Raw genomic sequence first — 57671 nt, forward strand, 5'->3', positions numbered from 1 at the left:
AAGAATTAAAACAAAACTAAAAGGATTGTCCCCTGTGCAATACAGAGTTCAATCCTTAGTAGCTGCTTAATATATTTGTCTAATTTTTTGGGTTCAGTTCAAACGAAGTGTCTTTTTTTACTTTAGTGATACCCTTTAGCAGAGTCTTTATGAATTTTATTTTTAAAAATACTGTAGCTCCAAAGCTGATATCCAATAACGATTGGTACCATAACCATTGCAACGAAGAACATAATTTTTAAGTTTAATTGACTACCAGCTGCGTTATATAACGTTGTACTGTATGCATCGTTAATACGAGATGGTAACATTCTTGGGAACATACCTGCAAAGCCAGTTGTCATAAACATTGCGATTGTTAGGCAAACGAATGTGAATGCAAGGCCAATTTTATGTTTGTACACCATAATAAGTGCGAGTACACTCATTAGCATTGCAAGTACTGGAAGAATGAATAGTACCGGATATTCCGTAAAGTTTTGGAATAAGTTTGTCCGATTAGCAGTTGCTACATAGAAGATAGCTAAAATAATAGCAGCTGCCATTGAAAATGGTCTTGCGATTTTATAAGCACGATCAGATACTTCACCAGTCGTTTTAATCATGACCCAAAGGGCACCGGATACGACAAATATAGCAGTGAAGAAAAGACCACCTAATATACCGTAATGGTTTAGTAAGCTAAGTAAATTTCCTTCATAGCCATTTTTTCCGATTTGTAGTCCGTAATAAAGATTAGCGAACGTAACACCGAATAAGAAGGCGATTAGGAAACTGCCAATTGCAAATGCCCATTTACAAGTTTTTTGCCAAATTGGTGAATCATCTTTATGCATGAATTCCAGTCCAGCGGCACGAGCAAATAGTGCAAGTAATACTAAGAATAACGGTGTATATAAATAACTAAACATATTAGCATATGTGACTGGGAAGGCAGCAAATGTTGCGCCACCAGCTGTAATTAACCATACTTCATTACCGCCCCAGAACGGGCCAATTGCTTCTTGTAATTGATTTCGTTCTTGTCGATCTTTCGTAACGAAAGGAAAAATCATTCCGTTACCAAGTGCATACCCGTCAAGAATGAAGTAAACTGTCCAAATCACGCCCCATAAACCGAACCAGATGATTGCAAGCATATCATGAGACATGAGCTACACCTCCCTCAGTAGCAGGTTCTTCTAATGCGGCAGGTCCTTTTTTCGCGAACTTCAGCATTAAGTATACGTCTGCGATTAAAAGTAAAGTGTAGAATAAAATTAAACTAATTAATGAGAACCAAATTTGCGGGACAGATATAGGTGATACAGATTCTGCTGTACGCATTAGTTTATATACTGTCCATGGTTGACGACCTACTTCAGCGACAATCCATCCTGCGTTAATTGCGATATAAGGAAGTAAGACAGACCATATTGTAATTTTCAAATAACGTTTTGAGTTTTCTAGTTTTCCTTTTCGGTTTAAATAGAAGCCATACCAAGTTAATGCCATAAAGAACATGCCGAGTGCAACCATTAAGCGGAAGCTATAATACACGAGGTTAACATTTGGACGTTCATCTTTCGGAATATCTTTTAAACCAACAATTTCGCCATTAAATGAATTTGTGTAGAAGAAGCTTCCGAGTTTTGGAATCGTAAGGAATTCAAAGTTCTTCTCATTTTTTACATCAGGAATTTGAACAATTGAGAAGCCTTGTCCTTTTCCAGTTTCCCAAACTGCTTCCATCGCAGCACCTTTTGCGGGTTGATATTTAGCTGCTGATACACCAGATTGATGTCCCATAAACGGTGTAATTGTTGCGGCGAATAAGCCTAACATTAAACCAAACTTAAATGATTTTTTGAAGAATTCTACTTCATTTTTACGTAATAAGTGATAAGCACTAATTGCCATAACGAAGAAAGCACCTACGATATAACAACCAACTACAGTATGGAAGAACATGTTCCAAGCGTATGGATTCGTAACGAGTGCCCAGAAATCATTTAATTCAGCGCGGCCGTTACGCACGACGTATCCAACAGGGTTTTGCATAAAGCCGTTTGCTGTAATAATCCAAAGGGCGGAAATGTTTGTTCCAAGTGCAACCATCCACATACAGAAGGCACGGAACTTTGGTGAAATTTTGTCTTTACCGAATAACCATATTCCCATGAAAGTAGATTCTAAGAAGAAGGCAACGAGTGCTTCGATTGCGAGAGGTGATCCGAAAATGTCTCCCATATATTTGGAGTACTCAGACCAGTTTGTTCCAAATTGGAATTCCATCGTAATCCCGGTTATAATCCCCATTACGAAGTTAATTGTAAATAATTTACCCCAGAAATTTGCCATTTTACGGTATGTTGGATTCAATGTGCGGGCGTATTGAGTTTCCATACATGCTACTAAAATGACAAGTCCGATTGTCAAAGGTACAAATAAAAAGTGATAAAAAATAGTAATTGCAAATTGAAAACGACTCAGTAACAGAACGTCGGACATAATAAATATTCACTCCTTTTTTACATTATCTACAATCAGTTTATAGTGAAAAAACGTTTAAAGTATGTGAAACTTGTTACAAAGATGTGTGTATATTTTGAAAGAATTATGTCGATTATCTGAAAATATCTTATTTTTACTATAAAGCGATATCCTTTTTGAGTTTTTCATATTTTGGTACACTATTTATGTAGTGTAAACGAGAGAAAAGAGGGTCCTTTACTATGAAGTCATTAGAAGAGATTTTGCAGTACAATGAGAAATTTGTTGAAGAGAAAAAATATGAAGAGTTTGTAGCGGGGAAATTTCCAAACAAAAAGATGGTAATTATTTCTTGTATGGATACACGACTTGTCGAACTATTACCAAAAGCGATGAATATGCGTAACGGTGATGTGAAAATTATTAAAGTAGCAGGCGCTGTTATTTCACATCCATTTGGAAGTATTATGCGTAGTATTTTAGTCGCTGTATACGAACTTGGCGCTGATGAAGTATGTGTAGTTGGTCACCATGATTGTGGTATGGCAAAAATTCAAGCAAGCAGTACGATTGAGAGAATGAAAGAACGCGGTATAACAGAAGAGAAATTAGATATGCTTCGTTATTCTGGAATCGATTTAGAACAATTCTTGCGCGGTTTCTCTAGTGTGGAAGAAAGTGTAGAACATAGCGTATCAGTACTTCGCAACCACCCATTACTTCCGGAAGAAGTACCTGTTCACGGTCTTGTTATAGATCCTGATACAGGAAAATTAGATTTAGTTGTGAATGGTTACGACAATTAAGAATTTACTTTGTCATCCTTTTTATCTGGGACAGGATCAAATCCTCCCGGGTGGAAAGGGTGACATTTTAATATACGCTTACAAGTAAGCCAAAAGCCTTTGAGTGCACCATGTTTTTGAAACGCCTCTAATCCGTAATGAGAACAAGTTGGATAAAAACGACATGTTGGTGGCGTCATCGGAGAAATGAACTTTTGATAAAAGCGTATAATCCCAATAAAAATCTGTTTCATAACGGTCTCCTTTTCAGCATATTCTTAAAGTATTATAGCACGACTGTACATAATACTTTACTAATGTGCATTTCCGTTATATCATATTGGATATAACGGAATTAAATTAAAAGCGGGAGAGATGTTGTATGCCATCAGTAGAAAGCTTTGAATTAGATCATACGATTGTAAAGGCACCTTATGTAAGACATTGCGGAGTTCACAATGTAGGTAGTGACGGTATTGTAAATAAATTTGATATTCGTTTCTGTCAACCGAATAAACAAGCAATGAAACCAGATGTTATTCATACGTTAGAGCATTTATTAGCATTTAATTTACGTAAATATATTGATCGTTATCCGCATTTTGATATTATCGATATTTCACCGATGGGCTGCCAAACAGGATATTATCTTGTAGTAAGCGGAACACCGACAGTACGAGAAATCATTGATTTATTAGAACTAACATTAAAAGATGCGGTTCAAATTACAGAAATTCCGGCTGCAAATGAAACGCAATGTGGTCAAGCGAAGCTTCACGACTTAGAAGGAGCACAACGCTTAATGAACTTCTGGTTAAGCCAAGATAAAGATGAACTTGAGAAAGTTTTTGGATAAAAAGAAAAACTGCCTGTGAAAGGGCAGTTTTTTTATTGTGCTAAGAGCGACCATACTCTTCTTTTGTATGAAAATATATTAGATACTCCAACATATAAAATAAAGGCAGAACAGAGAAAATAAACAAATGCTTTCGCTTTTTGCTGCTGCTTTATTTCATCGATTCCCAAAAGGGTGAACACGTAAGGTAAAAGAATAGTGAAGTTTGCAAAGAAGCTAAATAGGGCGAGAGAAAGAGCGATAGTGGCGATTATAATTCGAATGTTTTTTAACATGGAATCCCCCTTAGTAGAAAGACATAGTTACTGAGAGAAAATAATTATAAATGCTAAATTGGTCAAAATTTCATTCTACATGTAGTGAAAGTAGTTCGATATTAAGAAGAAGAATATAAGACCAGAAACGAAAAAATACGGGATACTCATTGATTTTCGTCCGGATTTTAATTCATTAATTCCTAGAAGAATAAAGGAACAACTGAGAATAAATTGTAAGTATGGAAGAAGTGAAAAATTATCGGTAACATGGACATAAGTGCTTAGAGTGAGTAAGAGAAGCATGAGAAATGCTAAAAAAATCCGTAATATAGTTAGAGTTAGCATTGTATAGCCTCCTTTAGACCATTTACTAGAATATTTCTGTGAAACCAATAAATAAAGCAGCGGCCCCTGCTAGTAGAGCGAGCAGACTACCTCCTGTTTGTCGTTTTAATATTTCCTCTAAACTTATGGTGAGGGCCATACCTCCTAAAAAGATGAACATATAAGGCATTATTTCTCTACTACCAGTAAAAAATCCATAGATTGCTATAGATAAGGCAATAAGTGATAAAGTAATCCGCCCCCCTTTTTAGCATAAAAGACCTCCTCTTATTTTATGTAGGTAATAATGAGAACTATCCAAATGAAAGCACCGGCAATAATACAAATAAGTCCAGTTGCTAATTCCTTTTTCTTTATTTGTTCAAATGCGATGAGAAACATTAAAGCCCCTAATAGAAATTATGAAAGAGGTAAAAATTTATTTTGACCTGTATATGATCCAATTGCCGACATAACGATCACAGTGAGGGCTACTATGATGGGGAGTATACGAAGCATATTATGAATCCTCCTTATTCTTTTTTGTATAAGGATTATCTTCTAGTTTATCGACGGAATGTTTATAAGCATAGCCTTTATTAATTGTCATGATGGAGAGTACGAGGATGATTAGGACGATGATAATACCGATAATTAATATTTTGAACATAAAATCCTTCCTTTTCTTTATTTTACATAATTTTGTAATTGATGAAAACAATAGAAAATAAAAGGATGAAAGAAGGGTGTTACATGGAGACGAAAAAAACATATTATATATCAATAGGAAATGGTCAAATTTCACAAGTGAAGACGGCGGATACGTATAATTTTGAGATTTCCGCAAATGATGAGGAAATTACGGAATTAAGAGAGCACTTTGATCAAGCATATGTAGAAGATTTAGGGTCATTTGTACGCTCCCACGTTCCATTTGTTGAGTATCATCACGATTCAAATAATGACCGATATGATGAACAACTACAAAAAGCATATAAAATGATTTACGATTTAGGAAATCATGAGACGAAAGAATTAGTCGCGCAAATGGGAATAATCAATGGATTGTAATTGGATAATATTATGCAGAAAAGCGAGAATATGCTACAATTTGTGGTAGGAAAAACTTGTAACCATCAATAGGGGAGTAATGGCATGTACAAATTTAAAGATTATTACCACAACACTGTACAATTATCGTTTGAACGTTATCCATTTTCTCCTGAGCCAAAGCATGTTTGGGTTGTATGCCGGTACGGGGATCAATGGTTATTAACGCATCATTTACGTCGCGGTCTTGAATTTCCAGGTGGTAAAGTAGAACTAGGGGAAACACCGGAAGAAGCGGCAGTTCGAGAGGTTCATGAAGAAACCGGCGGCATAGTTTCTGATTTAACTTACTTAGGACAATACAAAGTATCTGGAAAAGACAAAATAATCATTAAAAACATTTATTTTGCAACAATTAGTGCGGTAGAAGAACATACGCATTACGAAGAAACGAAAGGGTCTGTTTTATTAAAAGACATTCCTGACAACATTAAAACGAATAGAAAATTTAGCTTTATAATGCGCGATGACGTATTAGCGCGTACGATGAAACATATAGAAGAAATCGGCTGTTTTACGAAGTAAAGTAGCCGGTTTCTTTTTTTGTATGTAAGAATAAATGTAAATATATCTTTACATTTTTTTGGGTATATTATACAATTTTGTAAAGATATATTTACATTTTAGGAGGGGGAAGATGGATAAAAGAAAAGAAACGACTGTTACTGTTTCGATGGTTAAATTAAACTTTTCTTTATTTTTTATAATAATTGCTTTGTCGTTTGGAATTGGTTATTTGCATATATTTCTTTCAGGTGGGGTTCAAGTTGAAGTTACATTATTAACGATGTTTCTTTTTATTATCGCAATGATTGTTCTCGTTTGTATTCATGAGGCGATACATTTAATTGGCTTTCGCTATATCGGAGGTGTTCCGTGGAGTGAACTAAAATGGGGCGTTAATTGGAAATTAGGTGTTGCATATGCTCATTCTAAACAGGCGGTTACAGTAAAGCAAATGAAGAAAGTGTTAATGCTTCCGTTTTTACCAACTGGAATTTTTCCAATTGTATTGGGATTAGCTATGAATCTGGAGCCACTCTCATTTTTAGGAATTCTACTAACAGGAGGTTGTATCGGTGACATTGCCGTATATCAAAAAGTTTCAAAGTTTCCAGATGATGCGCTAGTAAAAGATCATCCGAGTAAACCTCAGTTTACAGTGTATGAATAATAAGAGGAGGCGTTTGTGAAAAACGCCTCCTCTTATTATTGTTACTTTTGGTTGGTGAATTGATATATTGTGAAAATCGCTGATATAATTTATTTGTTATTATTGTGTTGATACCTCCACCTCTAAAAACGAAAGCACCTCCAACAAATCATCTACGATACGTGAATGCTTAAAATTCCCCCAAAACGAATCTTTTTTCCAAACACCAAGAATCCCTACTTGTTCAGAACCAAGCACATCGTTTTCTGGATGATCTCCAACATAAAGACATTCTTCTGCCTTCACATCTAGTCTTTGCAAAGCACGTTCGAAAATTTCAGGATGAGGTTTTTTAATTCCTTCAGCTTCTGAAACGAGAATGGTGTTTGTATACGTATGTATATGTAGTGCTCGAAGGTTGCTCATCTGAAATTCAGTAAAACCATTTGTAATAATACCAATTTTAATGTTTCGCTGTTTTAACTGTTGAAGTAGTTCATGCGTGTTTTTGAAAGGAATACAATGATGTTGGAAGTTTGTAATATAGTCGTGTAGTAGTTGTTCTTGCGTTAAAGTAGTAATGTTGTATTCAGAAAGGAGAGTAGCATATACTTTATCCTTCCACGTATAGCCATTATTATCGAGTTCAAGAAATCGAGAACAATACTTTGATTTCTCTATGCTCTTCAAATGTGAGGCGAAGCGATTATATTGCTCACAAATAAATTGTTCTAAAGATTGGCGCCGATCTAATAGTGTTCCATCTAAGTCGAATAAGATTGCACGAATCATGGGAAGCCTCCTTGCAGTTTTTATAATTAATTATCGCATATTCGCAAAAAAATGATTATGATATTTTGTAGAATGGAATAATGGGGGATTGTATGAAGAAACTGTATGGCAAGTTAGTGTGTTGTATTATAGCAAGCAGTTTAGTTGCAGGATGCGAGAGTGCTATCGAGGTTACGAAAGAAAAAGAAATTTGTAAAACAGAAGAAGAGTGCACGCAAATAGGAGATAAAACATTACAAAAAGTATATAAAAAGATAGAGGGACTTTCAGAACTTGAAAAAGTAGAGGATTATGACATAGAAGAGTATGAAAGTATGAATATGAAAGAGGCGGAACAGAAAAAAGAAGAGGATGACAATTACTTCTTTTTAGCTTCTTATTATATCGATGATGATGAAATTGTAGATCCTTATTTTGAGAAATTGGATCGTAAGAGATTGAATAAAGTTTTTGCAGATGACAAAGTAGCAAAAGATGATTTGTTAAGCCAGCGGCAAGATAGAGAGTATCATGAAACGTTATGGGACATGTATCGCACTCTCATTCCAGTGAAATATCGTGAGAATATAACAGGGTTGGATTTAATAACGGATGGTTATGACGGCGTTGTTGCCCATGTCATGCCAAGTATGGATGACCCGAGAGATTGGTTGCTTAGTTTAGACGTGCTCGATTCTGGGGTGAATATAGATGAAGTGATGAAAACATTAATTCATGAAACGGCTCACGTATTAACGATTGGGCATAAACAAGTACCAGTGGATAGGAAATATTTAGAGGCGTTTGATGAAGAGAAAGACATTTCATCATATCGAAATAAATGTAACACGGTGTTCTTGAAAAATGGATGTGCGAGAAAAACTTCGTATATTAACCAATTTTATAATGAATTTTGGAAACCAATTGAGCAAGAGTGGACAGAAAAGAAAGTAGAAGAAAGTGAAGAGGCACAAATTGAATTTTATAAAGAAAAGCATGATGATTTTGTATCGCTGTATGGAACAACAAATGTAACGGAGGATATCGCAGATACATTTACAGCGTTCATTTTACAAGATTCAAAAAAGGTGAAAGAAGGAACAGAGTTAAAATATAAAAAAATTGCTTTCTTCTATCAGTTCCCTGAGCTTGTAAAAATGAGAGCGGAAGTGCTGTCGGGATTATATGATGTTTCAAAAACGATAGAACAACAAAGTGGAGACTAATGTGAGTTATGCTTTCGATATAGTTTCGTTAAAGAAAAGCGTGAAGAATTTTTAATTCTTTGCGTTTTTTTATGTTGATAAAATTGAAAATTCTGTATTTTTATTAAAAAGAAGAAGGAACTTGCGGTATAAAATAGAATTAGTATAAAAATGTCACAATTTAGACACAATTATAATGCGCGTGTTGTAGGGACTATAAGTTTACTCTCGAGGAGGTAATGAAACGTATGAAAACGATTCTTGCTGTTGCTGGTCTCATTTGGGTAATGTCTCACGGTTTTCCGATTTTTGAAGGGGAGCAAATTCGTAGTGCTTTGAATGAAAAGTTTAATGATTATCATGTGATAGATCGAAAAGATAATGTCGTTACAGTACGTGTGAAAGACTGTTTCCATACAGTTACGGTTGCGGATGGAAACATTACAAATGAAACGAAAATGTGTGATAAAAGGTAAAAGAAAGAAGCTGACTATAGCGCACTGTTTTGAGTCAGCTTCTTTTTCTTTTTCCAATTAGAATTTTTTCAAATGCCTCAACAAATACATACATAAGAGTTGCAAGAACACATGTGAGTAGTACGCTAAGTAAGACGAGTGTGAAGTTAAAGACTTGGAATCCGTAGCTAATTAAGTAGCCAAGTCCTTGTTTGGAAACGAGAAGTTCTCCGAAAATAACACCGACCCAGGATAAACCAACATTTACTTTTAACGTTGAGATAATTGCTGGAAAGGAGGCAGGGAGAACGACTTGCTTATAACATTGCCATTTATTTGCGCCAAATGTGTCCATCACTTTTATATAGTTAGAATCGACTTCTTGAAATGCACTGTAAATAACGAGAATGGTAATGATGATGGAAATGATTACTCCCATTGCGATAGAAGATGAAATGTTTGGACCGAAAATAACGATGATGATTGGACCGAGTGCAACTTTTGGCATTGCATTTAGGACGACGAGGTAAGGATCAAGTACGCGGGCTAGAAGTGGCATCCACCAAAGAAACGTGGCAATAATAGCACCGAGTACCGTTCCGAGAATGAAGCCTACTCCTGTTTCCAGCAATGTCGTCCATATGTGGACCCAAAGTGAACCGTCGATCCATTTCGTTAAGAAGAGATCCCAAATACTCGAAGGAGAACTAAAGAGTAAAGGATCGATCCATTCTTTTTTGCTAGCTATTTCCCATAGTGCAAAGAAAAGAATAAGTAGTAAAAGCTGTAATGAGCGAGCAATCCAAGCACGCCTGCGTTCTTTCTTTCGAAATTGTTCATGTAGTTGTTTTATATTATCCAAGTCGTTCCAGCTCCTTCCATATATCTTGAAAGAGGGCTGGGAAATCGTAGTGATGGCGTGCTTCTAACGGTGATAAAGAACGGATACTTTCCGGGACGATAAAGGTTTTTGCGATTTTTCCAGGATTCGCTTGCAGTAAATAAATACGATCACTCATCGCAATCGCCTCTTCAATATCGTGAGTAACAAGTAGTGATGTTTTCTTATATTTATTTAGTAAGTTGAAAACGAGTTCTTCTAGTTTTAATTTCGTTTGATAATCGAGTGCGGAGAATGGTTCATCTAGTAATAAAATTTTCGGATCAGTTGCTAACGTTCGAACGAGAGCAGCACGTTGACGCATACCGCCGGATAGTTCACGAGGATATTGTCCTTCTACCCCATGTAGACCGACTTGTTTTAAAAGATTTAAAGTATGTTCTTTCATCTGTTCATCATAAATCTTTCGAATATGAAGTCCAAGCATAATATTTTCTTCAATTGTTTTCCACGGGAATAAGTAATCTTGCTGCAACATATATCCCATAGATGAAGTTTTCGTTGTAATTGGTTCACCATCTAAAAAGACGATACCATCAATTGGATCAAGTAGTCCAGCAATGATTGAGAGGAGCGTTGTTTTACCGCAACCACTTGGGCCGAGTATAGAAATAAATTCGCCTTCTTCCACTTGTAAGCTCATATCTTCGAGAATAAGTTTGGCATTCTCTTTTGCGAAAAAACAGTGAGAAACGTTACGTATTTGTAAAAAACTCATACACTTCGCCTCTATTTCTTAATAACGCTTTCGGCAATTTTTGTATTGACGAGCGCTTCATGTGGGACTTCTTTTTGTAATTCACCAGCATCTTTCATAATCGTTTGGAGCTGTTTCCATTCTTCCGCATCTAGTAGTGGATTTGTCGCATAAGAATGTTGTTTTTTATACCGTTCAATTACTTTTACTGTAATGTCTTTCGAAGTGTCTTTAAATAGCGGAGAAACAGCATCAGCAATCTCTTCTGGACTATGTGTATCAACCCATTGCTGTGCCTTATAGAGCGCACGTGTGAACTTTTCAGCAGCAGCTTTATCTTTCTTTAAGAAACTTTCTTTTGCCATGAACGTTGTATAAGGAACAGTACCAGATTCATTTCCGAATGAAGCGACGATATAACCTTTACCTTCTTTTTCGAATATGCTTGCAGTCGGTTCAAAGAGCTGCACAAACTCTCCTGTACCAGATGCAAAGGCATTTGCAATATTAGCAAATTCGATATTTTGAATTAAGTTCGTATCTTTCCGAGGATCAATGCCATTTTTCTTTAAAACGTATTCCCCAACCATTTGCGGCATGCCGCCTTTACGTTGTCCTAAAAATGTAACACCTTTTACGTCATTCCAATTAAAAGAGTCTAGTTTTTTACGTGAAACTAAAAATGTCCCATCTGTTTGTGTAAGCTGTGCAAAGTTAATGACAGGGTCTTTCGCTCCTTGTTGATGAACGTAAATAGACGTTTCAGAACCGACGAGAGCAATATCAATTCCGCCAGATAATAGGGCGGTCATCGTTTTATCGCCACCAGCTGTTGTTTGTAGGTCAATATTTAGTCCTTCATCTTTAAAAAATCCTTTTTCAATCCCGACATATAATGGGGCATAGAAGAGAGAATGGGTAACTTCGCCAACGCGAATGTTTTGAGTTTGTTCTTTCGTACTTTCTTTTTTACTACTACAAGCAGCAAAAGTAAAAACAGCTAGTAACATGATGCAAAAAATCGCGATTAATTTTTTCACTATATAACACCTCCTAGAAGTCACTCTACAAGCATGATATGTAGGTAAGTGCCCATATGTGAGTGTAGATAGCAGGAATTTTTTTGGTGGTAAAGAAGTACAAATATAAGGGGTGATAAAATGGAGTACGAATACGATGATAGCGTACATTTACATCTTGATTATTTCGGGACAGAATGTGATATGGAATCGATCGCTTATAAGAGGAAGAATGAAGACGTATGGGATGTGTATTTTAATTTTGGAGTATACGGTATTCAGAAAGACGATGTAGAGTTAGGTAGGTTTATGGACGAATATGCCGGTTATTACGTTTTTTCTGTACATGCTCGCGATCTTAGTTGGGAATTTGGAAGTGCCCAGTTTGAAGAGTGGGTTTTGAAAAATCGGATAGTAGAAAAAACGCTACAAAAATAGGAGGAATTTTGTGATTGGATTTCTCATCTTATTATTTATTTTTGTGGCCGGATTTTTTATTATGCAAATGCTTATTTACCGATTTGCAAAGAAAAACATCCATAAATATACAAAAATAAAATGGTTTCATATGTGGCTACATATGAATATGAAAAAAGGACCGAGATTAGATTTTTTTGATTTTGTAGTTATAGTGCTCGTATGTATCGTATGGAAAATATGGCTGCTTCCTTTTATATAATACACATACTAATCATTTTCTCTTTTCGTTATAGTAATAGTTGTAAAAAACTTGCATTTATACGTAAAACAGTGAGTGGTGTTGTGAAAGATATTTTGACAAATACAGACACACATACATACGGAATTAAAGTGTGATTACAGAATGGACAAATTGGCCGTGTGTAAAGTGTGGGGGAATAAGAAAGAGGTCGTCCAACGGTGGGCGACCTCTTTCTTATTATGCTTGATTAGTGCGGAAGAATGGAAGCTTCTGCACAATGTGAATTAATCCGTATGCAAGAATTAAGCACATAAGAGGATTAATGAAAAATCCATAGCGATTAATTGCTAAGAATAAGTTTGAGAAGATAATGTAAATAATTGAACTTGCTACTAGCATCATAACGCGTTTATGTTTAAATGAATTTAGCATGAAGCAGAAGCTGCTCAAGAATGTACCGATGATAAACACTCTATGACATAGTTGCATAAAGTTGTGAATACGATATTGGTCTACAGCAGGAGCTGTTTTGAATAATTCAATTGTTTTACCGACAGTGAACCAAGAGAACCAATAAGTGAAGTCCGTCTTAAATCCGTTCTTAATTAATTCTTTTGCGTATGCACCTTTGTCATCTAAGCCTTTAGCTCTCATTTCATTTACTATATTTTCATATCCAATTTTATTAAATGGATCTGCACCGGCAATTAGTGGATCTGCACCTTGGGTTGAGAATAAAATAAATTGGTTGAGTGCTAAGTAGTTACGAACAACCCATGCGCCAATAATAAAGAAAGGTCCGATAAACCATAACAATCCGATTCGAATGGATTCTTTAAATCCATATGTAAATAACACAACAAGAACAGGAATGAGCATCATTGGAGCTGGATTTGGACGGAACATAAGTAAAATTGAAACGACAATTCCAAACCATATATGGAATTTCACTTTATTGTATTTCCATGCGAGAACAAATACATATACACATAACGCCAATAAGAATATGGATGGAACTTCTGTTAGCAATGTACGGAAGTATGTATAGTTACTTGGATAAATAGCATATAAAATACTTGCAACAATTCCATAAATGTTTTTTTCGAACAATTCTTTTCCTATTAAGAATACTAATAGCACTGTGCAAAGGTTCATGATCATGTTAATAACAGTTGCTACGTAATAGTAAGGAATTGATGTAATATCAGAAATAATCATAGCGCCAGCTAATAGTAATGGCTGACCTGGTGTAATATATGCATTTTTCCCTGGAACTTCACTAGGTTCTAAATACACATAACCAAATACACCATGTTTTAATAGTTGTTCAGCTGTTAACGAATAGTTAAAGGCATCATTTGCACCATATGTTACTTTGACTAACTCTCCATCTAATCCTGGCTGTTTTACTAAACAAAAAACGTGCAACAGGAAAGAAAGCGCCAAAATTGCATATACCGCTTTAGGCAAACTCTTAAACTTAGTAAGCAAAAATGAGCAACTCCTTTTTTATTAATTCTTTCATATTTTTATGTGAAATCTTTAATAGTATTAAGGATTTCCAAAACATAGTTATTATATCATAAAGTGGAATGCTGAAATTAAGTTTTTCAAGAATGAGTAATTTGTATACCACAATTTAACTGTTGATTAAGGGAATATTAAGACAATACATTTATGGTAGAAGCAAGTATGCAGACGAAATATGTAATATATGTTATTTTAATAGAAATAGTTCTTTCGATGCGGGGGAAATTAAGACATAGAAACGAGGGAATGAATTGAAGTATGGTTCTACACTTTTTCATCTTCCAAAAAGAAATATATTAATTTCTAGCATTATAAGTAGTATGGTGACTTTATTAGTAATAACTATGCTGTTTATGATTTTAAAGGTTTTTAATTTAGACATGATGAAAGATCATTTAAATCAAAAGCTTGTTTTAAGTATTATGATGATTTTCATATGGGGCATAACGTTTTATATTACGCATTTCAATAAAAAAGAGATGTCTATACTTAGAGCATCCCTGCGAGTGCATTTTATATTACTTTTATTAGCTCATACAGTAGCGTTATTTTATATTGTCATGCAAGTTAATATGAGTTTCATAGAGGCAATGAATTGGATTTACTTTTATAATATGCAGTTTATATTAAGTTTTGTAGTAATTTATGCAATATATACTCTTGTATATAATTTAATAGGTAAGGTTTTTCTAAGTATGGTTTTAACGAGCTGTACGTTAGTCATTTTATGTATTGTGAATTATTTGAAGCTTATTTTCAGAGGTGATCCGTTATATCCTTCTGATTTCACACAAATTACGCATATGCAATCTGTTATACCGATGGTGATGGACTATTTTAGTTGGAGTTATATTTTTGTCATTATCGTAAGTATCGTAGCTTGTATTGTAGCAGGGATATATATGAGAAGGTATATTCAAAATGTAAAGATTCATCTAGGAATAAGAGCCTTATTAGTAGTAGGATCTATTTTTGTTCTATATGCGTACGGTAATTTTGCGAATACATTTATGAATAAAGTATTTCAAAAATCAGGTGTAGATTTTGTTTTGTGGAATCAAAATGAGAACTACGCTTCAAATGGTTTTGTACTTGGGTTTATTAGCAATTTAGATACAACAGTTATGGAAAAACCAAAAAATTATTCTAAAGAAAATATGCTTCAAATAGCAAACGATATAAAAAAACAATATAGTGGAAATATAGGGAATCAAAAGAAAAAAGAGAAACCGAATATTATTTTTGTAATGAGTGAATCGTTTTGGGATCCGACGAAAGTAACCAACCTTTCTTTTAGTGAAGATCCTGTACCAAATTTGCATCATTATATAGAAAACTTTCCTGGGGGACAAACTATTTCTCCTACATTTGGGGGAAATACAGCGAACGTTGAATTTGAGGCATTAACAAGTTATTCAATGAGTTTGTTAAAGCCAGGTTCTATACCATATCAGCAGGTTATTACAAATAAGAAAGAAATTCCATCAATCCCTACGGCGTTGAAAAAAGAAGGGTATTACACAAGTGCAATTCATTCATTTGGTCGCACATTCTTTAAACGTGATGATGTATATAAGGTGTTAGGATTTGATAAATTTAATGCAGATGACACGATGGAAAATGTGGATATTGATGGAGATTATATTAGTGATTTAGCGATGAGTAAAGAGATAATTGCTGAGTTAGAGAAACAAAAACAACCTACATTTATTCATGCAGTTACGATGCAAAATCATTTTCCATTTACAGAGGACCGATTTGGTGAAAACCTAATAGAAATTAGCGGGCTAGAAAATGAAGAATCAAAGGGAGAATTAGAGACGTATACAGAAGGATTAAGACGTTCAGATGAGGCACTTCAATATTTAATAGAGCAACTAGATAATTTAGATAGACCTACATTATTAGTATTCTTTGGAGATCATCTTCCATCATTAGGAACAAATAAATCTTTTTATAAAGAAAACGGGTATATAACGAATGAAAAAACACCGAGTGAACGTTTAGCGATGGCGCAAACGCCGCTATTAATGTATGCAAACTTTGATATGCCAAATGATAATTTAGGTTTAGTAAGCCCAATTCATTTTTCTAATCTTATTTTTGATTATGCAGGATTAAATAAATCCTTATTTTATCAATTTTTATCGGAACTTTACAAGGAAATACCAGTGCTTAGAGATGAATTAAAAGTTGATAAAAATGGAGAAGTAATCAATGATTTAACAAAGAAACAAAAAGAAATGTTAGAGCAATATAAAATGCTCCAATATGATTTACTCGTTGGAAATCAATATAGTACAGATATCCTCTTTAAATAAAAGAAACAAAAAGAACTTGTATAACGATACAAGTTCTTTTTTCATAGTATTTAACGGGGTAACCAGACAAGCTGGGTTTAGGGAGTATTACCTGTACATTTAGTATATATGAAAATGTAATCGTTTTATTTGTGTATTTGTGAGAAATATGTGAATTTTATGTTTTGTGAAAAAATCTATTATATTAACTTTCATTCTTATATTGCAGTTGTTATGTTTGTAAAAATTTTATCAGTTCTTTATTTAATTCATCCGCTTGATCGATTGGTGAACCATGACCACTATTTGTAAGAGCATGTAACTGAGAATTTTTAATTCGTTGTTGCGTAAGCTCAGCACTTTTGTAAGGAATTAGTTGGTCGTGAACGCCGTGGAAGATTTTTGTTGGGACGTTAATTTTATTTAAATCTTTCGTTACATCTTCATTTGCAGCTGCTTGTAAAATTTTGATAAGGGCATAAGAAGCGGATTGCATACCGAGATAAGAAAACCATTCAAGGGTTGCAGCCCCTAAGTTTCTATTGAAAAAAGATAAAGATACGTCATTTAAAAATTTTGGTAAATTAGCATACATTTGATTAATGAGAGCATTTGCTTGTTCTTTCGGTACACCGTAAGGGGACTCTTGATTTTTAACGAAAGAGGGGGAGACAGCGTCAATTAATGCGAGCTTAGAAATGCGGCGCCCATGATAGCGAGACATATAGCGAATAGAAAGAGCACCACCAACTGAGAAACCGACTAATGTAGCGTTCTCTACTTGGAGTGCTTCTAGAACAATTGCGATATCATCGGCTAATCGATCATACGTGTAACCAGTCCATGGCTTATCAGATTGCCCATTCCCTCGTATATCCATGGCGATACAACGAAAGCCATGCTCTGGTAAAACATTGATTTGATATTGATACATTTGATGATTTAAAGGCCATCCGTGAACGAAGAAAACAGTCTTACTACCTGGACCAGGATTAACGTCTTGCACAAAAATATGCACATCTTTCTCGACAGTAACAAACATAAAACTCCCCCTGTTCTATCAATAGGCTCCATTCTAAAAGCTTTGTTTTACTTTTTAGGCCGTCTATATAAAACATCCTCCATAATATACGTATTAATGATCATAGATTTTATGCTCTGTATATAGTCTAAATATATTGCGTTTTTGGTACGATTTTCCTCAAATGTTCGATTTATCTTTGTTTGTCTATGAAAATCATTTATTATAATAAATGGTATTCTTCGAGATATTATTTTGAAGGGGTGTTGAAGTGAAAGAAAGTTTTCTATCATATAAAGAAGAAGAAAGGAATGCAAAAATCCTTTTATGGGTGTTATATGTCATTGTTATTGTATATCAAATTTTCTATGCAATCGTATTAGAAGATAAATCAATAATGGATAAGGGATACAACATAATATGGCAAGTTATTTGCGGAGTAGCAATACTATGCGTGAATATATATTTACTGAAAAAAGAAAAGGCAAACCTTGTTAAATATGCATGGATATTTGCATACATAGGGATAGAAATCGCTAATATAGTTTCGTATATTTTTTATAATAAGGCGGCGTTTGATGCGACAAATATAATAGAAATTATTCTCATTTTCTTTGTACCCATATTTTTAAATAAAAAATTTTATGTGTTTTTGCTTTCCTCTATTGTAGGAAAATATTTAATTTATTTATTTGTATTAGAGGAAATAAAAGCATTTATGTTCCTTATTATGTGTACGCTTATGTTAATAGCTGCATATATCATTTTAAATCGATTTTTACAATATCTTTCAGCTGTAAAGGAAAGTATTGCGATTGCTAGTGAATCACAAAAATTAGCAGTAATCGGAAAAATGGCAGCGACTGTTGGACATGAAATTAAAAATCCACTGGCTTCATTAAAAGGATTTACGCAATTACAACGAGAGAAGCATGAAGAGGATCCTATTTATAAACGTATGATTTTTGAAATAGAAAATATGAATAATATGATAAGTGAGTTGATGGAAGTTGCTACATGCAAACCTTCTATTTATAAGAAACATGATGTAGGAAAAATTGTATTACAAGTAATAACAAGTCTTCGCGGAAAAATGAATGAATTAAACGTGCAGTTTATTTCTAATGTGGAAGAAAAAACAATAGAAGTTGAATGTGATGAACGAAAAATAAGAGGAGTCTTTTTATATACGATAAAAAATGCTTTAGAGGCAATGGAACAAGGTGGCATATTACATTTGCAATTAGAGAATAAAGGGAAAGAATATGTAATAATCAGCGTAATCGATAATGGTCATGGTATTAAGCAAGAAAACTTAACCCGTGTTACAGAAGCCTTTTATACAACGAAACAAGATAAAATTGGTCTGGGACTTACGGTAGCGAATCGAATTGTCGCCGAGCACCTTGGTGAGCTGCATATTTCAAGTGAAAGAGATACTGGAACGAGAATAGACATCATTCTCCCAAGGAAGTGTGGAAATACTGAAATCCAAGTGGAAGAAAAGCTAGGAGTTACCATATGAATAAAGGCTATATATTTAAAAATGAAGAAATAAAGGCATTGAAAGTATTTTTAAGTTTATTTTTTATTATATTTTTTGTGTATGATCTTGCCTATGAATTTATCGTACCTTTAATCGCGGGAGAGCAAGAAGGCGTAGGAAAGTTTGAAGATGGTTTAGGTTTATGGCTTTACTTTTTGACGGTAGTATTGTTTTGCAGTGGAATATACTTTATGAAATGGAAGAATGTTTTTGTGGTAAAGTATATTATTCTAATTGGCTATAATGTATTAGATTGTATCCATAACATTATGATTTATTATGGTAGCGATGCGGAATTTGACGGTGGAAATATAGTAGAAGTATTTTTTATTTTGTTCGCACCAATCTTTGTGAACAAAAGATATTTCTGGTTAGTTCCAGCGATACTTGTCGGGAAGTACGCTCTTACAGGAATCATTATTCAATCTTCTCTCGTTTTAATCCCAATGGCATTATATAGTGTATTTACTATTATATGTTGGATTATATTTTTGAGGGTTCAGTCTTACGTTCGTACGCTTGAGATGATGGACAAAGAAATAAAACAGACAGAAAAACTAGCAGCTGTTGGAAAAATGGCAACGGTTATTGGTTATAAGATTAGAAGACCTTTAGCAAACTTGAAAAAACTTGTGAATAAACAAGCCGACAAGCATCCAGAGGATAAAATTTATAGTGATATTATGAAACAAGAAGTAGATCGGATTCATATAATTGCTACAGAACTTAGTGGATTTGAGAAATCTAAATCACTAGAATCAGAAACTCATAACATACAAGAAATTATCTCTTATGTTATTCGAGTTATGGAAAAGCCTGCTTTAAAACAAGGAGTCCACATACAAGGTATTTACAGTAAAGACTTACCGTCCATTACATGTGATGAAAAACGATTAAAACAGGTCTTTTTTAATTTAATCAAAAATGCAATTGAAGCAATGTCAGTTGGAGGAACAATTACGATTAAAGTTACTGTAAAAGATGGAATCATCGTTCAAGTGAAAGATGAGGGATGTGGTATTCCAAAAGATAAAATTCCAAAGTTAAATGAAGCCTTTTATACAACGAAAGAAACAGGAACTGGTCTAGGTTTAGTAGTTACAGAAAAAATTATTAAAGACCACAATGGTAAAATGAGTTTTGAAAGTGAAGTTGGGGTTGGAACAACGGTTGAGGTTATGTTACCACTGCATTAAATAGAAAAAACATCACTTATTTGGAAGTAATGCTTTTGTGTTCTTCTTAGGTAGAAGTTCTAAAAAAGAGGACGATAACGAAAAATAATATATTGATAGTGTAAAAAGAAAATAATGGATGTTTTACTATGAAAAATATATAATGGCTTTGTCTGTTATTTGTTGTAGTTCATTTATATTTCTATTTGTTGACCCGAATCTCGGGTCTTTTTTTTATGAAATGAATTGCTATATGTCAGTGATTAGAAAAATAGAATATATATTCATGCTGTAATACTGGTAGCGTCAGTAAACTCGGTGCTACCAGTAGGTTCGTTTTCCGGCACAACGAAAGCATTTACGTTGGTACAGGTGGTGCTTTCACATTTCTCTATTTTTCTGTGGTCGATTGTATTGTGTATATAAATTTAAAAAATGATAGCGTTAGAGCCACCATTTCTCCTGTGGAAGCAAAATAACATCCACATCAAAATTTTCTTTAAACCACTCATACATCAATGTCTCTTTCACTAAATATTCAGAGGCAGAGTGTGACACACCAATTAGAGACATATTCGTTTCTTTTACATAATCCATAATGAGCGAGTATTTATGTCGGCCGTAATCATTGTCGATATGGCAATGGATTTCTCCTGTAATATATGCTTCAGCACCTTTTTCTTCTGCTTCCTTCATTAAAGATACAACATCGCCACATCCAGCGATAATTGCGATTTTTTTGATGGAATCATGTCGTTTACCTTCGAAGTCTGTGTAAGGAATCTGGAAGAGTTGTTTTAGATGTTTTTGGAGTGCTTCTGTTGATGTTTCATCTATTTCACAAATAAGGCCAATTGGTTCTTGTTCTGGACCTCCATATGCAAAGTCGTCCACTACAGTAGCGTTTAATGCTTTTGCAATTGAAATACTCGTTCCATGCGTTTGATGAAAATCCATTGGTACGTGACATGTATATATAGAAAGTTGTTTTTCTTTTATTCCTTGCAAATATTTTTCAGGAATTGGTATGAAACCGCGACCGGATCTTCCAAGCGGATCACCACACTCCATTACAAGGGGATGGTGCATAAAGAGTAAATCACCAGGTGTGGATTGTGAAATGAATGTTTCGAGAACGTCATCTGTAGGGAATACAGCTAAAAATACTTTGTTTACATTTTCAGATCCGTGCATCATAAGGCCGTTAAATAAATCTACAAAATTTGCTTCGAAAAATTGTTGCCAAGGAAATTTGATAGGATCATATACGGCTGGGATAAATCGACTAAAGGCACTATCTTTTCCGTATTTTTCAATTTGGAATAAGTGATTGAGTGATTGCTCTATTTTTTTTAAGGCTGGCATGTTTGATAATCCTCCTTAAGATGATTCTTGCTTTATGAGTTGTTTGTATTCTTCGTAGCAAAATAAGAAGCGGATAGGAAACAAATAAAACCTAGGATCCAGCTAATAGAAGGAGAATAGGGAAGTACATGCTGTAATAGCATTCCGCTAGAAATGAAGAAACTACTAAATAGACCTAATAACATGGGATATCGTTGTAGTTTGAACACGGATAGTAAACATCCTTTCTCCTGCATGAACTACTCATAAAAGCTCGATTACTGAAACTTTATCACATACATTGTATATTAGTCTTAATTTTCTGTATATAACTTTTAAGAAAAATGGTGATACAATATATGAATGATAAGAGAAGAGAGGATGAAGATTAACATATGTACGTTACTGTAACAGAAGCAGCATATAAAAAGATTATGGATACGATTCCAAGTGAAGCGAAATATATAAAGTTATTTTACGATAATGAAGGTTGCGGTTGTGTTATGAGCGGAATTATCGATTTAGTAGCTGTAGCAGAGAAAGATGAGCGCGATGTGGATATTGAATCAAGCACAATGAACTTTATCGCTGATCGTACAAAGCTTGTATTTATGGATGATAAGTTAACTGTTGATTGGCATGAAGGTGGAGGAACTTTTCAGTTAAAGAGCCCGAGCCAGTTTTATAATCCAAATATGAAGTTACACGTTCGAATATAGTAAAGGAAAGGTGATTCCAAAATGTATTTTGGAATCACCTTTTTTATTTTATAAGTCGCTATTATTGTCGATTTTTGTTGATAAGTCGATATATTGAAAAAATCGCTGATATAAATGGAGTTGCGCTGATATATTTGGGAAATCGCCGATATAAATGGAGTTGCGCCGATATATTCAGAAAATCGCCGATATAATTTCATTTACCAAAACGTTTCAAAAGTAAAAAGATTTTTTCACATAATGAAATGTACATGTGATTGAATTTTCTGTATAATCTTCTTTGCGGAGGGGATACGCATGAGAAGATGGGGAATTGAGTTGTTAATTTTAAGTGTTGTTATTATTTGGGGGATTAACTATACAATTGCGAAGTATGGACTTTTAGAATTTACAGCAATTGAGTTTACTGCACTTCGCATGATGGCGGCGGCACCGCTTCTGTTACTCCTTACCTTTTTTATTGAAAAGTCGGTTTATATGGAGCGAAAGGATATACCTAGATTAATTATCGTTAGCATTGTAGGTATTGTACTGTATCAAACGTTATTTATGGAAACTGTCAAATATACATCTGCTACAAATGCCTCTTTACTCATTTCTATTTCACCTATTTTTACAACTGCATTTGCGATTTTCTTGAAACAAGAAAAGTTTTCTTCTCGAAAGTTAATCGGTTCTATGACTGCCTTTGTTGGTGCAGCATTAGTTTTAGTAGCAGGACATTCGCTTACTAGTTCTTTTTATGGCAATGGAATTGGACTTATTACATCAATATGCTGGGGGCTTTATCCTGTTTTAGCAGGACCATTAATTAAAAAATATTCAGCATTACGTGTTACAGCATGGTCTGCATTAGTGGGTGCGATTCCGCTATTATTGTTAAGTGGTCCACATGTGTTTGTCATGCCATTTCACATTACTCACGGAATGACACTATTTGCTTTACTATATTCTATTTTCTTTGTAACAGTATTTGGTCTAGTAATGTGGTATGTTGGTGTTCAAAAAATTGGGGCGTCACATACGATGGTATATATGTATATAACGCCGCTTGTAGCGGTTTTATTTGCAGCTGTCTGGGCAAATGAATATGTATCGTTTCAACAAATCATCGGTGGAATTATCATTTTTGTCGGTCTATGGTTTGTGAAATCGGAGAAAGTAAAAGTTCATTCTATTGCAGGGGAACCTATATCAAAATAGGAAAACAGATCACCTATGATCTGCTTTCCTATTTTTTTATTTTTGGTAAGAAGATGAGAAATAAGATAGCAGTAATAAGTGGAATTAAGTTTAAAAATGGAATACGGAAGAGTGTAATAAGAATAATACCTGGAAGAAGAACACCGAGGACAGCGTAAAAAATGCTATGGTTTTTCGTGTACCAATACAATGAAAGTCCAATAAGTGCAGGGATAATGAGGTGAATGAGAGCCATTAAAAAATAAATCATTAGACGCCCCCTTTATTTGTGTGCTTATTACATCATATCCGTATGTTCATAGATTGATATCATTTTTTTCATAAATGGACGAAAAAAGTTTGAAAAACCGTCACAAAATATGAGAATATGATGTTTGAAATCTTGTATAATATTATTTCCTAAAAATATTTAAACAACATAAACATACTGTTTATGTTGTTTTTAATTTGAGTGAAATGGATTTAAGGAATATGAATTTGAAAGAAATTTTTTGTTGGATAGATAAAAATTACTGAAGAGGAGAACAGCATGATTAGTATGTCATTAAGGTCGTTTAAAATTCAATCGTATTATATACTAGGTATTCTTTTACTAGGCTGGATGGTAACACCGTTTTCAGCACATTTTTTAGGTGCAGGAATTGGACTTATCGTAAGTATGTATTGCGTTTGGCTTTTAGGGAGAAGAATTGAGAAGCTTGGAGATAGTATTGTAAAGAAGACGAAAGCACCGACACTCGGTATGTTTAACCGTTTTGCAGCTGCAATTTTGGGTGCTATTATTATGTACGAAATTGAGCACCACATGGTTATGTGGGCATTTGCAGTAGGGATTTTGGGTGGGTATTTCTTAATTGTTGTTAATTTAGGATACTATAGCATGAAAGATGAGAAAGAACTAACAAAGAGCTAAAAAAGGTAAAAGACTTCTTTTTAGATGGAATAGATGATCCAGCCACGGATAGAAGCGGTCAGGGCCTTTTTTAGCCCCATACGATGTGAAACCCAGTAGGGATATAATGTATATATTCGAAGCTGTAATTTTATAATCTAGGTCACAGATGAAGAGATTAGCGTTTCACTTTATATAAGATATAGAAAGAAGCTTACGTTTTCACGTAAGCTTCTTTTTTATGTAAGTGTGTGTAACCGTTAAGCCGCATTGGGTTTTGTCGGTGAGTACGCGAAACTTTACGGTTACACGACACTTATTCATATGAGTAAAGGGTTATTCCAACAGAAAGTTTTAATTTAAGCGATTGGACCGCCTAAGTTAATAATGTCTTCAGATACGCTGTCGAACTTTTTGAAGTTAGCTTTGAATTCATTTGCAAGTTCGATTGCTTTTGCTTTGTAAGCAGCTTTATCAGCCCAAGTTTGTTCAGGCATTAACACTTCGTCAGGTACACCTGGTACGTGAAGTGGAACTTCAAGACCGAAGATGTCATGTTTAGCTGTTTCAGTTTTCGCAAGTTCACCGTTTAATGCAGCTTGAATCATTGCACGAGTGTAACCTAAGTTCATACGTTTACCAACGCCGTATTCGCCACCAGTCCAGCCAGTGTTTACTAAGAATACTTTCGCATCGTGTTTCTCAATTTTTTCACCAAGCATTTCAGCATAGCGAGATGCATCAAGTGGTAAGAATGGTGAACCGAAGCAAGTTGAGAATGTTGCTTGCGGAGATGTAACACCGCGCTCTGTTCCTGCTAGTTTACTAGTGTAACCACTTAAGAAATGATACATAGCTTGTTCTTTTGATAACTTACTGATTGGAGGCAATACGCCAGATGCATCAGCAGTTAAGAAAATGATTGTATTTGGGTGTCCAGCAACACTTGGCAGTACGATATTGTCGATCGCATGCATAGGGTATGCAGCACGAGTATTTTCTGTTAAAGTAGTATCGTTATAGTCTGCGATACGCGTTTGGTCATTAATGATAACGTTTTCTAAAACAGATCCAAATGTGATTGCATCGAAAATTTGTGGTTCTTTCTCGTGAGAAAGGTTTACACATTTCGCGTAGCAACCGCCTTCAATATTGAATACACCGTTATCAGACCAACCGTGCTCATCATCACCAATTAATTTACGGTTTGGATCAGCAGATAATGTTGTTTTACCTGTTCCAGATAAACCGAAGAATAATGCTACATCGCCTTCTTCACCTACGTTTGCAGAACAGTGCATAGAAAGAATATCTTGTTCAGGTAATAAGAAGTTCATAATAGAGAAGATTGATTTTTTCATTTCTCCAGCGTATTCTGTACCACCAATTAATACGATGCGTTTTTCGAATGAAACCATAATGAATGCTTCAGAGTTTGTACCGTCAACAGCTGGATCAGCTTTGAAATTCGGTGCAGAAACAATTGTGAACTCTGATTCATGAGTCGTTAATTCTTCTTCAGTTGGACGAATGAATAATTGATGTACAAATAAATTGTGCCATGCATATTCGTTAATAACTTGAATTGGTAGGCGGTAATTGCGGTCAGCGCCTGCAAATCCTTTGAAGACGAATAACTCTTCTTTTTCTTTTAAGTATTCTAAAACTTTAGTATATAATTTATTAAAATGTTCTTCAGAAATCGGTTGGTTCACAGCTCCCCAAGCAATTTTGTCAGCAACCGATGCTTCTTTCACAATAAATTTATCTTTAGGAGAACGTCCTGTATATTTTCCTGTTGAAGCAGAAACGGCACCAGTAGAAGTTAATTTCCCTTCATTTCGCATTAATACTTTTTCCACTAATTGCGGAACACTTAGTTGAATCTGTGCATTGCTTCCGTTCAATAATTCGTGTAAACCAATTTGGACATTCACAGTACTCATATTTATATACCATCCTTTTCATTTAATGAAATATTTCTCGTAATCCCCAACAAGAGTATAACACAATTATATAAATAATGTATACTATTTATTTCTTTTTGTTTGTGTGAATGCATTATTTCCTTATTAATATTTCATTTCAGGCGTATTGAGAAAAACTTTCAGGAAAATGTGAATATTAATTGACAAATGAATATCATTTCTTTAGTATAGGTTGGGACGGATACTCTCTTATCCCGAGCTGGCGGAGGGACAGGCCCGATGAAGCCCAGCAACCTCACTTGTATTGATAAATGCAGGTGAATAGGTGCTAAAACCTGTGCGAGGCTACAGGTCTCGAACGATAAGAGCGAAGGGCAAAAAGCAGTATGCAAGTAGCAAATTAAACCTTTCCTCTATGTAAAGTAGGAAAGGTTTTTCTGTATGCTTGTGTGGGAGAATAAATGTATGTCGCAGTTTGTGGCAAATTAAGGATGAGTTCCGTACAATATATACAATTACTGTAGGGAGGTTTACCACATGACAAAAAAACGTCATCTGTTCACATCTGAGTCTGTAACTGAAGGACATCCAGATAAAATTTGTGACCAAATTTCTGATTCAATTTTAGATGCGATCTTATCAAAAGACGCAAATGCACGTGTAGCTTGTGAAACAACTGTAACAACTGGTTTAGTATTGGTAGCGGGGGAAATTACGACTTCTACTTACGTAGATATTCCGAAAATCGTTCGTGAAACAATTCAAGGCATTGGTTACACACGCGCAAAATACGGATTCGATGCAGAAACTTGTGCTGTTTTAACATCTATCGATGAGCAGTCTGCTGACATCGCTATGGGTGTTGACCAAGCGCTAGAAGCACGCGAAGGTCAAATGACTGACGCTGAGATTGAGGCAATTGGTGCAGGAGACCAAGGTTTAATGTTTGGTTTTGCATGTAATGAAACACAAGAATTAATGCCACTTCCAATCTCGCTTGCTCACAAATTAGCTCGCCGTTTAACTGAAGTACGTAAAGATGATACATTATCATACTTACGTCCAGATGGAAAAACGCAAGTTACAGTTGAGTATGATGAAAATGGTAAACCAGTACGTGTTGATACTATCGTAATTTCTACACAACATCACCCAGATGTTACATGGGAAGAAATCGATCGCGACTTAAAAGAGCACGTAATTAAAGCTGTAGTACCAGCAGAATTAATGGATGGAGAAACGAAATTCTTCATTAATCCAACTGGCCGCTTCGTAATTGGTGGACCACAAGGTGATGCTGGTTTAACAGGACGTAAAATCATCGTTGATACTTACGGTGGATACGCTCGCCACGGTGGCGGTGCATTCTCTGGTAAAGATGCAACAAAAGTTGACCGTTCTGCAGCATATGCAGCTCGTTATGTTGCGAAAAACATCGTAGCAGCTGGTCTTGCTGAAAAAGCAGAAGTACAACTTGCATACGCAATCGGTGTAGCACAACCAGTATCAATTTCAGTTGATACATTCGGCACTGGTAAAGTATCTGAAGACGTACTAGTAGAACTAGTTCGTAACAACTTCGATCTTCGCCCGGCTGGTATTATTAAAATGTTAGACTTACGTCGCCCAATTTACAAACAAACAGCAGCTTACGGCCACTTCGGACGTACTGATGTAGATCTATCATGGGAACGTACAGACAAAGCTGCAGCTTTAAAAGAGCAAGCTGGTCTATAATATATGAAAAAAAGCTTTGCGCGGTGAGCGCAAAGCTTTTTTTATTTATAATTACGTTGGAATAAAGCGAAGAGTTCAATGTCATGCCAAGTGCCGTTGCGGAATATAGCTTCTTTACAAGTTCCTTCATGTTGAAAACCAAGTGATTTATATAATTTAACTGCTCTATCGTTAAAAGAAAATACTCGTAAAGAAAGGCGATGTAAATTTAATTCTAAAAATGCATAATCCAATAATAGGGTTAAAGCTTCCTGCCCATAACCTTGCCCCCAGTAATCCTTTTTACCAATATCAATAATGCATTCAGCGTTTCGATTATACGAATCAATATGAATTAAAGAAGTAATACCAATTGGAAGATGCGTAGCTTTTTCTTCAATGATATAGCTCTTAGAGTTCGAAGAATGAATAAATTGCCGGCAAAGTTTTTCTGTGTCTTGAAAGGAATATTTATCAAGAGTGAGTGTAGTTGAACTCATAACGTCTATATCATTATGCCATTTATAATATGTTAGAATATCATCTTCGGAAAACTTTCGTAACTGGATACGGTTGGATTCAAACAATGTAAACACCCCTTTTGTATTTACTGGTTTTTGTTCATTATCTCAACACACGAACTACAATAAATTTGTCCTTCTAATTCAATATACTTTTTCATATTCGTCATGCCATTCGCCGGAAAGGGCATATGAATCCACGCTTTTTCATACGTTTGTATTTCTGTTTTACATGATTTACAAAAGATTGATTTCTTTTTGAACATATGTGATCAACCTTTCATTTGACGTGCTTTACTTGCGCAAAAGGCACTACTTAGTAAAAATAGTGTCGCGAATATAATGCTTACTAATGTAGCGTATGGAATTGCGCCTTTTAAGGAAAAGCCGACAGTGATTGAAGCGATGAATAAGAGGATAAATGTTGTTGTTAATTTTTTATAAAGTTCCATACAATGTAGACCTCCAATTTATTTTTTAGTACAAGTTTTAAAATTGAATTCTATTATGTAGAAAATATAAAGAGTAGCTAAAGATGTGTAGTCTAGGAGTATAAGAAAGTACACTTTCCTTTTTGTGGGTTAGTATACTTATATTGTATCATGGTGCATGATTGGCTTCATACATAATTGTGTAAAGGTATGTATGATAAAATGAAGAAAAGTCTTTAAGAAAGGAAAGATAAAAAATGAGTGTAACTGAACATAAAAAACAAGCTCCAAAAGAAGTGCGTTGCAAGATTGTTACAATTTCCGATACACGTACGGAAGAAACAGATAAGAGCGGACAACTATTACATGAATTGTTAAAAGAAGCGGGACATAAAGTAACTTCTTATGAAATTGTAAAAGATGATAAAGAAAGTATTCAGCAAGCGGTGTTAGCTGGTTATCATAAGGAAGATGTAGATGTTGTATTAACAAACGGCGGTACTGGTATTACGAAACGTGATGTCACAATTGAAGCAGTATCAGCGTTATTAGATAAAGAAATTGTTGGATTTGGTGAGCTGTTCCGTATGATTAGTTATTTAGAAGATATCGGAAGCAGCGCAATGTTAAGTAGAGCGATTGGTGGTACAATTGGGCGCAAAGTAGTCTTCTCGATGCCAGGGTCTAGCGGAGCGGTTCGACTTGCGATGAATAAATTAATTTTACCGGAATTAGGCCATATTACATTTGAGCTGCATCGCCAATGAGTAAGTGTGCTGGAATTGTATTAGCGGGCGGTATGTCGAGTAGATTTGGTGAGCCGAAAGCGTTAGCAATTTGGAAGGGAACTACTTTTGTTGAGCATATTGTGAAAGTGATGGGAACTACTTTGCAAGACATTGTAGTAATTAGCCATACTGATATAAAAGAGCGAGTAGAGCAATTCGTACAAGTTCCTGTTATAGAAGATATCCCGCACTATAAAGGAAATGGACCGCTTGCGGGCATTGTATCAGGTATGGAATACATAGAAGCAGATTGGTACGCTATTATGCCTTGCGATGCACCAAACGTTTCGCATCAATGGTTTGCCATTTTACTAGAGCAAACGAGCAATGAATATGATGCGGTTGTACCTATTATTAATGGAAGAAAACAACCGCTACTTGCGGCGTATCATAACCGCGTGAAAGAAAAGATTTATGCTTTACTTCAGGAAGAAAAAAGAAGTATGGGCCAGCTTTTATCACTATGTAATGTGAAGTATGTTTCTGGAGAAGATGTACAGGCGAATGCGGATTGGTTTATAAATGTAAATACGAAAGAAGAATATGTGCAGGCTCAAAAAGACCTTTCAAATGAATGAAAGGTTTTTTGATATACAGAATTGGGGAACAATTGCTGTATAAAGGTATGTGAGTAAGTTGATTTTAAGGGGAATTCTTAAAATCATTATACAGTTTAAAATACTGTATAACCATATATTAATTTTTATGGGTTTTTATTACAAGTCTGTTTAGTTATGTTTATTTTTGATATAATTAATATAGAAATAAAACAATGTTTAACCTTATGTATCATTTATTAAACTAAAATTTATGACCATGTAATAAACTCCCTTCGTTTTTTTGAAGGGAGTTTTTCTATTTAAGCAAGCAACTCTGATGCGTTATGCTGCAGGACTTCTTCATATTGGTTAAGCAAACCGCGAAAGATCTCATCCCAGCTCTTTGATTTCGCAAAAGATGAAGCTGCTATTCCCATCTGCTCAAGTTTTTCTTCATTTTGTAATAAAAAATAAATGGATGATAGAAATGCATCTTCATTTTTAGGCGGACAAAGAACTCCCGTTTTTCCATCTGTAATAATATTTTTAACCCCGCCACTACTTGCACCAATGACAGGTGTACCGCATGCGAGTGATTCAAGTACGACATTTCCGAATGTTTCAGTAGCTGATGGAAACACCATTATGTTAGAACAAGCATATGCTTCAGCTAAATCTGCACTTTGTAAATAGCCAGTAAAAGTGATATTTGTTTTCGGAACAGCTTCACGTAAACTTGTTGCTAGAGGACCGTCTCCTGCAATGAGCCAATGAATATCGTTTCGAGTATGTGCTGTTTTAACGATAAGGTGTTGCAGCGTATCAATATCTTTTTCAGGAGCAATTCGTCCAACATAGGAAAGGACATACTTCGCTGTAATATTATATTTTTTTCGGAATAGGTCTGTATTGTAAGCAGGATGAAAGAGTGTGCAATCTACACCACGTCCCCATATAGAGAGGGTCTGAAAGCCTTTGTTTTTTAATTGATGTAATGTTTCAAAGGAAGGTACAAAATTTTTTTGCATATGACTATGAAACCATTTTAAATAGTTCCACAGCATATTGGAGAGGAATTCGATTTTGTAATAACGTAAATAGGCATCGAAATCAGTATGATAAGAACCGACAACTGGGATGTTTAACTTTTTTGCATAATACAATCCACAAAGTCCCATGTTGAAAGGTGTGGCAATGTGAATAATGTCAGGTTTAAAGGAAAGTAGTTCTCGTTTAATGCGCGGAGTAGGAAAAGAAAAACGACATTCTGGATATAATATTGTTAACGGGATACTTCTCATCTTATTCACATTCGCTACAAAATTATCTTCAGCTGTATGCTGAGGGGCGAAAACAGAATAGGCGATCTGTTCTTTCTGAAAATATTGTGTTAATCGCTCTAACGTTTTCGCAACCCCGTTAACTTGTGGCGTAAAAGTATCGGTAAAAATGGCGACTCTCATCATATCACTCCTTTATGTGAAAAGTGGGATGAATTGATAAAAAGAGATGATGCCAGAACAAGTGCCAAGGCACATACCGACGAATACATCTGACGGATAGTGAAGGCCTAAATAAATACGTGAAATACCGACGCATAACGCTAACGGTAATAGGAAAGCAAGTAAGCTTGGATTATAGCAAATAAATGGAATGAAGACAGAGAAAACGGCTGTTGTATGACCAGACGGGAAAGAGTGGTCTTTTAATGGATGGACTGGATATTTTGCATCCTGAATTGTTAAATAAGGACGTTTTCGCGGATACCACCTTTTTAATATTTGCACAGGAATATGGCTAATTGCTAACGAAATAGCAGTTGCAATTGCAGCTTGATGCAAAGTTCCCTTTGCGAAAATTAAAAAGAAAAGTGTGAGTCCGATGGAGAAAGTCGCGCCACCGATATGAGTAATATTGCTGAAAAAGATATTTAATGTTTTTTGATCAAAGTAGCGGTTAATTCCTCTGAAAATGTAACATTCTATTTTATATAATCCACTGACCTTCATGAAAATTCTCCTCCCTCATCTACATATATATGGAGATATTAGCTTTTATTTTAATAAGATTTTGTTGAGGGAGTAATAATGTTTTGTAAAGAAAAAGTTAGATTTTATATAAAAAAAGCTGCCAATCTTATGGCAGCGGAAATTTACTTCTGTAATGATTTATAATATTGACCTTTTTCAACGTATTGCGTGCGAATACGCTCCATATCTTTACGGTCTTCTTCTGTTAATTCACGAATGACTTTCGCGGGACGACCGAAAGCTAACGTGTTCGGCGGAATTTTCTTTCCTTGTGAAACGAGGCTTCCAGCGCCGATAAAAGCTCCTTCGCCAATTTCAGCACCATCTAATATAATAGATCCCATTCCAATTAAAGCATCTTTCTTAATATGGCAACTATGTAAAATGACTTGATGCCCAATTGTTACGTCGTTTTCTAAAATAAGAGGATACTGCGGGCTTTGGTGAAGTGTACATTGGTCTTGTACATTTACTCGGTCTCCAATGATTGTCGGTGACACATCACCACGGATGACTGTATTAAACCAAATACTTGATTCCTCGCCAACGGAAACATCGCCTGTAATCGTAACATAGTCAGCGATAAAAGCACTACTCGCAATTTTCGGTTTTTTTTCTTTGTAAGGATATATCATGTAAAGTCTTCCTTTCCTAGAGACTAGTTTTAGTGTATCAAATTATGAGAAAGAGTGAAATGGAGGAGAGCCGTATGTGGAATTATGAAGCGGAGGAAGCAAAGGCGGTCATTGTTATTGTGCACGGCGCAATGGAATATCACGGACGTTACGAAGCCGTTGCGGAAATGTGGAATCATATCGGCTACCACGTCGTGATGGGGGATCTTCCGTCACATGGAACGACTTCAAGAAATAGAGGACATATTGATTCATTTGATGAATACATAGAGGAAGTTAAATTATGGGTGAAAGAAGCAAGAAAGTATAGGTTACCTATTTTTCTATTCGGTCATAGTATGGGTGGTCTTATTGTCATTCGTATGATGCAAGAAACGAAGAGAGAAGATGTAGAGGGTATTATTTTGAGTTCGCCTTGTTTAGGGGTAGTGACTGGACCCTCTGCTCCGCTTCAATTTGCTTCAAGAATATTAAATGTTGTGGCTCCAAAATTGCAATTTGCAACGAATCTTACGGTGGAAATGTCAACACGTAACCATGAAGTGAGAGATGCAATGGAGAATGATTCTTTGTTCTTGCGCAAAGTATCAGTACGTTGGTATAGTGAATTGATTAAGTCTATCGAAATTGCTCATAAAAAAATAGATGATTTTCCAGATGTTCCGCTCTTGCTAATGCAAGCTTGTGAGGATAAACTTGTAGATAAAACACGTGTCCGCACTTGGTTTGATAATGTTAAAATAAGTGATAAGGCTTTTAAAGAATGGCCGAATTGTTATCACGAGCTATTAAATGAGTATGAGCGTGATGAAATTTTGAGTTATATTCAGTCATTTACTGAAATGCATGTCAATAATATAGTAAAAACAAACAAATAAATAAATCATTATTTGTACATTTAATAGAGGAGATGAAGGAAGAAGTGAACGTACCGAGTAATCCCATAACGCTCATGGCGAAAGTATACCGTGATGTGTTTCCGGTTGTACACCATGAGCTAGCGATGTGGAAAGAGCGTGCCTACCATATTCCGAATGATGAGCTTCATAGTCAGGCAATCGCAAGTATTGAGCATAAAACGTTTCATTGTGAGGGCGGTGGCATTTTAGCTCTGCTAGCAAATGAATACCGAGAAGAATGTATTCGTTTTATCGTAGCGTATCAAACGATCAGCGACTATTTAGATAATTTATGTGATCGCAGTACATCACTTGATCCAAATGATTTTGCCGCACTGCATGAATCGATGTTAATGGCATTATCACCTGAAGTAGAAGGTGGCGGTAATTATTATCGTTATCGTGATGATCAAGATGATGGTGGTTATTTAGATGAACTTGTTGAAACATGCCAAGATGTTTTAAAGAAAACGAAGCACTATGACAAAATTGCTCCTGTTCTTCATGAACTTGCTTGTTATTATTGTGATTTGCAAATTCATAAACACGTGAAATTAGAAGAAAGAGAGCCGCGACTGAAAAATTGGTTTGAAGCACATAAAGAAAACTTACCAGAGATGAGTTGGTTTGAATTTTCAGCATGTGCCGGTTCTACACTTGGAATTTTCTGTCTTGTCGCATATGCCTTTCATGATGAATTACATGATGAAGATATTGCGAAAATTAGACAAGGATACTTCCCTTACGTACAAGGACTTCATATTTTGCTTGATTATTTCATTGATCAAGAAGAAGACCGTATAGGCGGAGATTTGAATTTCTGTAGTTATTACGAAAACGAGCAAGCGATATTAGATCGGATGAAACACTTTGTAGAAGAAGCAGAGAAGAGCATTGGTGATTTGCCTCATGCGAAGTTTCATCGTCTCATAAGCCGAGGGTTACTTGGTATTTATTTATCAGATCAAAAAGTATCAGCACAAAAGAATATGCACAAAATGGCACGGCGCATTGTAAAGTACGGAGGCCTCACTTCACGATTCTTCTATTGGAACGGGAAGATGTACCGAAAGAAAACAGCGCAGTGATGAAGAAAACCACTCATGTAGAGTGGTTTTCTTTTCATTATGATTGTATTTTTGAAAATACATATATAAGAAGTTCAATCGCAAAAATCACTAATACAGATAATCCAAATAAAGGCATGACAGCGCCCAGTATAACCATCATGATAAAGAAAACGAATATACTGTTCTTATCTCTTTGTTTTGGAGGTGCTGCTAATTTTCCTTTCGGCTTTCTTGCTAACCACATTTTTACTCCGTAATAAATAAGAAGTAGTAGAGATAATGTTGTTAGTAAGCATAATATTTTATTTGGCCATCCAAATAAATGTCCTTCATGAAGCGGGATGCCGTAAGTGAACCATTGTGCAAGTAATCCATAATCACGATAGTCCGTTTTGGAAATAAGCTTTCCGCTATATTGATCAAAGTAAGCTGTTATCTCTTCATTTGGTGCAACATGCATACCTGTAATACCAGAACCGCTCGATTTCGAAACAGTGAATACACCTTTCGGATCAGCTGGTAGTGAGATAACGTATGGCTTCTTTATTTCAATTCCTTTTTGTAATTCATCGACAGAAATAGCTTTCGGTTCATTTGAATCCGATTCAGGAGGAGCTTCTTTTCTTGTTGCCCATGGCAATTCTTTTACCTTTGATTCAGGCGGCGCCATATACAATTTCGGATATCCGAGCGATTCATTCGACGACGCAATTTTATAAATTTGGTTACCCATAAATCCTGACCATGGCAATCCAGATGCGACTAGCAGAACGAGTGGAATTGTAAATATAATACCGATAATAGAATGACGTCGTTTTGCTTTTTCTCGCTTATTGGATACTGGTGTGTTTTTGAACTGTCGTATACTCATATACAAACCAGTTACAATTAAAAAGATTGTCCAGCACGCCGCAAGTTCTACAGTATAGTTGATGACAGTGCCACCAACTAAAAGAGAACTATGTAATTCCCGCATTATATTGGCAAACGTTTCACTTGCGTTTTGATCTCCGACAATTTGATTATTGCTATCTAAATATACATACTTTTGTTGCCCTGTATATTCATTTGTAATCGTAAGTCTTGTATTATAATCCCCATTAAACTCACTAATTTTCGCCACACTATAATGTGGATATTTTTTCTCGGTTAAGGAAATAGAATCAGACATCGAAATAGACTCTGTTTGGGCGCTCTTCCCAAAATATAAATCTTTATAGATGAAATCTTCAACTTCCTCCCGAAATAAATACCCAATTCCGCTCAGTGACAAAGTAATAAGAAGCGGCGTAATAAAAAGCCCAGCATAAAAATGCCAACGCCAAAAAATGTAATGAAGCGAACGATTTACTTTCATACTCTTAGTTCCCCTAACCTTCCCTATATGAATAACTACTTATTTAATATAGCGAGATTAAGTGTGATTACTTTGAAAGAATTGTGAAGAAAGTTAAAAGTTTGTGGGATTTTTATTAAACATAAAACACATTTTAGAAGGAGTGTTTTCTATGTTTATGAAGATCTCTTTATATTTGATAAGTACATCCTAACAACCGCTTTCGCAAGACATTGAGAGGAATCAACAAAATCCTCACTCGCCACCACATTCAAATCGGTACATGCGATAATTACCGTATCAACTTCCTCTCTCAATTGTAAAACGAGCGCATTCCACAATTCGCGAGCTTCTTCAATCTCTCCAGATTTAATGCAAGTAATAATTTGATTAATGCTTTCCTGCCATTTTTCATGATGAATGTATTCTATATTACGCTTTGTAATCCCATCTTGGTAAATCCTAGATTGAACAGTTGCTTCTGTTGCGAGAAGAGCGACTCTTTTTATATTTTCAGGAATTGCTTGTAACGTTTCATCGACTATATTTAAAATCGGGATAGAAAGAGAACGCTGTAATTCTTCAAAATAAAGATGCGCCGTATTGCACGGCATAGCGATAAAGCTTGCGCCAGTACTTTCAAGTTTTTGTGCTCCTTCAATAATCGCTTTTTTCATCGCTTCGTGATCAATAGGGCGATCCATGTAAAACGGTGTTGGGCATGAATAAATCATCATATGAGGAAAGTCCATATCATGCTTTGCTCCGTATATTGTTTGACACCCTGCTACAACTGTATCGACGAATGGTCCAGTTGATTTTGGCCCCATTCCTGCTAGTATTCCGATCATTGTGTCGTCTCCTTTAAGAATGTTTATATCCATTATATAGGAGAATAACAAAAAGACGTGCAATGAGTGCACGTCTTTTTTTGTTATGTTTTGTCGAATCGTCGATATATCCGAGAAATCGTTGATATATTGTAAGTTATGATAGATATATCGAAAAAATCGTTTATATATCCCGAGTTACGATAGATATAATTGAAAAATCGTTGATATATTACCCCGCATTAACGGCCAGTAAAACTCCCACCTTAAAATTCGCCTGGAGCAAAGATGTTAGGTGGGAGATAAACTGCCCATAAATGCCCGATTGGTTCAACTAATAATCAGTGGGGATTCCCCCCACTGATTAAAGTTTCACTTTATCGTTTCTCAATCGCCACAATAAATGGCGGATTATTTTGCTGGTTAATGAAGCCATATCGCAGTACGTGAGCTTGTTTTTGGTCTAGCTCTTCTGCAAATTTGAGAACAGCGTCGCGTTCTACTTGTCCTTCTGGGTGTCCGTGGTAAATGACGAGGACGATGATACCTTCAGGTGCCATTACTTCTAGTAATTGTTCAATTGCCGAAATTGTTGAGTTCGGTTTTGTAACGATATGCTTGTCACCGCCAGGAAGGTAACCTAAGTTGAAGATAGCGCCTGTTACTTTTCCTTTTGCGTCTTCTGGTAGTACGGATAGAAGTGTATCGTGACTATCGTGAACTAAAACAGTACGTTCAAAAAGTTCTTTTTCTTTTAGACGAGTTGTTGAGCTTTCAATCGCTTCTTTTTGAATATCAAATCCAAATACTTTTCCGCTATCCCCAACAATTTCAGCTAGGAAGCAAGTGTCATGACCATTTCCAAGTGTTGCATCTACAGCGTAGTCGCCTTCTTTAACAGCCGTTTGCAGCAGTGTGCGAGCAAACGGTAATACACGTTCTAATTTCATTGTTGTTTCTCCTCATTTGCATATTTTCCTTGCCAGCTTCCGCGGCGTACAAATTCTGCATCGATGGAATTTAATACTTCCCATTTATTTAAGCTCCACATTGGACCAATCATTAAATCAGGTGGGCCGTCACCTGTGATACGGTGCACAATTACGTCTTCTGGAATAATTTCAAGTTGGTCAACAACAAGACTTACGTAATCCTCAAGAGAAAGGAATTCGAGTTGTCCTTTTTCATATTGCTTCACCATTGGCGTTCCTTTTAATAAGTGAAGTAAGTGGATTTTAATTCCTTGTACATCAAGTTTCGCTACTTCACGAGCTGTTTCCATCATCATGTCGTAATCTTCAAGTGGAAGACCATTAATAATATGAGAGCAAACTCTAATGCCGTACTTACGTAATTTATTTACGCCTTCCACGTAAGACGGATAATCGTGAGCGCGATTAATAAGGTTTGCAGTGCGTTCATGAACGGTTTGTAGTCCAAGTTCAATCCAAAGATACGTACGTTTATTTAAGTCCGCTAAATATTCAACGACATCGTCTGGTAAACAATCTGGACGAGTTGCGATAGAAAGACCGACAACATCTTTTTCTGCTAGAAGCGGTTCGAATTTTTCTTTTAACACTTCAAGTGGTGCGTGTGTATTTGTGTACGCTTGGAAATAAGCGATACATTTTCCATCTTTCCACTTTGAGCGCATTTTTTCTTTCATTTCATGATATTGTGTTATAACATCATCGCGGCGATCACCAGCGAAGTCGCCAGATCCGGCAGCGCTGCAAAATGTACAACCACCGTAAGCAACTGTACCATCACGGTTCGGACAATCGAAGCCAGCATCTAATGAAACTTTAAAGATTTTTTCACCAAATTCATTTCGTAAATGGTAATTCCATGTATGATAACGTTTATTGTCGTTTGTATATGGAAAAGGGTTTTGAACCTTCATTATTTTCCCTCCTAAGCCGAGTCAAAATGAAACAAAATCCATTATAACATACTCATAAGGTAGAGATGGAAGGGACACACTAAAGGGGAATTGAAGCAAGGAGGGACAATTATGGCAGAGCGTCAATCACTTGAATCGTATATTACACAAGCGGAACAAGCGGTGGAATATGCAAAAGAACAATTAGAACAAGGCATGAGACAAGAGCATTACAATACGATGGAGTATTCAGATGCACAGTTACAATTAGAACAAGCGTATAACGATTTACAAACGATGCAACAACATGCGAATGATGAGCAACGTGAGCAATTAAATAGAGCACGTATGGCAATTCGCCAATTGCAACATCAAATGATTATTACACCGCACTAATAAGGAGTGAATGTAATGGCGAAACGTTCAGATCAAAATAACCCAGAGCAAAAAACACAAAATGGACATAACGCTGAGTTTTCGAATGAACTTGATCCCATTGTTCAAGTAAAACAGCGTAATAGTAAAAAAGGACAACCTCAAAAATCAAAACAATCAGAGTAAACCAGGTCGCAATATGACCTGGTTTTATTTTGTTATATGACAATAATGTAAGATTCCTGTAAGGTTTGCCGATAGTTGTAAGCTTACTTTTCCAGTAGAGTAAGGGAGGATTAAATTTTGGACAAGGAGCTGCTTTATGGGGAACAATATTACAAACAAACGAATTGATGAGTTAGATTACATTCGTGGCTTCGCATTACTGGGGATTATTTTAGTAAATATTCTAGCGCTACTTAATATTAAAACTCCAGATCCTAATACAGTAGATGCTAGCTATCAAAGATTTTTATACTTATTTGTAGAAGGTCGTTTCTTCTCAATCTTCTCATTCTTATTTGGAGTGGGATTCTATATCTTTATTTCAAGAGCGATTGCGAAAGGGAAGAATGGCTATGTTTTATTTTTACGTCGCTTAGTAGCATTATTTATTTTTGGTTTAATTCATCAAATGTTTCAGCCTGGAGAAGCACTAGCGTTATACGCAATTTGTGGGTTAATCGTTTTGCCGTTTTATAAAGCGAAAAAAGAAGTGAACCTAGCACTAGGACTTATTTTGACAATTGCCTTCAGTGTAATGGGAGTTAAAGAACTATTACCACTTGGCTTAATTTTATTAGGACTTGCTGCAGGACAATATCGTGTATTTGAAAATCTTTCAAAAAACATAAAGCAAGTCGCTATTTTTACAGGCATTATGTTTGTTTTAAGTGTGGCAGCTGTATGGTATCAATATGGACACGTGCCTGCTGGCCCATTTGTAAATATGATATTGATGAATGAAGATGGAACAATGGATGCTGCAAGCCAGTTTCTAAAAATTGGTATTACTGTTGGACCAATTATTTCAGCTTTCTATGTAGGAGCATTAATTTTATTACTTCAGTTAAAACCAGTTCAAACATTATTAGCACCATTGAAATACTACGGTCGTATGGCTTTAACAAATTATATCGGACAAACGGCAATGATTTTAATTGCTGGTAGTGTATTTAACTTTGCAGGTAACTTAACATACATGCAGACGCTATATGTATGTATCGCAATTTATGCAATTCAAATTGTGTTTAGTGTAATTTGGATGAAAATCTTTAAAATGGGTCCATTAGAATGGGTTTGGCGTGTTATTACGTACTGGACGGTAACACCTTTAAAGAAATAAAGTGAAACTTTAATCAGTGGGCTGTTCCTTTCGCGGAACAGCCTATTTTTATTGTCATCTTTTGTCGATAAGTCGATATATTTTGGTAATCGCTGATAAAAGTGTAAGAATCGCCGATATATTTGAAAAATCGCTGATAAAAGTGTAAGAACCGCTGATATATTTTAACAATCGCCGATGTAATTTCATTTACCGATTTACTATGTCGAAATGTGAACTAGTATGAAAAGCCAACCTTACACGCATCCATTTTCTATCTTACAAAAGTGTAAGGTAATTGTAATGTTAACAAATAGCAGTTCACTTCTAAAAAGCGCAAAATAGGTAATGGAAAAACAAGCGTAGGAGGATATATATGACGAAACCAGTTGTAGACGTGAAAAACGTTCAAAAAGTGTACGGTAAAAAAGGTGAGAACCAATCACACGCGTTAAAGGGTGTTTCATTCTCAATTCAAGAGGGTGAGTTTGTTGGAATTATGGGACCATCTGGTTCCGGTAAAACGACATTATTAAATGTAATTTCAACGTTAGATAAGGCAACGGGCGGCGTTGTTGAAATTGCGGGAACGGATATTACAAAAATGAAGCAAGGTGAGCTTTCAGATTTCCGTTCGCAAAAATTAGGATTTATCTTCCAAGATTTTAACTTATTAGAGAACTTATCTATTTATGAAAACATTGCACTTCCACTTTCTCTTCAAGGTGTCGCATCACGTAATATTGGACCGAAAGTAGAAAAAGTAGCGGATATGTTAGGGATTACAGAAATACTTCAAAAGTATCCATCTGAAGTATCTGGTGGACAGAAACAACGTTCAGCAGCAGCGCGTGCTTTAGTGCATGAGCCGGCAATTATTTTAGGGGACGAGCCAACAGGAGCGCTTGATTCTAAAAATGCAACGAGTTTACTTGATGCGATGACAAACTTAAATAAAGATCAAGGCGTATCGATTATGATGGTTACGCATGATCCATATAGTGCAAGTTACTGTCAGCGTATTTTATTCATTCAAGATGGTGAGCTATATAAAGAAATTCATCGCGGTGGTACGCGTGAAGAGTTCTACAAAGAAATTTTAGATGTACTTGCAGATTTAGGTACACAAAAGGCGTAAGAAAGGAGGTTCCAGTATGTTATTTAAACTTTCCATGTCGGGGCTGAAAAGTAAGCTGAAAGATTATATCGTCTTACTTGTCGGTCTTGTCATGTCGATTTCAATTTTTTACATGTTCCAAACGTTAGCACTGAATAAAGCATTTTTAGAATCTAATTCAGTGATTAAATCTATTGGATTCGTATTCCAAGCAGGATCATTTTTATTAGCAATTATAACGTTCTTCTACATTTTATATGCAAACTCTTTCTTATTATCTCTTCGTCAAAAAGAGTTCGGTATGTATATGATGTTAGGTGCGAAAAAACATAAAGTTACATTACTTATGTTTATTGAAACAATCGTATTAGGTGCTGCGTCTCTTGCAATCGGGATTGCAGTTGGAGTAGGACTTGCAGAAGGTATTGGACAGTTATTAATGAAACAGCTTGAATTTGCTGGTGAAGGGTATAAAGCATTTTATCTACCATCTATGACTGTTACTTGCATCTTCTTCTTTGCACTATTTGTATTATCAGCAATTATGAACAGTATTAAATTGTCACGTATTTCTGTATTGCAACTAGTACATGCAGATGCACAAACAGAGCGTGTTGCAGTAAAAGGTAAAAAGACAGTTGTAGTGGCATTCCTTGCTGTTATTTTATTAGGTATAGGTTATGCATCTATGATCTATATGGAAAAACTAAAAGAGATGGGAATCCTTATTGCATTAATTACAACGACAGCTGGTACTTACATGCTATTTGGCTCACTTCTTCCAGTCATTATTAAAAAGTTAAAAAGTAATAAAAAGCGTAGTGAAAAAGGACTTAATGCTTTTACATTTGCACAATTAAACTTCCGAATTAATAGTTTAACAAAAGTACTTGCAACAGTGGCAATGTTAGTGGCACTTGGAGCTGGTGCAATTTCAGGTGGTATGGCATTTAAAAATAACGTTATAAAAATGGTAGATGGTTTAGTAATATATGATTCAGTAGTTCATAATCCAACAGCTGAAGAAAAGAAAATTTTAGATGGTATTACATTTAAAGAGAAAAGCGAATATCGTTACAAAGTTGATGATAAATACGTTTACTATGTAAAAGAAGATTTAGAGAAAAATCGTCCTTTCGTAAAAGATATGGCAAAGATGAAGTCTATGAAGGATTTAGTAAATACGAAAAAAGTTTCAGAGGAACTACCGGTAGGTGCAGTTTCTAGAGAGATGAATCAAAAAGATGCGAATACTAAAGAACTTTCAGCGGAATGGACAGATGCTTTTAGTACAATCCATCCATATTATTTATACAATGATCATGCAATTAAAATTGTAGATCAAAAAATGTATGATGGGATAAATGGTAAAGAAGGTATAGCATTTATCGGAAAAACAGATGATTTTTTAACATATAAAAAAGAATGGAAAAAACTTGACGAGTTGCAGCTAGATAAATATAAAAATGTAAAAGCTGAACAAATGGATAGTAAATATCAAGCTTATAGTGGGTTCTATGGCATTGCGAGTGGAACAGTATTTATGGGATTCTTCCTTGGAATTGCGTTCTTAGCAATGATGGCAAGCTGTCTTATGTTTAAAATTCTTTCTGGTGCATCAAAAGATATTACGCGTTATCAAATGCTTCGTAAAATCGGTGTGCGCCGTGAGTTATTAACGAAATCGATTTATAAAGAGCTATTCTTAGTATTCTTATTCCCAGCAATTGTGGGTATCGCTCACGTATTAGTTGGTATGAATATTTTCGGATTTATTTTAATCGATCCGTACTTTCGTATTTGGATACCAATCGTAATTTTCGTAGTTATTTATGCGATTTATTACTTCATTACAGTTCAATTGTATAAAGGAATTGTTCTTCCGAAAGAAGATTAATAATAAAAACCGAGCAAAAACGCTCGGTTTTTATTATTTTCAGAAAAAACACTTTAATGTTACTGAAATGTATAATATAATGTAAGTAAGTAACGTAATATAAAAGTAGAAGTAGCTGTATAAGGAAAGGAGGAATCCAATCTGTAGAAAGAAGCTGAACTTTTATCCCCACATTTTTTTACCGCAACGTATTTATACAATCGTAAGTTTCCACATTGAAAGTTTTCAGAACCACCTGAGTATATTGTGAAAATAATGGATAACACATGGAAATCTCATAGCATGATAAGGTAAAATGGACAACATAATGAGAAAATTACCGTTCATAAGATGAGGAGAATACATGTATGGAAGTTGTAGAGGCATTAAAAGATATAAGCCAAATTGAGGCTATGAAAAAATATTTAAAAGAGCACTCCCAGCGAGATTATCTTTTATTTGTTATTGGAATTAACACAGGATTAAAAATTACAGAACTACTTAGCATGAAATTTGAAGATGTATTAAATGAAGACGGGACTGTTAAAGAGTTTTATGCTCTTCCTGTGAAAGATGAAAAATTTAAACAAGATATTTATTTAAATACAAAAGTAAAAGAAGCGCTTTTAGATTACGTACAATCTATTGGCGTTAAAAGAGAAAATTACGTATTCCAATCTAATAAAACGCCAAATTCAATTACGCGCCAACAAGCGTATCGTGTAATTCATAATGCTGCAGAAGCAGTTGGAGTTGTTGGTAAAATCGGAACGAATTCAATGCGAAAAACGTTCGGATTTCATGCGTACAAAAGAGGGATAGCGATTGCACTATTGCAAAAACATTTTCATCACGCGACTCCATCAGAGACACTAAAGTATTTAGGTATCTCAAAGGATGAGAGCTTTAAAACGGAGATTGATGTCGATTTATAAAAGCCGTAACTAAAAAATTAGGAGGCGGAAAATATGAATATTAGAGAGAGTGAACTGCCGGGTATTGGATGTAAGTTTGAAGTGATTACAAAAGGTAATGAAAAGATGGTTATCGTTATTCATGATGATGGCCGAAGAGAAATGTACCATTTTGATGCTGATCATGAAGAGAGTATTTCAAGCGTCTCTCTTCGTGATTCTGAAGCGAGACAAATTGCAGCTATATTGGGCGGAATGGTATATAGGCCACAAGCTTTAGATACGATTGAAATGGCTTTTGAGGGATTATCAATTGAGTGGTTTAAGGTGGAAAATAATGCACCAGTTGTACAAAAAACAATTGGTAGTTTACATGTTCGAAACACATATAACGTAACGATTATTGCCATTTTGAAAAAGAATATGAAGAAGTTCTTTAATCCAGGCCCAGATTCTATCATTGAAGCTGGCGATATGCTCGTATTATCAGGTGAAAGACATGAAGTGAAAAGAATTATTAATGAGTTGCTTTCAGTAGGAGGGGATTCATAATCGATGGATACTTTAATCTTTGAAGTTGGAACTGCGTTAGTATTAGTCGCTTTTGCAGCTATTCTCGCTGCAAAGTTAAAGTTCTCGATTATTCCGTTTCTTATTATACTCGGTATGCTAGTGGGGCCTCATGCCCCAGATTTAGGGCTTATCGATTTAAGATTTATTGAAAGTGGAGAAGTTATTTCTTTCCTCGGCCGTGTTGGCGTCATATTCCTCCTATTTTACTTAGGTTTAGAATTCTCAATTAAAAAATTAATTAAATCAGGAAAATCAATTGCTTTTGGGGGAACTGTTCATATATCGCTTAATTTTATATTAGGTTTACTTTACGGATATATAATGGGTTTCCCCTTATTAGAAACATTAATTATTGCTGGGATCATAACAATTTCATCGAGTGCAATTGTTGCGAAAGTAATTGTTGATTTAAGAAGATCTGGTAATAAAGAGACGGAGCTAATTTTAGGAATCATTATGTTTGATGATATCTTTTTAGCGGTATATTTATCAGTCGTTTCAGGATTAGTACTTGGAGGGGCAACATCATTTGTAGGTGCTCTTACATCTATTTTAATCGCAGTAGGTTATATGCTACTATTCTTTGTAGTTGCTAGAAAAGCTACACGGTTTTTAAATAAAATGTTAGATATTTCGTCCAATGAAATTTTTATTATTGTAATATTCGCTATTTTGTTCTTTGTAGCAGGATTTTCAGAAACGATTCATGTTGCAGAGGCAATTGGAGCATTATTACTAGGACTCGTTTTTTCTGAAACAGAGCATAGTGATCGAATTGAACAGCTTGTCGTTCCGTTTCGTGATTTCTTTGGAGCTATATTCTTTTTCAGCTTCGGTTTAAGTATAGACCCATTTTCACTTGGCGGAGCAGTGTGGTTGGCATTAGGAGCAGTTTTCATTACTCTTATCGGTAATTTTACTGCTGGAATGGTTGCGGGGCGTAAAGCTGGGTTATCGCATAAGGCTTCTACGAATATCGGTTTAACACTTGTATCACGCGGAGAATTTTCTATTATCGTCGCGAATATTGGAATTGCGGGTGGCTTAATGGCAGCGATTAAACCGTTCTCAGCTTTGTATGTTTTAATATTAGCATCGTTAGGACCTTTGTTAACGAAAGAATCTGGGAGAATATACTCGCTACTAGATAAGGTGTTTAAATGGAGTGCTAAAGAACGTGTGAAGCGAGAAAAGGAAGTTGGATAGTACAAATAAGGGTAGACTGCATGAAAATTTCATGCAGTCTACCCTTTTATATATTGTTACTGTTGTCGTTTTTTGTCGGTAAGTCGATATATTTTAATAATCGCGGATATATTTGTAGTTGCGCCGATATATTCTGATAATCGCTGATATAATCCAAGAAGCAACCAATATAAATTCATTTACCGACGAACTATTATCTGAATTTCATCAACTATTAATCAGTTGCCTTCCTATTTAAAAACGACTACAATTTTACTGTTATATATATGAACGAAAAAAATAGAATAGGAGGGGAAGCTATGCCAAGGAAAGTATGGCTATTAGTAGCTGGGATGATTATTAATGTCACGGGTGCTTCTTTTTTATGGCCTTTTAATACAATTTATTTACATGATCACTTGGGAAAATCTTTATCTGTGGCCGGAATGGTATTAATGATCAACTCGCTTACTGGTGTAATCGGAAACTTGCTCGGCGGTGTTTTATTTGATAAATGGGGCGGTTATAAATCAACTTTAGTAGGGATTGTGATTACACTTGTATCAATTTTAGGTCTTGTGTTCTTCCACGGTTGGCCGTTATATGTTGTATGGCTAGCGTTAATCGGCTTCGGTTCTGGAATGGTCTTCCCATCGATGTATGCGATGGTTGGTACGGTTTGGCCAGAAGGCGGAAGACGGGCATTTAATGCGATGTACGTTGGACAAAATGTTGGTATTGCGATCGGAACAGCATGTGGTGGATTAGTTGCATCGTATCGTTTTGATTATATTTTCTTAGCGAACTTTATTTTATACTTTGTTTTCTTCTTAATTGCTTTTATTGGATTCCGTGGTATGGAAGACAAGAAGGAGCCAGGAGTACAAAAAGAAGTGGAAATGAAAAAAGGTTGGTCACTTACACCTGGATTTAAAGCACTTCTTATCGTGTGTGTAGCATATGCTTTATGCTGGGTTACATACGTACAGTGGCAAGGAGCGATTGCAACACATATGCAAGAATTGAATATTAGCCTTCGTCACTATAGTTTATTATGGACGATAAACGGAGCAATGATTGTTTGTGCACAGCCACTTGTTAGTATGCTAATTCGCTGGATGAAGCGTTCTTTAAAACAGCAAATTATGATTGGAATCTTCATTTTTGCAGCTTCATTCATTGTGTTAAGTCAAGCGCAACAATTTACGATGTTCCTCGTTGCGATGGTAACATTAACAATAGGTGAGTTATTTGTATGGCCTGCGGTTCCAACGATTGCAAATATACTTGCACCAAAAGATAAATTAGGGTTTTATCAAGGGGTTGTAAATAGTGCGGCGACTGTAGGGAAAATGTTCGGGCCGGTCGTTGGCGGAGCAATTGTGGATTTATACAATATGGAAGTATTGTTTATAGCAATCATGGTAATGCTTGTAGTAGCGCTTATAGCAACGAGCATTTATGATAAACGAGTAAAAGTAGAAGAAACAGTTGAAGAAAAAATTGCAGTTTAGTTTGACGGAACATGTAACATGTTTTAGAATATATTTAAATAAAACAACCTTTAGAACAAGGGAGATAGCTCGGCTGTCTTAAGATGAATTCGTTAGTTATTAAGAGTAACGATTAACCGAGAAGTCCTCGCTTTAAGTAAGCTCTTAAGAGATACTAGGTGAAGGATAGTTCACGTAACTTATATGTGTAATAACAGTGAGAAGGAGTAGTAGTAATAGAAGCTGGTTTAGAGAGTTGACGGTCGGTGCAAGTCAATCCACGTTTCGTTATGAACTCGCCTTTGAGTTGCAGTTGTGAAACTAATAGTAGCAATTGCCGTTAATCCACGTTACGGATCTAAGCGAATGTATATTTGTACATTAATTTAGGGTGGTACCGCGGGAATCTATAACCTCTCGTCCCTTTTTAGGGATGAGAGGTTTTTTGTATTTTGGGCGGTGAAAATAAATAGAATTTCAAGGAGGGTATCTCATGAGCTTTAATCATCAAGAAATTGAGAAGAAGTGGCAAGGGTACTGGGAAGAGAATAAAACATTCCGTACGCCAGATGAGACAGAAAAACCAAAATTTTATGCACTAGATATGTTCCCATATCCATCAGGTGCAGGCTTACACGTAGGACATCCAGAAGGTTATACAGCGACAGATATTTTATCTCGTATGAAGCGTATGCAAGGATATAACGTTCTTCATCCAATGGGATGGGATGCATTTGGTCTTCCAGCAGAGCAATATGCACTTGATACTGGAAACAGCCCAGCTGAATTTACAGAGCATAATATTAATACGTTCCGTAACCAAATTAAATCATTAGGTTTCTCTTACGATTGGGACCGTGAAGTAAATACAACAGATCCAAACTACTATAAGTGGACGCAATGGATCTTCCTAAAACTATTTGAAAAAGGCTTAGCTTACGTTGATGAAGTACCTGTAAACTGGTGCCCAGCACTTGGTACAGTACTTGCAAACGAAGAAATCATTGACGGTAAGAGTGAGCGTGGTGGACATCCAGTTGAGCGTCGTCCGATGAGACAGTGGATGTTAAAAATTACAGCTTACGGAGATCGTCTATTAGAAGATCTAGATGAGCTTGATTGGCCTGAAAGCTTAAAAGATATGCAACGTAACTGGATCGGTCGTTCTGAAGGTGCAGAAGTACACTTCAACATCGATGGTACAGACGAGAAATTCACAGTTTTCACAACGCGCCCTGATACATTATTTGGTGCAACATACTGTGTACTAGCTCCAGAACATGCACTTGTTGCAGAAATTACAACAGCAGAACAAAAAGAAGCGGTAGAAGCTTACATTAACGCTGTAAAAATGAAGAGTGATCTAGAGCGTACAGAACTTGCGAAAGAAAAAACTGGTGTATTCACTGGTGCTTACGCAGTTAACCCAGTAAACGGTGAGAAATTACCAATCTGGATTGCTGACTATGTTCTTGCAACTTACGGAACAGGTGCTGTAATGGCAGTTCCAGCTCACGATGAGCGTGACTATGAATTCGCATCAGTATTTAATCTTCCAATGAAGGAAGTTGTAAAAGGCGGAGATATTACGAAAGAAGTGTACACAGGTGATGGTGCACACGTAAACTCAGCATTCCTTGATGGTTTAAATAAAGAAGAAGCAATCGCAAAAATGATTGAATGGCTTGAAGTAACGAGCGCAGGAAATCAAAAAGTAACGTACCGTCTACGTGACTGGTTATTCAGCCGTCAACGTTACTGGGGTGAGCCAATTCCAGTAATTCACTGGGAAGATGGTACAATGACAGCTGTGAAAGAAGAGGAATTACCATTAGTTCTTCCGAAAACAGAAAACATCCGTCCTTCAGGTACAGGTGAATCACCACTTGCTAACATTGACGAGTGGGTAAATGTTGTTGATCCTGAGACTGGTAAAAAAGGTCGTCGTGAAACAAATACAATGCCGCAATGGGCTGGTAGCTGTTGGTATTACCTACGTTACATCGATCCAAACAATAGCGAAGCACTTGTAGATCCTGAAAAAGTAAAACAATGGCTTCCAGTTGATATTTATATCGGTGGTGCAGAGCACGCTGTACTTCACTTACTATATGCTCGTTTCTGGCATAAAGTATTATACGATATCGGTGTAGTTCCAACGAAAGAACCGTTCCAACAATTATTCAACCAAGGTATGATTCTAGGTGAAAACAACGAGAAAATGAGTAAATCAAAAGGTAACGTTGTAAACCCTGATGATATCGTAGCAAGCCACGGTGCAGATACACTTCGTCTATACGAAATGTTCATGGGACCATTAGATGCTTCAATCGCTTGGTCTGAAAATGGTCTTGACGGAGCTCGTCGTTTCCTAGACCGCGTATGGCGTCTATTCGTTCAAGATAACGGTGAATTAAGTGAGAAAATTACTGACGCACCAAATAAAGAGCTTGAAAAAGCTTACCATCAAACAGTGAAGAAAGTAACAGAAGACTATGCAGAGCTTCGCTTCAACACAGCGATTTCTCAAATGATGGTATTCATCAACGATGCATACAAAGCTGAAACACTTCCAAGAGAATATGTAGAAGGTTTCGTAAAAATGATTGCACCAGTTGCACCTCATATCGGGGAAGAGCTATGGAGCAAACTTGGATACAATGAAACAATCACATATGCAAGCTGGCCAACATTTGATGAGTCTAAACTTGTAGAAGATGAAGTTGAAATCGTTGTTCAAGTTATGGGTAAAGTTCGCGCAAAACTAACAATGAGTAAAGACGCATCAAAAGAAGAAATGGAACAACTTGCACTTGAAGCAATTCAAGACCAAATTGAAGGGAAAACAGTTCGTAAAGTAATTGTTGTTCCTGGAAAACTTGTTAACGTTGTTGCAAACTAAATCATTTGAAAAAGCTCAGAGCGTTTATGTTCTGAGCTTTTTTGTATAGAAAATAATCTCAGGGTCACCTTCATCTAAGTTTTCAACTATTCCGCTACGTATAAAACCATTCGAGTTAAATACTTTCTGCATACTTTCATTCGATTCGTTCGTTGAAGAAAATATTTTTTGAGTAGGAGAATGACTTAACATATATGAGATTAACGAGCTTGCATAGCCTTGCCTTCTTTTAGTTGGTGAAACAATGATTAATGAGAGGAAAGTACAACCAAAGAAATTTGTATCGTATGTTAGAAAGCCAGAGATAGAATTTTCTTCTGTTACAATGATGCATCTGCCTTCACGGATAGTGTGCTTAATATAATTTCGTCTACTATCGTTTCCAATTACGTCAATATCTATATGGACGATTGAATCTAAATCATTGATAGAAGCCTTTGTTACATTCTTCAATATAAATACCTCCTAGAAAAAATATTCAGTTAATTAATTTTATCATGAATGAAGAAAAAGAAGCGGAATTCTAGTGCAGACAAACACCTATTCTTCTATAGGAAATATGATAAAAAAGGTAGGCTAAATTGAGTAGAAGAGGTGAAAGGAATGAAAGGGATGGACAATAATGCACCACATGGTTTCTTCGGGAGTGGATCGGATAGTTATGAACAAATGATGTTAATGGGAGGAGGACAACAAGGATACGGTGGAATTCCGAGCTGGATGGGCGGAACACCTGGAGGGTTTTCTACATCAGTAGCGGGTGTACAAACTGGAATTCCAACATTAACAGGAGGATTTCCATCATCGGTAGCCGGAGTGCAAACTGGAATCCCAACATTTGTTGGCGGAGCAGCGGGAGGAGTACCAGTAGGCGTACCAACTGCATTTCCATCTTTCGTTGGAGGAGTACAGACAGGATTTCCTGTACCGGGAGTAGGTGTTGTAGCAGGAGGAGTAGGTGGATATCCGCAAGTAGTTCACGGCTACCATGGTCATCATCACCACCATCAAGGTCAACATGGCCATCATGGACATCACCACCATCAAGGTCAACACGGCCATCATGGACATCACCACCATCAAGGTCAACACGGCCATCATGGTCATCACCACCATCAAGGTCAACACGGCCATCATGGTCATCACCATCATCAAGGTCAACATGGTCATCAGGGGCAACAAGTACATCACCACGGTCACCACCACATTCATCCGCAAGCTGTTCTTTATCAAACTCACCAAGGCCAACATGGTCACCATGGACATCACCACCAAGGCCAACATCATGGACACCAAGGTCACCACCATCACCAAGGTCATCAAGGCCAACACGGTCATCATGGGCACCAAGGCCAACATCATGGACACCAAGGTCAACAGCACCAACAGCACCAACAATATCAGCAATATCAACAACAACAACAATCCTCTCCTTGGACAGGTGGAATTGGAGCAGGAGGAGCAGGGGCAGCAGCAGGAGCAGCTAGTATTAGTGGAGCAGCAGGACACGCAGGGCACGTGGGTCATTAATGATTGGCAGAAAAAAAGCCATAATAAAAAACTGCTAGGAAATCCTAGCAGTTTTTTTCAGCTTCTTGACGCTGACGTTCAATTTCAGCACGAAGTTGTGGTTCCGGTGCTTGCCAGCCTTCTGGCTTTAGAATCTTACCGTCGCCTTCACGGAATCGAGGCTTCCCATCAGGGAATAGTTTTGCCATGTTGGCGTTGTTTACAATTTCGAATCCTTTATCTGGACGTACGCCCATTTCTGCAAACGTTCCGAATGCAAAGTAAATAAGGTCAATCAGTGCATCGTATTGATCTTCAACAGTCGTTGCCTCTAGAAATTCTTCTAGTTCTTCCTGCATAAAACTTGCACGGATTTTTGCACGCTCTTCTGTTAATTTTGTTGGAGTATTTGTCACAGGATGTCCGAATACTTCATGCATTTTCGCAACAAGTTCGTATCCTTTATCTAAACCTTTTTCGTTTGTCATGTTGTTTCATCCTTTCTTACGTTATGCCGAAGTTTATTGTAACATAAGGTGATTATGAAATGAAAAGAACATCTTATCGAAATAAGATGTTCGCTCGTTATTCTTCTTTTTTTATTAAAAGCGATGAAATAAGATCGATGCCAAAAATACCGACGAGTAACATTGGTATAACGACAAGTAAGTAACGTGTGAAGGAAACATTTTTTAAGTATGTATGAGCAAATAAAAAGACGCCGAGAAATAAAATACCATTTAAAATAGGCTTTACTAATTTTTTAGACATAAGCTCCCCCATAAATATCTTCTCTCTCTATTTGATAATAAAAAACTCCTCTCTCCGTTGTATCATGCTGGAGAGAGGAGTTCAATCATTTCTCATTCAATAACACCAGAATTTGTAATATTTACGGTGTATTTTATATGAACCGGAACATCTTTATACATTTGTCTCCATTCTTCTAATTTGAATGGGCGATAATGTTGTTTATACTTTGCACCTAGCCCGAGAGGATCGACGCCTAAAGATTTAAATTGCTTAATTAACTTAGCAGCTTGTTTATCTAATTGTTTTTGTACATCTTTTTCAATGTTTTTTGTGTTCTTGTTATTTTCTAAGTTAATTTGTTTTGATAGTTCTTGAATACGTGCATCAAGACGAACGTGAATGAAAAAAGAAGGCTTTCCGTTTTTAATTTTTATATCGTAAGTTGGAACAGAACGAATATTATTAATCATTACGTACGCAGAATCTGTTTTAAATTCATGTGAATCTAATTTATGTTTCTCTAATAGTCCTTTAAATATGAACATATCTTTTTCCGCAATTTTACCGATATATTTATCCTTTTTAAAAAGGCCAATTCCGGTAATTTTTATTTTATCACCATGCTTCTTTAGAATGGGAATATAGTAGTCTTTTCCTTCTTGATAATAGCGAAATGCTCCTATATGTAGATTATCCGCTGGTAAAGGTCCGGTCTCCATGTTATGTTCTAGCAATTTTTTTATATAAATTGCAACGTTGTATGAAGTCGAATATTTGCCTTTTAAAAGTTCAGTACCATTCCCATCTAATAAAGCAGCATATAAAGCGTTCCCTATATTCACATCTCGGAGTAATGTATCGAATGAAGTAGACATTCCTGTTTTGGCAAGTCTTATCGTATATAGAGCGACACGCATTTGTCCACTAGCAAAAGGTTGAGAAGACTCTAAAGATGTGTCTGCTTTTACTTGTTTTACCGCATTTGCACTGCCTTCAAAAACTTGAACTTTATTTCCTTTTTTTTGAATGGGACAAACGAATGTCACTTTTACTTTATTATCTTTTGCAACGTCAAATACGGATCCTTGAATAAGTTGTACATCGTCGATAATATTTTTTTGTAAACATCCAATTAGACTGAAGAATGTTATACAAGAAATAAGTATTAATTTGCTTGTGCTTTTGATTTTTTCCATTTTCTTTTCACCCACACAATAATAAATAGGATTGGGATGTATACATAAATGAGCCAAAAACTAACCTTTGATACATTACTAATAAAGTTATTAATATCGTGTCTGTTTGTTAAAAGTTGTGAAACAATGAGAGTGATAAAGATAAAAGCAATTAAAACACCCCTTTGTTTTACACGGAATATTTCATGAGTTGCTCTCATTGACGCCCATAAAGGGAGGATAAAACTTGAAATAATAACGAGTGCATAGCCTGAAATTGCAATATATTCGAGTCTTTCTATAAATGGTAATTGAATAACTTGGGTCATAGAAAGTTGGGCCCATATCGTTTTTAACAATTGTTTTTCACTAAAAAATGCAAAGGCTAAAAGGGTGCTAAATAAATATAGAAGATTTGAAAATAGTGCTCCAAACTGAGCGTATTTATGAGATTGCATAGGCTTTTTCACAAATGGATACACCATGAGGTAAATCTCAAAACCGGTCATACTGTAGATTGACAGTTGAGCGGATTTTAAAATGTCTGAAAAAGAATGTGTGAATATAGGTAGTAAATTATCCCAATGTGAATATTTCAAAACGAATAAGCTTAGAAATAAATATCCTAATGTACCACCAACAGAGATGACGCAAATACCGGTAATTACACGAAATCCAGAAGAGATAATGTAATAGCTAACTAAGCATAAAAAGAGTGTTAACATAAAGGTAGAAGCGGTAGGAAACATCCATACTTGAATAATTTCAACATATGTTCGGATGACTGAAATACTAACGATTAAAAAATAAGCCATAAAGATGATGCTAATGCCATTTCCTAGCCATTTTCCAAATGTTTGCCGATGTAAATCAACTAAATTCCCATTTGTTTCTTTTAATAAGACATACATCATCCATATAAGAATGTGGATTAAAATTCCTGTGATTATAACTCCCATCCATCCGTCGTATCCAGCGGCCTTTGCGATGATTCGAGCGAAGCCGAGAACGCCAGCACCGAACTGTGCACCGTGAATTAAGAAGAAAACAAAGATAGGAGATATTTGATATTTTTCTTGAACTTTACTCATCGAATGCACCTCATTTCTTAATCATCAAAGTCTGATCTATGCTTTGTTGAAATTCCTTTCGCTGCTTTTTTTACATGTTGTGGCCTTGCTTGTACATCTCTTGTATCAATCATTGTTAAAGGAAAACGAATCCAAGAATCTTTAACAGATTGTTGTCTTGTTGGATAAAATAAAGCGTACGGCTTGCGTAAAGAAGTGAGTCTAAATAGATGGGTAAATAAAAAGATAAATCCAAGTGAAATCCCGAAAAGTCCTCCTATTTCTGCAAATATGAGAAACGGGAAACGTAGTAATCGAACCGCATTACCCATTTTATAAATAGGTGTAATAAAGGAAGCGAGTGCTGATAAGGCAACGATAATTAATAAAATATTACTCGTTAAACCTGCTTGTACAGATGCTTGCCCGATTACGATACCCCCTACGATACCGAGCGTTTGACCAACTTTCATCGGTAACCTTGCGCCGGCTTCTCTTAATAAATCAATTGCAAGTTCTAAAAAGAGAGCTTCAATTAAAGGCGGGAACGGTACTTGTGCTCTTGATAAAATTAAAGTTTCAAGTAAATCACTCGGAATAAGTTCATAATGATAATTTAAAACTGCAACGTATAACGGTGTAGCGCAAATTGAAAATAGAACGGCAATTAATCTTAAAATCCTTGAAAATGTAGCGTACATCCAGGAGACGTTATAGTCTTCTGGTGAAATGAAAAAATCGAAATAGGATACAGGTGTTAGTAAAACACTCGGAGAACCATCAACAAAAATAGCAATTTTCCCATCAATTAGTGCTTTTGTAACTCTATCAGTACGTTCTGTATTGATATAGAGAGGGAAAATCGATTTTTCACCCATTAATTCTTGTAAATAAGCACTATCATTAATTTGATCATATTCAAGAGCACGTAATGACTCTTCTAGAAAATCTACATTATCTTTTTCAGCAAGGTTGTCTAAGTACATCATGACAACTTTTGTTTTGGAAAACTCGCCGATAATCATTTCTTTTGTTTGTAAATCTAAAACAGGAAGACGTTTTCGAACTAAATTAATGTTTGTATCAATATCCTCTACGAAACCTTCTTGCGGACCAATAACAGTTGATTCGTTTAAAGGAGGGGTTGGTGCACGATAATTATCAATTGCAATGTTTGCAAGCATACATTTTTGATCTTGCTGATTCAATTGAATAATCGCATGCCCCTTTAAAACCATATCCTCAATTTTTTGTAAGTCGTTCGTAATTGTAATGCCGCTCATCGGGATATGTTCCTTAAGCTCTTCTAGTGATGCGTTAGGTCGTTCTAAAAGAGTGGGCATTAAATACTTTTGTAATTTTTCTCCATCAAGTGAAGGGCGATAGTAAGAAATCCAATAAGGCATCGTTTCATCGTCGGATGTATGATAATTTACAAAATCACTAGACTTTTTCAGCTTCTCTATTAAATTTTGTAAAGAATGAATACGATCTTTTTCTGGTTTTGTAAAGTCATAAATACTATTACCTCCAGAGCTTTGTTGCTTACTTTGAGAAGGTTCATCTTGCTTAGCGTTTTGCTGTTTATCTTGAAACGAATCACCTTGTTTAGTACTTTGTTGTTTATCTTGAGACGAATCATCTTGTTTAGCACTTTGTTGCCTATCTTGAGAGGAATCATCCTGTTTAGCGCTTTGTTGCTTATCTTGAGAGGAATCATCCTGTTTAGCGTTTTGTTGCTTATCCTGAGAAGGGTCATTTTGTTTAGCACTTTGCTGCTTATCTTGAGAGGAATCATCCTGTTTAGCGTTTTGTTGCTTATCCTGAGAAGGGTCATCTTGTTTAGCACTTTGCTGCTTATCCTGAGACGAATCCTCTTGTTTAGCGTTTTGTTGCTTATCCTGAGACGAATCACCTTGTTTAGCGTTTTGTTGCTTATCCTGAGAGGAATCCTCTTGTTTAGCGTTTTGTTGCTTATCCTGAGAGGAATCCTCTTGTTTAGCACTTTGTTGCTTATTCTGAGAAGAATCTTTTTGCTCGTTATTTTTACCTTTATTATGTTTCATACTTCTAGTCTGTTCTTTGTTATCATCCTCTTGATTGTTAGAATGCTGCTCCTGATTATCTGTTTCGTTTGCTTCTGGTTTATTTGATTTTTTTTTCTTACGTAACCAATTCCAAATCATATGTACGCCCTCTTTAATCTTGTAATATAGTGCTATTTTGTGGCTAATTTTGTATATTATTCATTTATTTATGAAAAGAAGAAGGAGATTAGTTTGCATAGAAAAAAAACTTTAGTAAGCAGTTCATACTATAACGGGGAGAGGGAGAGTCTGTGCAAATTGTAAAAAAGGAGAAGTTTGTTTTAAAAGGGTTTACGTTTGAAAATGGCAGAGAA

Annotated in this window: 63 protein-coding genes, 2 pseudogenes, 1 riboswitch and 1 other annotated feature (1 of these 67 running past the window's edge); of the genes and pseudogenes, 33 read left to right on the forward strand and 32 right to left on the reverse strand. The window is 35.7% G+C overall.

Features of this window, described 5'->3' with window-relative positions; translation table 11 throughout:
• Nucleotides 1-122 precede the first annotated feature (122 nt).
• Nucleotides 123-1151 carry a cytochrome d ubiquinol oxidase subunit II gene (cydB, locus tag ES895_RS00005; RefSeq protein WP_000017662.1) on the reverse strand — a complete coding sequence of 343 codons (1029 nt, stop codon included), beginning with the start codon at nt 1149-1151 and terminating at the stop codon, nt 123-125.
• A complete protein-coding gene (gene cydA / locus ES895_RS00010) occupies nt 1141-2490 on the reverse strand; it encodes a cytochrome ubiquinol oxidase subunit I (RefSeq protein ID WP_001286194.1) in 1350 nt (449 codons plus the stop codon). The genes cydB and cydA overlap by 11 nt, the downstream gene beginning before the upstream one ends.
• 224 nt (nt 2491-2714) lie before the next feature.
• Between cydA and ES895_RS00015 the strand changes: the two genes are divergently transcribed.
• Nucleotides 2715-3278: a beta-class carbonic anhydrase gene (locus ES895_RS00015; protein WP_000838164.1), complete on the forward strand. Its 564-nt coding sequence runs from the start codon at nt 2715-2717 to the stop codon at nt 3276-3278.
• On the opposite strand, the gene yidD is transcribed toward ES895_RS00015, so the two are convergent.
• Nucleotides 3275-3511 carry a membrane protein insertion efficiency factor YidD gene (yidD, locus tag ES895_RS00020; RefSeq protein ID WP_000809334.1) on the reverse strand — a complete coding sequence of 79 codons (237 nt, stop codon included), beginning with the start codon at nt 3509-3511 and terminating at the stop codon, nt 3275-3277. The genes ES895_RS00015 and yidD overlap by 4 nt on opposite strands.
• 128 nt (nt 3512-3639) lie before the next feature.
• Between yidD and luxS the strand changes: the two genes are divergently transcribed.
• Nucleotides 3640-4113, forward strand: coding sequence for an S-ribosylhomocysteine lyase LuxS (gene luxS / locus ES895_RS00025; protein ID WP_001141371.1), 474 nt, complete (start codon nt 3640-3642; stop codon nt 4111-4113).
• Between the two features lie 32 nt (nt 4114-4145).
• Here luxS and ES895_RS00030 read toward each other — a convergent pair whose 3' ends face one another.
• The 4 genes and pseudogenes from ES895_RS00030 to ytzI form a co-directional block, all read right to left on the reverse strand.
• Nucleotides 4146-4388 carry a DUF3953 domain-containing protein gene (locus ES895_RS00030; RefSeq protein WP_061138891.1) on the reverse strand — a complete coding sequence of 81 codons (243 nt, stop codon included), beginning with the start codon at nt 4386-4388 and terminating at the stop codon, nt 4146-4148.
• Nucleotides 4389-4740: 352 nt separating this feature from the next.
• On the reverse strand, nt 4741-4950 hold the full coding sequence (locus ES895_RS00040) for a DUF3953 domain-containing protein (RefSeq protein ID WP_097813953.1): 210 nt from the start codon (nt 4948-4950) through the stop codon (nt 4741-4743).
• A 32-nt stretch (nt 4951-4982) separates the two neighbouring features.
• Nucleotides 4983-5213: pseudogene (locus ES895_RS00045) on the reverse strand (DUF3953 domain-containing protein).
• A 1-nt stretch (nt 5214) separates the two neighbouring features.
• Entirely contained in the window at nt 5215-5364 is a 150-nt protein-coding gene (gene ytzI / locus ES895_RS00050; RefSeq protein WP_000472790.1) for a YtzI protein, read from the reverse strand.
• A gap of 83 nt (nt 5365-5447) precedes the next feature.
• Between ytzI and ES895_RS00055 the strand changes: the two genes are divergently transcribed.
• From ES895_RS00055 to ES895_RS00065, 3 genes are all read left to right on the forward strand, one after another.
• On the forward strand, nt 5448-5765 hold the full coding sequence (locus ES895_RS00055; RefSeq protein WP_000448409.1) for a hypothetical protein: 318 nt from the start codon (nt 5448-5450) through the stop codon (nt 5763-5765).
• A gap of 84 nt (nt 5766-5849) precedes the next feature.
• Entirely contained in the window at nt 5850-6329 is a 480-nt protein-coding gene (gene mutTA / locus ES895_RS00060; protein WP_000276385.1) for an antimutator 8-oxo-(dGTP/GTP)ase, read from the forward strand.
• Between the two features lie 112 nt (nt 6330-6441).
• The gene (locus tag ES895_RS00065; protein ID WP_000361286.1) at nt 6442-6978 is read left to right on the forward strand and encodes a DUF3267 domain-containing protein; all 537 of its coding nucleotides are present in this window, start codon (nt 6442-6444) and stop codon (nt 6976-6978) included.
• A 99-nt stretch (nt 6979-7077) separates the two neighbouring features.
• Here ES895_RS00065 and ES895_RS00070 read toward each other — a convergent pair whose 3' ends face one another.
• Nucleotides 7078-7749, reverse strand: coding sequence for an HAD family hydrolase (locus ES895_RS00070; protein ID WP_000617256.1), 672 nt, complete (start codon nt 7747-7749; stop codon nt 7078-7080).
• Nucleotides 7750-7841: 92 nt separating this feature from the next.
• On the opposite strand from ES895_RS00070, the gene ES895_RS00075 reads away from it, so the two are divergent.
• Nucleotides 7842-8954: a hypothetical protein gene (locus ES895_RS00075; protein WP_000737831.1), complete on the forward strand. Its 1113-nt coding sequence runs from the start codon at nt 7842-7844 to the stop codon at nt 8952-8954.
• Nucleotides 8955-9181: 227 nt separating this feature from the next.
• Nucleotides 9182-9409, forward strand: a complete 228-nt coding sequence (locus ES895_RS00080; protein WP_000849112.1) for a hypothetical protein — start codon at nt 9182-9184, stop codon at nt 9407-9409.
• A gap of 34 nt (nt 9410-9443) precedes the next feature.
• Here the strand turns inward: ES895_RS00080 and ES895_RS00085 are convergent, their stop codons facing one another.
• From ES895_RS00085 to ES895_RS00095, 3 genes are read right to left on the reverse strand one after another with little or no spacing between them, the layout of a single operon-like run.
• Nucleotides 9444-10250 (reverse strand): ABC transporter permease, encoded by an 807-nt coding sequence (locus tag ES895_RS00085; RefSeq protein ID WP_000368771.1) that lies wholly within the window; start codon nt 10248-10250, stop codon nt 9444-9446.
• A complete protein-coding gene (locus tag ES895_RS00090) occupies nt 10243-11007 on the reverse strand; it encodes an ABC transporter ATP-binding protein (protein ID WP_000009025.1) in 765 nt (254 codons plus the stop codon). The genes ES895_RS00085 and ES895_RS00090 overlap by 8 nt, the downstream gene beginning before the upstream one ends.
• 11 nt (nt 11008-11018) lie before the next feature.
• Nucleotides 11019-12026: an ABC transporter substrate-binding protein gene (locus ES895_RS00095; RefSeq protein ID WP_000733151.1), complete on the reverse strand. Its 1008-nt coding sequence runs from the start codon at nt 12024-12026 to the stop codon at nt 11019-11021.
• 120 nt (nt 12027-12146) lie between these two features.
• On the opposite strand from ES895_RS00095, the gene ES895_RS00100 reads away from it, so the two are divergent.
• The 3 genes and pseudogenes from ES895_RS00100 to ES895_RS29640 form a co-directional block, all read left to right on the forward strand.
• The gene (locus tag ES895_RS00100; RefSeq protein WP_000455580.1) at nt 12147-12443 is read left to right on the forward strand and encodes a DUF3986 family protein; all 297 of its coding nucleotides are present in this window, start codon (nt 12147-12149) and stop codon (nt 12441-12443) included.
• A 10-nt stretch (nt 12444-12453) separates the two neighbouring features.
• Nucleotides 12454-12684: a hypothetical protein gene (locus ES895_RS00105; RefSeq protein ID WP_000578981.1), complete on the forward strand. Its 231-nt coding sequence runs from the start codon at nt 12454-12456 to the stop codon at nt 12682-12684.
• Between the two features lie 65 nt (nt 12685-12749).
• A pseudogene (locus tag ES895_RS29640) lies at nt 12750-12821 on the forward strand (DUF2196 domain-containing protein); the annotation flags it as partial.
• 82 nt (nt 12822-12903) lie between these two features.
• Here the strand turns inward: ES895_RS29640 and ES895_RS00115 are convergent.
• Nucleotides 12904-14157 (reverse strand): glycosyltransferase family 39 protein, encoded by a 1254-nt coding sequence (locus tag ES895_RS00115; RefSeq protein WP_000956220.1) that lies wholly within the window; start codon nt 14155-14157, stop codon nt 12904-12906.
• A gap of 290 nt (nt 14158-14447) precedes the next feature.
• On the opposite strand from ES895_RS00115, the gene ES895_RS00120 reads away from it, so the two are divergent.
• On the forward strand, nt 14448-16517 hold the full coding sequence (locus tag ES895_RS00120) for an LTA synthase family protein (RefSeq protein ID WP_000873622.1): 2070 nt from the start codon (nt 14448-14450) through the stop codon (nt 16515-16517).
• A 211-nt stretch (nt 16518-16728) separates the two neighbouring features.
• Here ES895_RS00120 and ES895_RS00125 read toward each other — a convergent pair whose 3' ends face one another.
• Entirely contained in the window at nt 16729-17538 is an 810-nt protein-coding gene (locus ES895_RS00125) for an alpha/beta fold hydrolase (protein WP_061138902.1), read from the reverse strand.
• A 250-nt stretch (nt 17539-17788) separates the two neighbouring features.
• Between ES895_RS00125 and ES895_RS00130 the strand changes: the two genes are divergently transcribed.
• Both ES895_RS00130 and ES895_RS00135 read left to right on the forward strand, forming a co-directional pair.
• Nucleotides 17789-19042: an ATP-binding protein gene (locus tag ES895_RS00130; RefSeq protein ID WP_000664888.1), complete on the forward strand. Its 1254-nt coding sequence runs from the start codon at nt 17789-17791 to the stop codon at nt 19040-19042.
• Nucleotides 19039-20259 carry an ATP-binding protein gene (locus ES895_RS00135; protein WP_001032637.1) on the forward strand — a complete coding sequence of 407 codons (1221 nt, stop codon included), beginning with the start codon at nt 19039-19041 and terminating at the stop codon, nt 20257-20259. The genes ES895_RS00130 and ES895_RS00135 overlap by 4 nt, the downstream gene beginning before the upstream one ends.
• A 423-nt stretch (nt 20260-20682) precedes the next feature.
• Here the strand turns inward: ES895_RS00135 and ES895_RS00140 are convergent, their stop codons facing one another.
• A complete protein-coding gene (locus ES895_RS00140) occupies nt 20683-21603 on the reverse strand; it encodes a Nif3-like dinuclear metal center hexameric protein (protein ID WP_061654616.1) in 921 nt (306 codons plus the stop codon).
• Between the two features lie 374 nt (nt 21604-21977).
• On the opposite strand from ES895_RS00140, the gene ES895_RS00145 reads away from it, so the two are divergent.
• Complete coding sequence (locus tag ES895_RS00145) at nt 21978-22301, forward strand: iron-sulfur cluster biosynthesis family protein (protein ID WP_000289569.1); 324 nt, start codon at nt 21978-21980, stop codon at nt 22299-22301.
• 297 nt (nt 22302-22598) lie between these two features.
• Nucleotides 22599-23504 (forward strand): DMT family transporter, encoded by a 906-nt coding sequence (locus tag ES895_RS00150; protein WP_001255414.1) that lies wholly within the window; start codon nt 22599-22601, stop codon nt 23502-23504.
• A 28-nt stretch (nt 23505-23532) separates the two neighbouring features.
• Here the strand turns inward: ES895_RS00150 and ES895_RS00155 are convergent, their stop codons facing one another.
• Nucleotides 23533-23754 (reverse strand): hypothetical protein, encoded by a 222-nt coding sequence (locus ES895_RS00155; protein ID WP_000639042.1) that lies wholly within the window; start codon nt 23752-23754, stop codon nt 23533-23535.
• A 279-nt stretch (nt 23755-24033) separates the two neighbouring features.
• Here ES895_RS00155 and ES895_RS00160 point away from each other — a divergent pair, with 279 nt between their 5' ends.
• Nucleotides 24034-24417 carry an ATP synthase subunit I gene (locus ES895_RS00160; protein ID WP_000624929.1) on the forward strand — a complete coding sequence of 128 codons (384 nt, stop codon included), beginning with the start codon at nt 24034-24036 and terminating at the stop codon, nt 24415-24417.
• Between the two features lie 338 nt (nt 24418-24755).
• Here ES895_RS00160 and pckA read toward each other — a convergent pair whose 3' ends face one another.
• The gene (gene pckA / locus ES895_RS00165; protein WP_000108802.1) at nt 24756-26342 is read right to left on the reverse strand and encodes a phosphoenolpyruvate carboxykinase (ATP); all 1587 of its coding nucleotides are present in this window, start codon (nt 26340-26342) and stop codon (nt 24756-24758) included.
• A gap of 228 nt (nt 26343-26570) precedes the next feature.
• Nucleotides 26571-26692: riboswitch (SAM riboswitch) on the forward strand.
• A gap of 169 nt (nt 26693-26861) precedes the next feature.
• On the opposite strand from pckA, the gene metK reads away from it, so the two are divergent.
• Nucleotides 26862-28061, forward strand: a complete 1200-nt coding sequence (gene metK, locus ES895_RS00170; protein ID WP_000163123.1) for a methionine adenosyltransferase — start codon at nt 26862-26864, stop codon at nt 28059-28061.
• A 41-nt stretch (nt 28062-28102) separates the two neighbouring features.
• Here the strand turns inward: metK and ES895_RS00175 are convergent, their stop codons facing one another.
• The 3 genes from ES895_RS00175 to ES895_RS00185 are packed head-to-tail and all read right to left on the reverse strand — an operon-like array spanning nt 28103 to nt 29013.
• The gene (locus ES895_RS00175; protein ID WP_000464120.1) at nt 28103-28627 is read right to left on the reverse strand and encodes a GNAT family N-acetyltransferase; all 525 of its coding nucleotides are present in this window, start codon (nt 28625-28627) and stop codon (nt 28103-28105) included.
• Nucleotides 28628-28647: 20 nt separating this feature from the next.
• Complete coding sequence (locus tag ES895_RS29645; protein ID WP_000473617.1) at nt 28648-28827, reverse strand: hypothetical protein; 180 nt, start codon at nt 28825-28827, stop codon at nt 28648-28650.
• 6 nt (nt 28828-28833) lie between these two features.
• Entirely contained in the window at nt 28834-29013 is a 180-nt protein-coding gene (locus tag ES895_RS00185; RefSeq protein WP_000424800.1) for a hypothetical protein, read from the reverse strand.
• Nucleotides 29014-29249: 236 nt separating this feature from the next.
• On the opposite strand from ES895_RS00185, the gene ES895_RS00190 reads away from it, so the two are divergent.
• On the forward strand, nt 29250-29759 hold the full coding sequence (locus tag ES895_RS00190) for a MogA/MoaB family molybdenum cofactor biosynthesis protein (RefSeq protein WP_000117124.1): 510 nt from the start codon (nt 29250-29252) through the stop codon (nt 29757-29759).
• Nucleotides 29756-30358, forward strand: a complete 603-nt coding sequence (locus tag ES895_RS00195) for a molybdenum cofactor guanylyltransferase (RefSeq protein ID WP_000030834.1) — start codon at nt 29756-29758, stop codon at nt 30356-30358. The genes ES895_RS00190 and ES895_RS00195 overlap by 4 nt, the downstream gene beginning before the upstream one ends.
• 281 nt (nt 30359-30639) lie before the next feature.
• Here the strand turns inward: ES895_RS00195 and ES895_RS00200 are convergent, their stop codons facing one another.
• From ES895_RS00200 to ES895_RS00210, 3 genes are all read right to left on the reverse strand, one after another.
• Complete coding sequence (locus tag ES895_RS00200; protein WP_065703000.1) at nt 30640-31782, reverse strand: glycosyltransferase family 4 protein; 1143 nt, start codon at nt 31780-31782, stop codon at nt 30640-30642.
• Between the two features lie 12 nt (nt 31783-31794).
• Nucleotides 31795-32328: a phosphatase PAP2 family protein gene (locus ES895_RS00205; RefSeq protein WP_000868595.1), complete on the reverse strand. Its 534-nt coding sequence runs from the start codon at nt 32326-32328 to the stop codon at nt 31795-31797.
• 143 nt (nt 32329-32471) lie between these two features.
• Nucleotides 32472-32984: a gamma carbonic anhydrase gene (locus ES895_RS00210; protein ID WP_000640186.1), complete on the reverse strand. Its 513-nt coding sequence runs from the start codon at nt 32982-32984 to the stop codon at nt 32472-32474.
• 74 nt (nt 32985-33058) lie between these two features.
• Here ES895_RS00210 and ES895_RS00215 point away from each other — a divergent pair, with 74 nt between their 5' ends.
• Nucleotides 33059-33862, forward strand: coding sequence for an alpha/beta hydrolase (locus ES895_RS00215; protein ID WP_000267424.1), 804 nt, complete (start codon nt 33059-33061; stop codon nt 33860-33862).
• A gap of 44 nt (nt 33863-33906) precedes the next feature.
• On the forward strand, nt 33907-34971 hold the full coding sequence (locus tag ES895_RS00220) for a tetraprenyl-beta-curcumene synthase family protein (protein WP_065703002.1): 1065 nt from the start codon (nt 33907-33909) through the stop codon (nt 34969-34971).
• A 37-nt stretch (nt 34972-35008) separates the two neighbouring features.
• Here the strand turns inward: ES895_RS00220 and ES895_RS00225 are convergent, their stop codons facing one another.
• From ES895_RS00225 to mnmL, 4 genes are all read right to left on the reverse strand, one after another.
• On the reverse strand, nt 35009-36310 hold the full coding sequence (locus ES895_RS00225; protein ID WP_061654613.1) for a PepSY-associated TM helix domain-containing protein: 1302 nt from the start codon (nt 36308-36310) through the stop codon (nt 35009-35011).
• 155 nt (nt 36311-36465) lie between these two features.
• Nucleotides 36466-37140, reverse strand: coding sequence for an aspartate/glutamate racemase family protein (locus tag ES895_RS00235; protein WP_061654612.1), 675 nt, complete (start codon nt 37138-37140; stop codon nt 36466-36468).
• A gap of 356 nt (nt 37141-37496) precedes the next feature.
• Complete coding sequence (mnmM, locus tag ES895_RS00250; RefSeq protein WP_000764497.1) at nt 37497-38069, reverse strand: tRNA 5-(aminomethyl)-2-thiouridylate-methyltransferase MnmM; 573 nt, start codon at nt 38067-38069, stop codon at nt 37497-37499.
• A complete protein-coding gene (mnmL, locus tag ES895_RS00255; protein ID WP_135238122.1) occupies nt 38066-39025 on the reverse strand; it encodes a tRNA modification radical SAM protein MnmL/YtqA in 960 nt (319 codons plus the stop codon). The genes mnmM and mnmL overlap by 4 nt, the downstream gene beginning before the upstream one ends.
• Nucleotides 39026-39136: 111 nt before the next feature.
• Here mnmL and ES895_RS00260 point away from each other — a divergent pair, with 111 nt between their 5' ends.
• The 10 genes from ES895_RS00260 (at nt 39137) to leuS (ending at nt 50763) form a co-directional block, all read left to right on the forward strand.
• Nucleotides 39137-39400 (forward strand): YtzC family protein, encoded by a 264-nt coding sequence (locus ES895_RS00260; protein ID WP_000840871.1) that lies wholly within the window; start codon nt 39137-39139, stop codon nt 39398-39400.
• A gap of 15 nt (nt 39401-39415) precedes the next feature.
• Entirely contained in the window at nt 39416-39565 is a 150-nt protein-coding gene (locus ES895_RS00265) for a hypothetical protein (RefSeq protein WP_001129340.1), read from the forward strand.
• Nucleotides 39566-39701: 136 nt separating this feature from the next.
• Nucleotides 39702-40724, forward strand: a complete 1023-nt coding sequence (locus ES895_RS00270; RefSeq protein WP_087967200.1) for a DUF418 domain-containing protein — start codon at nt 39702-39704, stop codon at nt 40722-40724.
• Between the two features lie 355 nt (nt 40725-41079).
• On the forward strand, nt 41080-41841 hold the full coding sequence (locus ES895_RS00275; RefSeq protein WP_000165837.1) for an ABC transporter ATP-binding protein: 762 nt from the start codon (nt 41080-41082) through the stop codon (nt 41839-41841).
• Nucleotides 41842-41857: 16 nt separating this feature from the next.
• Entirely contained in the window at nt 41858-43717 is a 1860-nt protein-coding gene (locus tag ES895_RS00280) for an FtsX-like permease family protein (RefSeq protein ID WP_000897799.1), read from the forward strand.
• Between the two features lie 347 nt (nt 43718-44064).
• Nucleotides 44065-44631 carry a tyrosine-type recombinase/integrase gene (locus ES895_RS00290; RefSeq protein ID WP_000454205.1) on the forward strand — a complete coding sequence of 189 codons (567 nt, stop codon included), beginning with the start codon at nt 44065-44067 and terminating at the stop codon, nt 44629-44631.
• Nucleotides 44632-44664: 33 nt separating this feature from the next.
• Nucleotides 44665-45162: a cation:proton antiporter regulatory subunit gene (locus tag ES895_RS00295; RefSeq protein ID WP_001026053.1), complete on the forward strand. Its 498-nt coding sequence runs from the start codon at nt 44665-44667 to the stop codon at nt 45160-45162.
• Between the two features lie 3 nt (nt 45163-45165).
• Nucleotides 45166-46389 (forward strand): cation:proton antiporter, encoded by a 1224-nt coding sequence (locus ES895_RS00300; protein ID WP_000380174.1) that lies wholly within the window; start codon nt 45166-45168, stop codon nt 46387-46389.
• A 299-nt stretch (nt 46390-46688) separates the two neighbouring features.
• The gene (locus ES895_RS00305) at nt 46689-47882 is read left to right on the forward strand and encodes an MDR family MFS transporter (RefSeq protein ID WP_001137554.1); all 1194 of its coding nucleotides are present in this window, start codon (nt 46689-46691) and stop codon (nt 47880-47882) included.
• A 187-nt stretch (nt 47883-48069) separates the two neighbouring features.
• Nucleotides 48070-48289 (forward strand) — a binding site (T-box leader).
• A 65-nt stretch (nt 48290-48354) separates the two neighbouring features.
• The gene (gene leuS, locus ES895_RS00310; protein WP_000009466.1) at nt 48355-50763 is read left to right on the forward strand and encodes a leucine--tRNA ligase; all 2409 of its coding nucleotides are present in this window, start codon (nt 48355-48357) and stop codon (nt 50761-50763) included.
• Between the two features lie 24 nt (nt 50764-50787).
• On the opposite strand, the gene ES895_RS00315 is transcribed toward leuS, so the two are convergent.
• On the reverse strand, nt 50788-51216 hold the full coding sequence (locus ES895_RS00315) for a GNAT family N-acetyltransferase (protein WP_000800325.1): 429 nt from the start codon (nt 51214-51216) through the stop codon (nt 50788-50790).
• Between the two features lie 150 nt (nt 51217-51366).
• On the opposite strand from ES895_RS00315, the gene ES895_RS00320 reads away from it, so the two are divergent.
• Nucleotides 51367-52293, forward strand: coding sequence for a hypothetical protein (locus tag ES895_RS00320; protein ID WP_097862831.1), 927 nt, complete (start codon nt 51367-51369; stop codon nt 52291-52293).
• A gap of 44 nt (nt 52294-52337) precedes the next feature.
• On the opposite strand, the gene ES895_RS00325 is transcribed toward ES895_RS00320, so the two are convergent.
• From ES895_RS00325 to ES895_RS00345, 5 genes are all read right to left on the reverse strand, one after another.
• Nucleotides 52338-52760 carry a pyrophosphohydrolase domain-containing protein gene (locus ES895_RS00325; RefSeq protein ID WP_000180554.1) on the reverse strand — a complete coding sequence of 141 codons (423 nt, stop codon included), beginning with the start codon at nt 52758-52760 and terminating at the stop codon, nt 52338-52340.
• A 97-nt stretch (nt 52761-52857) separates the two neighbouring features.
• Nucleotides 52858-53043 (reverse strand): hypothetical protein, encoded by a 186-nt coding sequence (locus ES895_RS00330; protein ID WP_000038781.1) that lies wholly within the window; start codon nt 53041-53043, stop codon nt 52858-52860.
• Between the two features lie 92 nt (nt 53044-53135).
• The gene (gene gerHC, locus ES895_RS00335) at nt 53136-54221 is read right to left on the reverse strand and encodes a spore germination protein GerHC (protein WP_000411387.1); all 1086 of its coding nucleotides are present in this window, start codon (nt 54219-54221) and stop codon (nt 53136-53138) included.
• The gene (locus tag ES895_RS00340; protein WP_000049056.1) at nt 54191-55291 is read right to left on the reverse strand and encodes a spore germination protein; all 1101 of its coding nucleotides are present in this window, start codon (nt 55289-55291) and stop codon (nt 54191-54193) included. Before ES895_RS00340 ends, gerHC begins: the two co-directional genes overlap by 31 nt.
• Nucleotides 55292-55308: 17 nt before the next feature.
• The gene (locus ES895_RS00345; RefSeq protein WP_135238123.1) at nt 55309-57456 is read right to left on the reverse strand and encodes a spore germination protein; all 2148 of its coding nucleotides are present in this window, start codon (nt 57454-57456) and stop codon (nt 55309-55311) included.
• Nucleotides 57457-57608: 152 nt separating this feature from the next.
• Here ES895_RS00345 and ES895_RS00350 point away from each other — a divergent pair, with 152 nt between their 5' ends.
• Nucleotides 57609-57671, forward strand: partial view of a homoserine O-acetyltransferase family protein gene (locus ES895_RS00350; protein ID WP_097995472.1) — the start only. Its footprint extends 1062 nt past the window's final position; only the first 63 of its 1125 coding nucleotides appear in the window; the start codon lies at nt 57609-57611; its stop codon lies off the right edge, out of view.

The organism is Bacillus sp. 007/AIA-02/001 (genome assembly GCF_004634455.1).
Classification (GTDB): domain Bacteria; phylum Bacillota; class Bacilli; order Bacillales; family Bacillaceae_G; genus Bacillus_A; species Bacillus_A cereus.

Excerpts from the sequence above, each read along its gene's own strand:
- ES895_RS00080 (WP_000849112.1), top strand. The coding sequence starts at position 9,182 with ATGAAAACGATTCTTGCTGTTGCTGGTCTCATTTGGGTAATGTCTCAC.
- ES895_RS00265 (WP_001129340.1), top strand. The coding sequence starts at position 39,416 with ATGGCGAAACGTTCAGATCAAAATAACCCAGAGCAAAAAACACAAAAT.
- ES895_RS00300 (WP_000380174.1), top strand. The coding sequence starts at position 45,166 with ATGGATACTTTAATCTTTGAAGTTGGAACTGCGTTAGTATTAGTCGCT.
- ES895_RS00090 (WP_000009025.1), bottom strand. The coding sequence starts at position 11,007 with ATGAGTTTTTTACAAATACGTAACGTTTCTCACTGTTTTTTCGCAAAA.
- ES895_RS00055 (WP_000448409.1), top strand. The coding sequence starts at position 5,448 with ATGGAGACGAAAAAAACATATTATATATCAATAGGAAATGGTCAAATT.
- ES895_RS00215 (WP_000267424.1), top strand. The coding sequence starts at position 33,059 with ATGTGGAATTATGAAGCGGAGGAAGCAAAGGCGGTCATTGTTATTGTG.
- ES895_RS00205 (WP_000868595.1), bottom strand. The coding sequence starts at position 32,328 with ATGAAGGTCAGTGGATTATATAAAATAGAATGTTACATTTTCAGAGGA.
- ES895_RS00295 (WP_001026053.1), top strand. The coding sequence starts at position 44,665 with ATGAATATTAGAGAGAGTGAACTGCCGGGTATTGGATGTAAGTTTGAA.
- ES895_RS00145 (WP_000289569.1), top strand. The coding sequence starts at position 21,978 with ATGTACGTTACTGTAACAGAAGCAGCATATAAAAAGATTATGGATACG.
- ES895_RS00155 (WP_000639042.1), bottom strand. The coding sequence starts at position 23,754 with ATGATTTATTTTTTAATGGCTCTCATTCACCTCATTATCCCTGCACTT.
- ES895_RS00345 (WP_135238123.1), bottom strand. The coding sequence starts at position 57,456 with ATGATTTGGAATTGGTTACGTAAGAAAAAAAAATCAAATAAACCAGAA.
- ES895_RS00340 (WP_000049056.1), bottom strand. The coding sequence starts at position 55,291 with ATGAGTAAAGTTCAAGAAAAATATCAAATATCTCCTATCTTTGTTTTC.
- ES895_RS00200 (WP_065703000.1), bottom strand. The coding sequence starts at position 31,782 with ATGAGAGTCGCCATTTTTACCGATACTTTTACGCCACAAGTTAACGGG.
- ES895_RS00210 (WP_000640186.1), bottom strand. The coding sequence starts at position 32,984 with ATGATATATCCTTACAAAGAAAAAAAACCGAAAATTGCGAGTAGTGCT.
- ES895_RS00235 (WP_061654612.1), bottom strand. The coding sequence starts at position 37,140 with ATGATCGGAATACTAGCAGGAATGGGGCCAAAATCAACTGGACCATTC.
- cydA (WP_001286194.1), bottom strand. The coding sequence starts at position 2,490 with ATGTCCGACGTTCTGTTACTGAGTCGTTTTCAATTTGCAATTACTATT.
- yidD (WP_000809334.1), bottom strand. The coding sequence starts at position 3,511 with ATGAAACAGATTTTTATTGGGATTATACGCTTTTATCAAAAGTTCATT.
- metK (WP_000163123.1), top strand. The coding sequence starts at position 26,862 with ATGACAAAAAAACGTCATCTGTTCACATCTGAGTCTGTAACTGAAGGA.
- luxS (WP_001141371.1), top strand. The coding sequence starts at position 3,640 with ATGCCATCAGTAGAAAGCTTTGAATTAGATCATACGATTGTAAAGGCA.
- ES895_RS00305 (WP_001137554.1), top strand. The coding sequence starts at position 46,689 with ATGCCAAGGAAAGTATGGCTATTAGTAGCTGGGATGATTATTAATGTC.
- ES895_RS00065 (WP_000361286.1), top strand. The coding sequence starts at position 6,442 with ATGGATAAAAGAAAAGAAACGACTGTTACTGTTTCGATGGTTAAATTA.
- ES895_RS00275 (WP_000165837.1), top strand. The coding sequence starts at position 41,080 with ATGACGAAACCAGTTGTAGACGTGAAAAACGTTCAAAAAGTGTACGGT.
- pckA (WP_000108802.1), bottom strand. The coding sequence starts at position 26,342 with ATGAGTACTGTGAATGTCCAAATTGGTTTACACGAATTATTGAACGGA.
- ES895_RS00070 (WP_000617256.1), bottom strand. The coding sequence starts at position 7,749 with ATGATTCGTGCAATCTTATTCGACTTAGATGGAACACTATTAGATCGG.
- ES895_RS00320 (WP_097862831.1), top strand. The coding sequence starts at position 51,367 with ATGAAAGGGATGGACAATAATGCACCACATGGTTTCTTCGGGAGTGGA.
- ES895_RS00150 (WP_001255414.1), top strand. The coding sequence starts at position 22,599 with ATGAGAAGATGGGGAATTGAGTTGTTAATTTTAAGTGTTGTTATTATT.
- ES895_RS00325 (WP_000180554.1), bottom strand. The coding sequence starts at position 52,760 with ATGACAAACGAAAAAGGTTTAGATAAAGGATACGAACTTGTTGCGAAA.
- ES895_RS00030 (WP_061138891.1), bottom strand. The coding sequence starts at position 4,388 with ATGTTAAAAAACATTCGAATTATAATCGCCACTATCGCTCTTTCTCTC.
- ytzI (WP_000472790.1), bottom strand. The coding sequence starts at position 5,364 with ATGTTCAAAATATTAATTATCGGTATTATCATCGTCCTAATCATCCTC.
- ES895_RS00100 (WP_000455580.1), top strand. The coding sequence starts at position 12,147 with ATGGAGTACGAATACGATGATAGCGTACATTTACATCTTGATTATTTC.
- gerHC (WP_000411387.1), bottom strand. The coding sequence starts at position 54,221 with ATGGAAAAAATCAAAAGCACAAGCAAATTAATACTTATTTCTTGTATA.
- ES895_RS00280 (WP_000897799.1), top strand. The coding sequence starts at position 41,858 with ATGTTATTTAAACTTTCCATGTCGGGGCTGAAAAGTAAGCTGAAAGAT.
- ES895_RS00290 (WP_000454205.1), top strand. The coding sequence starts at position 44,065 with ATGGAAGTTGTAGAGGCATTAAAAGATATAAGCCAAATTGAGGCTATG.
- mutTA (WP_000276385.1), top strand. The coding sequence starts at position 5,850 with ATGTACAAATTTAAAGATTATTACCACAACACTGTACAATTATCGTTT.
- ES895_RS29645 (WP_000473617.1), bottom strand. The coding sequence starts at position 28,827 with ATGTTCAAAAAGAAATCAATCTTTTGTAAATCATGTAAAACAGAAATA.
- ES895_RS00270 (WP_087967200.1), top strand. The coding sequence starts at position 39,702 with ATGGGGAACAATATTACAAACAAACGAATTGATGAGTTAGATTACATT.
- ES895_RS00225 (WP_061654613.1), bottom strand. The coding sequence starts at position 36,310 with ATGAAAGTAAATCGTTCGCTTCATTACATTTTTTGGCGTTGGCATTTT.
- cydB (WP_000017662.1), bottom strand. The coding sequence starts at position 1,151 with ATGTCTCATGATATGCTTGCAATCATCTGGTTCGGTTTATGGGGCGTG.
- ES895_RS00135 (WP_001032637.1), top strand. The coding sequence starts at position 19,039 with ATGAATAAAGGCTATATATTTAAAAATGAAGAAATAAAGGCATTGAAA.
- ES895_RS00260 (WP_000840871.1), top strand. The coding sequence starts at position 39,137 with ATGGCAGAGCGTCAATCACTTGAATCGTATATTACACAAGCGGAACAA.
- mnmM (WP_000764497.1), bottom strand. The coding sequence starts at position 38,069 with ATGAAATTAGAACGTGTATTACCGTTTGCTCGCACACTGCTGCAAACG.
- leuS (WP_000009466.1), top strand. The coding sequence starts at position 48,355 with ATGAGCTTTAATCATCAAGAAATTGAGAAGAAGTGGCAAGGGTACTGG.
- ES895_RS00190 (WP_000117124.1), top strand. The coding sequence starts at position 29,250 with ATGAGTGTAACTGAACATAAAAAACAAGCTCCAAAAGAAGTGCGTTGC.
- ES895_RS00330 (WP_000038781.1), bottom strand. The coding sequence starts at position 53,043 with ATGTCTAAAAAATTAGTAAAGCCTATTTTAAATGGTATTTTATTTCTC.
- ES895_RS00015 (WP_000838164.1), top strand. The coding sequence starts at position 2,715 with ATGAAGTCATTAGAAGAGATTTTGCAGTACAATGAGAAATTTGTTGAA.
- ES895_RS00185 (WP_000424800.1), bottom strand. The coding sequence starts at position 29,013 with ATGGAACTTTATAAAAAATTAACAACAACATTTATCCTCTTATTCATC.
- ES895_RS00160 (WP_000624929.1), top strand. The coding sequence starts at position 24,034 with ATGATTAGTATGTCATTAAGGTCGTTTAAAATTCAATCGTATTATATA.
- ES895_RS00195 (WP_000030834.1), top strand. The coding sequence starts at position 29,756 with ATGAGTAAGTGTGCTGGAATTGTATTAGCGGGCGGTATGTCGAGTAGA.
- ES895_RS00075 (WP_000737831.1), top strand. The coding sequence starts at position 7,842 with ATGAAGAAACTGTATGGCAAGTTAGTGTGTTGTATTATAGCAAGCAGT.
- ES895_RS00140 (WP_061654616.1), bottom strand. The coding sequence starts at position 21,603 with ATGCCAGCCTTAAAAAAAATAGAGCAATCACTCAATCACTTATTCCAA.
- mnmL (WP_135238122.1), bottom strand. The coding sequence starts at position 39,025 with ATGAAGGTTCAAAACCCTTTTCCATATACAAACGACAATAAACGTTAT.
- ES895_RS00125 (WP_061138902.1), bottom strand. The coding sequence starts at position 17,538 with ATGTTTGTTACTGTCGAGAAAGATGTGCATATTTTTGTGCAAGACGTT.